The 57,671-nt window shown below is 37.0% G+C and carries 52 protein-coding genes and 2 pseudogenes (1 of these 54 running past the window's edge); 15 read left to right on the top strand and 39 right to left on the bottom strand.

The window, feature by feature from the left end; all coding sequences use genetic code 11:
* The 7 genes from HMPREF2542_RS02395 to HMPREF2542_RS02365 all read right to left on the bottom strand — a co-directional run.
* Nucleotides 1-874, bottom strand: partial view of an ABC transporter ATP-binding protein gene (locus HMPREF2542_RS02395; protein ID WP_058669824.1) — the start only. The gene continues 887 nt to the left of window position 1, outside the view; the window shows 874 of its 1,761 coding nt (coding positions 1-874); it begins with the start codon at nt 872-874; its stop codon lies beyond the left edge, outside the window.
* Nucleotides 864-2,630 carry an ABC transporter ATP-binding protein gene (locus tag HMPREF2542_RS02390; RefSeq protein ID WP_058669825.1) on the bottom strand — a complete coding sequence of 589 codons (1,767 nt, stop codon included), beginning with the start codon at nt 2,628-2,630 and terminating at the stop codon, nt 864-866. Before HMPREF2542_RS02390 ends, HMPREF2542_RS02395 begins: the two co-directional genes overlap by 11 nt.
* Nucleotides 2,623-3,081 carry a MarR family winged helix-turn-helix transcriptional regulator gene (locus tag HMPREF2542_RS02385; RefSeq protein WP_049481646.1) on the bottom strand — a complete coding sequence of 153 codons (459 nt, stop codon included), beginning with the start codon at nt 3,079-3,081 and terminating at the stop codon, nt 2,623-2,625. The genes HMPREF2542_RS02390 and HMPREF2542_RS02385 overlap by 8 nt, the downstream gene beginning before the upstream one ends.
* Nucleotides 3,082-3,251: 170 nt before the next feature.
* The gene (locus HMPREF2542_RS02380; protein ID WP_058669826.1) at nt 3,252-4,439 is read right to left on the bottom strand and encodes an NADH-dependent flavin oxidoreductase; all 1,188 of its coding nucleotides are present in this window, start codon (nt 4,437-4,439) and stop codon (nt 3,252-3,254) included.
* A 266-nt stretch (nt 4,440-4,705) separates the two neighbouring features.
* Complete coding sequence (locus tag HMPREF2542_RS02375) at nt 4,706-5,116, bottom strand: peptide deformylase (protein ID WP_058669827.1); 411 nt, start codon at nt 5,114-5,116, stop codon at nt 4,706-4,708.
* A 65-nt stretch (nt 5,117-5,181) separates the two neighbouring features.
* Nucleotides 5,182-6,081 (bottom strand): fructokinase ScrK, encoded by a 900-nt coding sequence (gene scrK / locus HMPREF2542_RS02370; protein WP_003074417.1) that lies wholly within the window; start codon nt 6,079-6,081, stop codon nt 5,182-5,184.
* A 139-nt stretch (nt 6,082-6,220) separates the two neighbouring features.
* Entirely contained in the window at nt 6,221-8,119 is a 1,899-nt protein-coding gene (locus tag HMPREF2542_RS02365) for a sucrose-specific PTS transporter subunit IIBC (protein ID WP_070484252.1), read from the bottom strand.
* Between the two features lie 192 nt (nt 8,120-8,311).
* Between HMPREF2542_RS02365 and HMPREF2542_RS02360 the strand changes: the two genes are divergently transcribed.
* Nucleotides 8,312-9,766 carry a sucrose-6-phosphate hydrolase gene (locus HMPREF2542_RS02360; RefSeq protein ID WP_070484250.1) on the top strand — a complete coding sequence of 485 codons (1,455 nt, stop codon included), beginning with the start codon at nt 8,312-8,314 and terminating at the stop codon, nt 9,764-9,766.
* Nucleotides 9,747-10,712, top strand: coding sequence for a LacI family DNA-binding transcriptional regulator (locus HMPREF2542_RS02355; RefSeq protein WP_058669830.1), 966 nt, complete (start codon nt 9,747-9,749; stop codon nt 10,710-10,712). The genes HMPREF2542_RS02360 and HMPREF2542_RS02355 overlap by 20 nt, the downstream gene beginning before the upstream one ends.
* Nucleotides 10,713-10,796: 84 nt before the next feature.
* Here HMPREF2542_RS02355 and HMPREF2542_RS02350 read toward each other — a convergent pair whose 3' ends face one another.
* From HMPREF2542_RS02350 to truA, 15 genes are all read right to left on the bottom strand, one after another.
* Nucleotides 10,797-11,615, bottom strand: a complete 819-nt coding sequence (locus HMPREF2542_RS02350) for a Cof-type HAD-IIB family hydrolase (RefSeq protein ID WP_058669831.1) — start codon at nt 11,613-11,615, stop codon at nt 10,797-10,799.
* Between the two features lie 184 nt (nt 11,616-11,799).
* Entirely contained in the window at nt 11,800-12,723 is a 924-nt protein-coding gene (locus HMPREF2542_RS02345; RefSeq protein WP_003070566.1) for an ATP-binding cassette domain-containing protein, read from the bottom strand.
* Between the two features lie 10 nt (nt 12,724-12,733).
* Nucleotides 12,734-13,801, bottom strand: coding sequence for an ABC transporter ATP-binding protein (locus HMPREF2542_RS02340; protein ID WP_006268109.1), 1,068 nt, complete (start codon nt 13,799-13,801; stop codon nt 12,734-12,736).
* Between the two features lie 8 nt (nt 13,802-13,809).
* Entirely contained in the window at nt 13,810-14,736 is a 927-nt protein-coding gene (gene oppC, locus HMPREF2542_RS02335) for an oligopeptide ABC transporter permease OppC (RefSeq protein WP_003070571.1), read from the bottom strand.
* Entirely contained in the window at nt 14,736-16,232 is a 1,497-nt protein-coding gene (locus tag HMPREF2542_RS02330; RefSeq protein WP_003070574.1) for an ABC transporter permease, read from the bottom strand. Before HMPREF2542_RS02330 ends, oppC begins: the two co-directional genes overlap by 1 nt.
* Before the next feature lie 363 nt (nt 16,233-16,595).
* A complete protein-coding gene (locus HMPREF2542_RS02325; protein WP_020998025.1) occupies nt 16,596-18,575 on the bottom strand; it encodes a peptide ABC transporter substrate-binding protein in 1,980 nt (659 codons plus the stop codon).
* Nucleotides 18,576-18,770: 195 nt separating this feature from the next.
* Nucleotides 18,771-20,747 (bottom strand): peptide ABC transporter substrate-binding protein, encoded by a 1,977-nt coding sequence (locus HMPREF2542_RS02320; RefSeq protein ID WP_049477122.1) that lies wholly within the window; start codon nt 20,745-20,747, stop codon nt 18,771-18,773.
* A 159-nt stretch (nt 20,748-20,906) separates the two neighbouring features.
* Nucleotides 20,907-21,596, bottom strand: a complete 690-nt coding sequence (locus HMPREF2542_RS02315) for a B3/B4 domain-containing protein (protein ID WP_058669833.1) — start codon at nt 21,594-21,596, stop codon at nt 20,907-20,909.
* Between the two features lie 162 nt (nt 21,597-21,758).
* Entirely contained in the window at nt 21,759-23,369 is a 1,611-nt protein-coding gene (locus HMPREF2542_RS02310; protein ID WP_037597962.1) for a CTP synthase, read from the bottom strand.
* 243 nt (nt 23,370-23,612) lie between these two features.
* A complete protein-coding gene (rpoE, locus tag HMPREF2542_RS02305; protein ID WP_003070583.1) occupies nt 23,613-24,200 on the bottom strand; it encodes a DNA-directed RNA polymerase subunit delta in 588 nt (195 codons plus the stop codon).
* 235 nt (nt 24,201-24,435) lie between these two features.
* Nucleotides 24,436-25,719, bottom strand: a complete 1,284-nt coding sequence (gene tig, locus HMPREF2542_RS02295; RefSeq protein WP_037597966.1) for a trigger factor — start codon at nt 25,717-25,719, stop codon at nt 24,436-24,438.
* A gap of 120 nt (nt 25,720-25,839) precedes the next feature.
* Nucleotides 25,840-26,403, bottom strand: coding sequence for a TIGR01440 family protein (locus HMPREF2542_RS02290; RefSeq protein WP_022524559.1), 564 nt, complete (start codon nt 26,401-26,403; stop codon nt 25,840-25,842).
* A gap of 84 nt (nt 26,404-26,487) precedes the next feature.
* Nucleotides 26,488-26,964, bottom strand: a complete 477-nt coding sequence (locus HMPREF2542_RS02285) for an ECF transporter S component (RefSeq protein ID WP_006270221.1) — start codon at nt 26,962-26,964, stop codon at nt 26,488-26,490.
* Nucleotides 26,942-27,715 (bottom strand): bifunctional hydroxymethylpyrimidine kinase/phosphomethylpyrimidine kinase, encoded by a 774-nt coding sequence (locus HMPREF2542_RS02280; protein WP_070484245.1) that lies wholly within the window; start codon nt 27,713-27,715, stop codon nt 26,942-26,944. Before HMPREF2542_RS02280 ends, HMPREF2542_RS02285 begins: the two co-directional genes overlap by 23 nt.
* Nucleotides 27,705-28,454, bottom strand: coding sequence for a tRNA pseudouridine(38-40) synthase TruA (gene truA, locus HMPREF2542_RS02275; RefSeq protein ID WP_003070588.1), 750 nt, complete (start codon nt 28,452-28,454; stop codon nt 27,705-27,707). Before truA ends, HMPREF2542_RS02280 begins: the two co-directional genes overlap by 11 nt.
* 110 nt (nt 28,455-28,564) lie before the next feature.
* On the opposite strand from truA, the gene HMPREF2542_RS02270 reads away from it, so the two are divergent.
* Nucleotides 28,565-29,050 carry an NUDIX hydrolase gene (locus tag HMPREF2542_RS02270; RefSeq protein WP_039677677.1) on the top strand — a complete coding sequence of 162 codons (486 nt, stop codon included), beginning with the start codon at nt 28,565-28,567 and terminating at the stop codon, nt 29,048-29,050.
* Nucleotides 29,051-29,081: 31 nt separating this feature from the next.
* On the opposite strand, the gene dnaJ is transcribed toward HMPREF2542_RS02270, so the two are convergent.
* From dnaJ to HMPREF2542_RS02230, 8 genes and pseudogenes are all read right to left on the bottom strand, one after another.
* Nucleotides 29,082-30,215 carry a molecular chaperone DnaJ gene (gene dnaJ, locus HMPREF2542_RS02265; RefSeq protein WP_058669839.1) on the bottom strand — a complete coding sequence of 378 codons (1,134 nt, stop codon included), beginning with the start codon at nt 30,213-30,215 and terminating at the stop codon, nt 29,082-29,084.
* A gap of 539 nt (nt 30,216-30,754) precedes the next feature.
* Nucleotides 30,755-32,578 (bottom strand): molecular chaperone DnaK, encoded by a 1,824-nt coding sequence (dnaK, locus tag HMPREF2542_RS02260; RefSeq protein ID WP_058669840.1) that lies wholly within the window; start codon nt 32,576-32,578, stop codon nt 30,755-30,757.
* A 450-nt stretch (nt 32,579-33,028) separates the two neighbouring features.
* Nucleotides 33,029-33,565, bottom strand: a complete 537-nt coding sequence (grpE, locus tag HMPREF2542_RS02255; protein ID WP_058669841.1) for a nucleotide exchange factor GrpE — start codon at nt 33,563-33,565, stop codon at nt 33,029-33,031.
* 35 nt (nt 33,566-33,600) lie between these two features.
* Nucleotides 33,601-34,635 (bottom strand): heat-inducible transcriptional repressor HrcA, encoded by a 1,035-nt coding sequence (gene hrcA, locus HMPREF2542_RS02250; protein WP_006270270.1) that lies wholly within the window; start codon nt 34,633-34,635, stop codon nt 33,601-33,603.
* A 172-nt stretch (nt 34,636-34,807) separates the two neighbouring features.
* On the bottom strand, nt 34,808-35,527 hold the full coding sequence (locus tag HMPREF2542_RS02245; protein ID WP_058669842.1) for a transaldolase: 720 nt from the start codon (nt 35,525-35,527) through the stop codon (nt 34,808-34,810).
* A gap of 16 nt (nt 35,528-35,543) precedes the next feature.
* Nucleotides 35,544-36,920, bottom strand: a complete 1,377-nt coding sequence (locus tag HMPREF2542_RS02240; protein ID WP_003070596.1) for a PTS ascorbate transporter subunit IIC — start codon at nt 36,918-36,920, stop codon at nt 35,544-35,546.
* A gap of 19 nt (nt 36,921-36,939) precedes the next feature.
* Nucleotides 36,940-37,218 carry a PTS sugar transporter subunit IIB gene (locus HMPREF2542_RS02235; RefSeq protein ID WP_003035564.1) on the bottom strand — a complete coding sequence of 93 codons (279 nt, stop codon included), beginning with the start codon at nt 37,216-37,218 and terminating at the stop codon, nt 36,940-36,942.
* Nucleotides 37,211-37,558: pseudogene (locus HMPREF2542_RS02230) on the bottom strand (PTS sugar transporter subunit IIA); the annotation flags it as partial. The gene HMPREF2542_RS02235 and the pseudogene HMPREF2542_RS02230, both read right to left, overlap by 8 nt.
* On the opposite strand from HMPREF2542_RS02230, the pseudogene HMPREF2542_RS09480 reads away from it, so the two are divergent.
* The 5 genes and pseudogenes from HMPREF2542_RS09480 to HMPREF2542_RS02210 all read left to right on the top strand — a co-directional run.
* Nucleotides 37,546-37,737: pseudogene (locus HMPREF2542_RS09480) on the top strand (TetR/AcrR family transcriptional regulator); the annotation flags it as partial. The pseudogenes HMPREF2542_RS02230 and HMPREF2542_RS09480 overlap by 13 nt on opposite strands.
* An 846-nt stretch (nt 37,738-38,583) precedes the next feature.
* Nucleotides 38,584-39,177, top strand: coding sequence for a TetR/AcrR family transcriptional regulator (locus HMPREF2542_RS02225; protein ID WP_049481599.1), 594 nt, complete (start codon nt 38,584-38,586; stop codon nt 39,175-39,177).
* Between the two features lie 4 nt (nt 39,178-39,181).
* Nucleotides 39,182-40,513 carry an MATE family efflux transporter gene (locus tag HMPREF2542_RS02220; protein WP_049481597.1) on the top strand — a complete coding sequence of 444 codons (1,332 nt, stop codon included), beginning with the start codon at nt 39,182-39,184 and terminating at the stop codon, nt 40,511-40,513.
* Between the two features lie 145 nt (nt 40,514-40,658).
* The gene (locus HMPREF2542_RS02215) at nt 40,659-40,847 is read left to right on the top strand and encodes a hypothetical protein (RefSeq protein ID WP_037598016.1); all 189 of its coding nucleotides are present in this window, start codon (nt 40,659-40,661) and stop codon (nt 40,845-40,847) included.
* Nucleotides 40,840-41,451, top strand: a complete 612-nt coding sequence (locus HMPREF2542_RS02210; RefSeq protein WP_037598019.1) for a Fic/DOC family protein — start codon at nt 40,840-40,842, stop codon at nt 41,449-41,451. Before HMPREF2542_RS02215 ends, HMPREF2542_RS02210 begins: the two co-directional genes overlap by 8 nt.
* Before the next feature lie 155 nt (nt 41,452-41,606).
* On the opposite strand, the gene HMPREF2542_RS02205 is transcribed toward HMPREF2542_RS02210, so the two are convergent.
* Together HMPREF2542_RS02205 and HMPREF2542_RS02200 are read right to left on the bottom strand one after the other, a co-directional pair.
* Nucleotides 41,607-42,338 (bottom strand): hypothetical protein, encoded by a 732-nt coding sequence (locus HMPREF2542_RS02205; protein ID WP_037598021.1) that lies wholly within the window; start codon nt 42,336-42,338, stop codon nt 41,607-41,609.
* Nucleotides 42,339-42,346: 8 nt separating this feature from the next.
* A complete protein-coding gene (locus HMPREF2542_RS02200) occupies nt 42,347-45,370 on the bottom strand; it encodes an SEC10/PgrA surface exclusion domain-containing protein (protein ID WP_070484237.1) in 3,024 nt (1,007 codons plus the stop codon).
* A 219-nt stretch (nt 45,371-45,589) separates the two neighbouring features.
* On the opposite strand from HMPREF2542_RS02200, the gene HMPREF2542_RS02195 reads away from it, so the two are divergent.
* Nucleotides 45,590-45,937 carry a helix-turn-helix domain-containing protein gene (locus HMPREF2542_RS02195; RefSeq protein ID WP_058669855.1) on the top strand — a complete coding sequence of 116 codons (348 nt, stop codon included), beginning with the start codon at nt 45,590-45,592 and terminating at the stop codon, nt 45,935-45,937.
* A gap of 198 nt (nt 45,938-46,135) precedes the next feature.
* On the opposite strand, the gene HMPREF2542_RS02190 is transcribed toward HMPREF2542_RS02195, so the two are convergent.
* Nucleotides 46,136-47,059 (bottom strand): hypothetical protein, encoded by a 924-nt coding sequence (locus HMPREF2542_RS02190; protein ID WP_058669856.1) that lies wholly within the window; start codon nt 47,057-47,059, stop codon nt 46,136-46,138.
* Nucleotides 47,060-47,529: 470 nt separating this feature from the next.
* Here HMPREF2542_RS02190 and HMPREF2542_RS02180 point away from each other — a divergent pair, with 470 nt between their 5' ends.
* The 5 genes from HMPREF2542_RS02180 (at nt 47,530) to xerC (ending at nt 52,473) form a co-directional block, all read left to right on the top strand.
* On the top strand, nt 47,530-47,877 hold the full coding sequence (locus HMPREF2542_RS02180) for a hypothetical protein (protein ID WP_082663102.1): 348 nt from the start codon (nt 47,530-47,532) through the stop codon (nt 47,875-47,877).
* Between the two features lie 244 nt (nt 47,878-48,121).
* The gene (locus HMPREF2542_RS02175; protein WP_315940796.1) at nt 48,122-49,075 is read left to right on the top strand and encodes a cell division protein FtsK; all 954 of its coding nucleotides are present in this window, start codon (nt 48,122-48,124) and stop codon (nt 49,073-49,075) included.
* 420 nt (nt 49,076-49,495) lie between these two features.
* On the top strand, nt 49,496-50,860 hold the full coding sequence (locus HMPREF2542_RS02170) for a Rep family protein (protein WP_058669859.1): 1,365 nt from the start codon (nt 49,496-49,498) through the stop codon (nt 50,858-50,860).
* Between the two features lie 65 nt (nt 50,861-50,925).
* Nucleotides 50,926-51,186, top strand: a complete 261-nt coding sequence (locus tag HMPREF2542_RS02165) for a helix-turn-helix domain-containing protein (RefSeq protein ID WP_049476138.1) — start codon at nt 50,926-50,928, stop codon at nt 51,184-51,186.
* A gap of 69 nt (nt 51,187-51,255) precedes the next feature.
* On the top strand, nt 51,256-52,473 hold the full coding sequence (xerC, locus tag HMPREF2542_RS02160; protein ID WP_070484234.1) for a site-specific integrase: 1,218 nt from the start codon (nt 51,256-51,258) through the stop codon (nt 52,471-52,473).
* 460 nt (nt 52,474-52,933) lie between these two features.
* On the opposite strand, the gene HMPREF2542_RS02155 is transcribed toward xerC, so the two are convergent.
* Genes HMPREF2542_RS02155 through HMPREF2542_RS02135 form a run of 5 tightly spaced genes read right to left on the bottom strand, consistent with a single transcriptional unit; the run spans nt 52,934 to nt 56,176 of the window.
* The gene (locus HMPREF2542_RS02155; RefSeq protein ID WP_070484231.1) at nt 52,934-53,170 is read right to left on the bottom strand and encodes a hypothetical protein; all 237 of its coding nucleotides are present in this window, start codon (nt 53,168-53,170) and stop codon (nt 52,934-52,936) included.
* Between the two features lie 58 nt (nt 53,171-53,228).
* Nucleotides 53,229-54,845, bottom strand: a complete 1,617-nt coding sequence (locus HMPREF2542_RS02150) for a DUF2326 domain-containing protein (protein WP_070484228.1) — start codon at nt 54,843-54,845, stop codon at nt 53,229-53,231.
* Complete coding sequence (locus HMPREF2542_RS02145) at nt 54,835-55,056, bottom strand: ABC-three component system middle component 7 (protein ID WP_070484225.1); 222 nt, start codon at nt 55,054-55,056, stop codon at nt 54,835-54,837. The genes HMPREF2542_RS02150 and HMPREF2542_RS02145 overlap by 11 nt, the downstream gene beginning before the upstream one ends.
* Nucleotides 55,043-55,819 (bottom strand): ABC-three component system protein, encoded by a 777-nt coding sequence (locus HMPREF2542_RS02140; protein WP_070484222.1) that lies wholly within the window; start codon nt 55,817-55,819, stop codon nt 55,043-55,045. The genes HMPREF2542_RS02145 and HMPREF2542_RS02140 overlap by 14 nt, the downstream gene beginning before the upstream one ends.
* Before the next feature lie 36 nt (nt 55,820-55,855).
* Nucleotides 55,856-56,176: a helix-turn-helix domain-containing protein gene (locus HMPREF2542_RS02135; protein ID WP_070484220.1), complete on the bottom strand. Its 321-nt coding sequence runs from the start codon at nt 56,174-56,176 to the stop codon at nt 55,856-55,858.
* Nucleotides 56,177-56,476: 300 nt separating this feature from the next.
* Here HMPREF2542_RS02135 and HMPREF2542_RS02130 point away from each other — a divergent pair, with 300 nt between their 5' ends.
* The gene (locus tag HMPREF2542_RS02130) at nt 56,477-56,698 is read left to right on the top strand and encodes a hypothetical protein (RefSeq protein ID WP_227743450.1); all 222 of its coding nucleotides are present in this window, start codon (nt 56,477-56,479) and stop codon (nt 56,696-56,698) included.
* Between the two features lie 24 nt (nt 56,699-56,722).
* Here HMPREF2542_RS02130 and HMPREF2542_RS02125 read toward each other — a convergent pair whose 3' ends face one another.
* Entirely contained in the window at nt 56,723-57,634 is a 912-nt protein-coding gene (locus HMPREF2542_RS02125) for a helix-turn-helix transcriptional regulator (protein ID WP_058669866.1), read from the bottom strand.
* Between the last annotated feature and the right edge of the window lie 37 nt (nt 57,635-57,671).

The raw sequence follows: 57,671 nt of genomic DNA, 5'->3' as shown, positions 1-57,671 counted from the left end.
GTACATATACCATAAAGGCAACAATCGTCCCCATCGTGACATCACCATTCAATGCCATGCTCGCTCCAACCAATACGACCATCACATAACCAAAGTTCCCTGTAAATATCATTAACGGCATCATAATTCCAGAAATAAATTGGGACTTCCACATACTACTATAAAGATTCGTATTAAGCATTTGAAAGGCTTTTTTTGATTCCTCGGTAGCATTATAGCTGACAATGACATTGTGACCAGAATACATCTCTTCCACATATCCATTGACACTAGCAAGATTCTCTTGTTGTGCGCGGAAAAACCGTTGTGATTTACCCATAATCAACGCAACAAAGACAAAACCAATCAAAACCGATCCAATCGTTACAAAGGATAGAACCACGTTGTTATAAAACATCATAAAGAGAACAGCAATAAGAAGCAAACTTGATGAAATCACTGTGCCTAAACTTTGGTTCAGAGATTGTCCAACAGTATCCACGTCATTAGTGACTCGTGAAAGAGTGTCCCCTTGCGAATGGCTATCAAAATACCGCAAGGGTAATTTATTAATTTTCTCCGCAATGGCTGTCCGTAAACGTTTTGAAAAATGCTGAACAACGGACGAAATAATAAAGGATTGCATATAATTTAATAAAGCACCCACCGCATATAAAACGGCTAAGAAAAGAGCAATATTAGAGATCGCCTTCAGATCAATCCGACTTCTCATTCCTTCTGTGATAAGATTGGTAATTTCTTTTAATTTGACCGGACCATAAACCGTGATAACACTAGATAGCATTGCTCCCACAAATGCAACGAGCAATGGAAACTGGAATCCTTTGATATAGGGTTTCACTTGGCTAAATAAAGATGATTTTTTATTTTCCATTTTCCAATTCCTCCTTTGATAATTGTGAGTAAGCAATTTCTTGATAAACTTCGTTTGTCGCTAGCAGCTCTTTGTGAGTTCCTTGCCCAACAACTTTCCCTTTATCCAACACCAAGATCTGATCGGCATCCATGATCGTTGAAATCCGCTGAGCTACGATCAATCTGGTTGTAGCTTTCACTTTTTTCGCCAATTCTTCTCGCAAAATACGGTCTGTCTTATAGTCCAGTGCTGAAAATGAATCGTCAAAAATCAGAATTTCAGGTTTCCTAGCAAGTGCACGCGCAATCGCCAGCCGCTGCTTTTGACCACCAGAGAAATTGGTTCCGCTTTGTGCGACCTCTGAGTGCAGACCATCTTCTTTTTCTTCAACAAATGATTTCGCTTGTGCCAAGTCCAACGCAGACCACATTTTTTCATCATCCAATGGACTTTCATTGCTTTGTCCAAAATCTAAATTACTCTTTATATCACCAGAAAAGAGAATAGCTTTTTGTGGAATGTAGCCAATTTTATTATGCAAATCTTCCAACTGATAATCTTTTACATTCACGCCATCTACTAAAATTCTTCCTTCTGTCACATCATAGAAACGAGGAATTAAACTAATTAAGGTTGATTTCCCAGAACCAGTTGATCCGATGAAAGCTACCGTTTCGCCCGCTTTAGCTGTAAAGCTAACATGTTCAATGACAGCCTCAGAGTTTTTAGTATAGCGGAAAGAAACATTGTCAAATACCACTTCACCTTTGACATCTTTAGCTGTTTTGGGTTGCATTGGAGATTCAATCGTGGAATGCAAATCAAGTACCTCATTAATCCGCCCCGCAGACACCAAGGTACGAGGAAGAACGATAAACAGAGCAGCCATGAGCATGAAGCCCATTACGACCTGCATAGCATAGGACATAAAGACAACCATGTCACTAAAGATTGGCAAACGTCCTGGTAAAACTGCATCTTGAATCAAGTAAGCACCAATCCAGTATATTGCCAAGGTCAAACCACTCGAAATCCCCATCATAATCGGATTTAAAATAGCCATGAGCCGACTAACAAAGAGATTCAACCGAGTCACTTCATCATTTGCCCCTGCAAATTTATCATCTTGATAGTCTTCAGCATTGTAAGCTCGAACAACACGAATCCCTGTTAGACTTTCACGCGTAATACTATTTAACTTATCAGTCAACCGTTGAATAACAGATTGCTTTGGAAAGGCCAACGTCATCAAAACTGTCGTCATAATCATATTCACAATAACTGCGACAATAACTGCCCACAGCCAGTATTCTGATTTCCCAATGATTTTTGTAATCGCCCAAATCGCCATAATCGGTCCACGAGTCACGACTTGCAAGCCCATAGTAATCATAAGCTGAATTTGCGTAAGATCATTGGTTGTCCGCGTTAAAAGACTTGGAATAGAAAATCTCTTAATCTCAGCATTTGAATAATCCAGTACACGATTGAAAATATCTGAGCGCAAGCTCGTTGTAAAGCTAGCTGCCAATCTAGCCGCAATAAAACCAACGACCACAGCACTGAGAAAACTAGCAAATGACAATCCAATCATTTTCAAGCCCGGATTCCACAAATCAGAAATAACTGTTCCTCTCGTCTGTAGGAGTTCCGTAATTTTTGAAATATAGGTTGGAACCTCTAAGTCCAAGTAAACTGCCAAACAAGTAAATAAGATACTGATGATAATCATCCCTACTTCTTTAACAGTTAAACGTTTAAACAATTTAACCATTCGCTTCTCCTTTTCCTATTTTTTCAATATTCTGGTAAAATTTTCCCATTACCTGAAAAAAAGTCACCAAATCTTCTTCTGAAATGCCAGTCAATAAGCAGCGATCCATCTCATCAAAGAAATCCCGAATTTTATTCATGCGCTCTTTTGATTCCGATGTCAAACGAATAATCTTAGCGCGCTTATCTGCTTCACTCACTTCCAGATAAATCAAGCCATTTTTAACCATTCGCTTCATTAAATTACTAGCAACTGACTTGGTAATTCCCAACTCCTGCTCAATATCTTTAATAAAGGTCATCTTGCCACAATCTTCTCGATGATTCACAAAATGCAATACTTGCCCTTGTGGACCCGCCATAAATTCAATCCCTCGCTCTTTGGCAATTTTTTGAATCATCAGATGTGTCTTCCGTCCAAATCGCTTGAATTCCAATAATGGTTTTTCCATTTGATTTCCTTTCAAATAGTTCTCTAGAGAACCAATTAGTTTTCATGAGAACTATTTTACTATAATTCAAATGAATGTCAAGTAATAAGTTTCTATGAGAACTATTTTTATTAAAATAAAATAGCTGACCAAAAATTCAGCCAGCTATCCTTATTTTTTATATAAGACGTTTACTTTTCAGCACTGTCATATTTTCCAGTATGAATCTCTGTGATACTATCATGTCCTGGCAACTCTGGTAAACCTAAAGAATCCTCACGAGTAAAGGCTTCACGCAAACCAGATGTCCAGGCGGTTTGCTCTAGTTGTTCTGGACTAATTTGGTGTACAATTTCATCACCACGACCTTCTTTTATCTTTTGCCCAAACAACGGATCAATCAATGTTCCGCGACCAACTGCAATCAAATCAGTCGGAGTCTGTGCAATCGCATCCTGCGCATCTTCCTCACTAAAGACACCACCAACAATAATTAGCTTAGTTTGATTATCTAGAATTGATTTAAAATGCTCAGCATAAGTCCGATCAGAGCCAACAGGTTTTGACGCATATCCTTCCCAGAGCGACAGATGAATGTAATCCAACTCATATTTGATGACCTCTCGAATCAAGGCTTGGGCTTCTCTATAACTATAACCGACCTCATCTCCGTGAATTTCTTCAGGGCTGATCCGATAGCCTACGATAAAATCTTTTGGTGCATATTTTCCCACTACTCGTTTCACTTCTTTTACGACCGCAAGAGGAAAAGCCATACGTTTTTCTAAAGAACTGCCCCATTTATCCTCACGCACATTTGAGAAACTTGAAAAAAATTGCTGCAAGAGATAATGATTTGCACCATGAATTTCCACTCCTGAAAAACCAGCCTCAATAGCACGCTTAGTGGCACGTCCAAAATCTTTAATAATTCCTTCAATCTCAGCATTCGTCATTTCACGAACTGGATAAGACAAAAATGAAAAATCAAGAGCACTGGGTGCCAAAACCTCCTCACCTTTAACAGCGCGACCAGAAGCTTCGCGCCCACCATGATGAATCTGCAAAATAGCTTTGTTGCCATTTTTCTGCAAGGCTGCCGCAATCTTTTTAGCTCCCTCTAGATGCTCATCTGAGTAAATTCCTAATTGTTCAGGATAACCTGGTCTAGAGCAAGGTCCACCTGACTCACTCACATAATGGTACTCAGCAATCAATAATCCAGCCGCCTGCGAACGAGCATGATAATAGCGCAAGGTATCATCAGAAACGAAACCACCTTTCAAACCACTAAAGGTTAGCATTGGTGGCATAACCAAACGACTAGAGAGCTGAGCACCATGACGGAATTGAACCGTATCTATAAGACTCTTTGACATGACAAATCCTCCTTAAAATTTAAATTTTTGATTCCACTATTATTTTATTAAAACCATCATCGCAGATAATAACTCATTTAGCTAAGCATATTCCCCAAACTTCATTTCCAACAAATCCACTTTTTGCATCACAAATCAACCATTCCCGACGCTTTTTTAAACTATAAACATTGTTCATCAAGATTCATTCGACAAAACTTACAAAATTCTAGCATTTCTTCACTATTAGTCGATTTTTTCCGACATAGCATATATTACACGTTTTTCTATATCAAAATACCTTCCAAGTGATCCAATTCATGCTGGCAAATTTGTGCTGAAAAATCTTTCAAAGTTAGCGTTTGTTTTTGCCAATTCTGGTCCAAATATTCAACCATAATTTCCTTATAACGAGTCGTCAAGCAACTTCCCGAAAGTGATAAACACGATTCTTCTGCTTGATAAGGAGAGGACTTCCTTTTCAAAATAGGATTGAACATGATAACAGGCACCATACCATACATGAAAATAATCGCTCGTTTTTGCACCCCAATCATATTGGCCGCCATTCCGACACACCTATCTTGATTTGCTTTTAAAGCATCTAATAAATCCTGCCCAATTTCGATATCTTCTTCGGTCGCCAATTGCGCTTTCTGTTGTAAAAATAATAGATCTTTTACAATTGGTTTAATCATTTTCCTCCTCATAAGAAAAGAGCAAGTTCATTCAATATCCTTTTACTTGCTCTCAATTCACTTAATTATCCTTTGACTTTTTCACTGACTTTTTTAGCTAAGACAAAATTTCCAAGTGTTGCTGAGCCATTTCCAGCAACAGCTGGTGTCACAATATAGTCACGCACATCAGGTACTGGCAGATAACCATTCAAAAGAACAGTGAATTTTTCACGAACTCGATCCAGCATATGTTGTTGCGCCATGACCCCTCCACCAAAGACAACCACATCAGGACGGAAAGTCACTGTCGCTTGAATCGCTGCTTGCGCAATGTAATAAGCTTGAATATCCCAGACAGAGCTGTTGAGTTCTATATTTTCTCCTCGAATGCCAGTACGAGCCTCTAAGCTAGGCCCAGCAGCCAATCCCTCCAAACAACCATTATGGAATGGACAAACACCATTAAATTCTTTCTCTACATCCATCGGGTGTTTCGCAACATAATAATGCCCCATTTCAGGATGACCTGTTCCACCAACAAATTCACCACGTTGAATAGCACCAGCACCAATACCTGTTCCAATCGTATAATAAACCAAATTTTCAATACGACCACCAGCATTGTTTCGTGCTACTATTTCACCGTACGCAGAGCTATTAACATCTGTCGTAAAGAAAATCGGCACATTCAATGCACGCCGCAAAGCACCAACAATATCAACATTTGCCCAGTGTGGCTTGGGTGTCGTTGTAATAAAACCATATGTTTTTGAATTTGGATCAATATCAATCGGTCCAAAGGAACCAATTGCCAATCCCGTCAAATTCTCAAAGCGTGAGAAAAATGCAATTGTTTTATCCAATGTTTCAATCGGTGTAGTCGTTGGAAATTGCGTTTTCTCAACCACTTCAAAATTGTCGCCACCAACTGCACAAACAAATTTTGTACCACCAGCCTCTAAGCTTCCATACAATTTTGTCATTTCAAAACCTCTTTATATTTTGTTTTATTCTCTCTTCATTATAGCATATATTCATGTCACTTCTGAGTACAAATTTCAGTTATTCTTCTCTTTTTCAAAGAAAAGCGAACAAACATTCATTTGCTCGCTTTATCTTACATTAGACTTTCAACTCAATGACAGCCTCTCCCTTAGTTACTGCCCCCTCTGCAACAGGAGTGACAGAAGCGTAATCAGCCGTGTTGGTAACAATCACCATGGTTGTGTCATCAAGACCAGCGGCTGCAATTTTGGCAACGTCAAATGTACCAAGAACATCACCTGCTTTGACTTCAATACCTTGAGTAACTTTTTGATCAAATCCATCACCGTTCATAGAAACTGTGTCGATACCAATATGAATCAAAATCTCAGCTCCATTTGTCGTTTTCAATCCGTAAGCATGACCAGTTGCAAATGCGATTGTCACTTCTGCATCAGCAGGAGCATATACCACACCTTCGCTAGGTTTTACTGCGATTCCTTGTCCCATAGCACCACTTGAGAACACTGGATCATTAACATCTTTCAAATCAACGATTGAACCAACGATTGGAGAAAGGATTGTTTCGTCAGTAAGAACTGGCGCAGCAGCTTCATTCGCTTCGACTACTTCTTTAGCTTCAGTAGCTTCTTCTTCAGCATCTTTATAACCAAATGCATAAGTCAAACCAAATCCAAGACCAGTTGTTACAAGTACCATAAAGATATATTGAAGAACTTGACCATTCAGATAGAGAAGCGTACCTGGGATGATGGTAATCCCAAATCCAGTCCCAGCAAGTCCAAGAATAGAGGCTAACCAACCACCAATAGCACCGGCAGCAAGACCCAGAACGAATGGTTTACCATAACGCAAGTTGACCCCGAAAATAGCTGGCTCAGTGATTCCAAGACCTGCAGAGAGAGCTGCTGGAAATGCAAGAGCTTTTAATTTTTTAGATTTTGTTTTTACACCAACTGCAAGAGTTGCACCGGCTTGGGCTGTCATAGCAGCTGTAATAATCGCATTAAAGGCATCTTTTCCTTCATTGGCAATCAATTGCGCTTCTAATAAGTTGAAGATATGGTGCACACCTGTTACCACAATTAGTTGGTGAATACCCCCAAGAATCAAACCTGCTAAGCCAAACGGTAAGGCAAGAATAGCTTTTGTTGCAGCAAGAATGACATTTTCAAGTGAATGGAAAATTGGACCAATGATAAAGAGACCCAGAACTGACATCACAAGGAAAGTCAAGAATGGCACAACAAGCAAATCAAGCACATCTGGAATTTTCTTATGCAACCATTTTTCAAGCTTCGCACCAAGTAGACCAATGAAGAAGGCTGGCAAAACTGAATTTTGATAACCAACGACCGGAATAAAACCAAAGAACATGATCGGCTTGGCATCACCAGAAGCAACAGCCCAAGCATTTGGAAGAGCTGTATTTACCAGCATCAAGCCAAGTACAATACCAATAACCGGATTCCCACCAAATACACGGAAAGCCGACCAAGAAATCAAAGCAGGGAAGAAAGCAAAAGCTGTATCTGTCAAAACGACTGTATAAGTATAAAAATCTGATGCAGCAAAAGCTTTTGAGGTTGTTCCAAATAATCCAAGAATCGTATCATTATTAATCGCACCACGAATCCCCATGAAAAGACCTGTTGCTACAATGGCTGGTAAGATAGGTACAAATACATCACCAAATGTACGAACAGCGCGTTGGAACCAATTTCCTTTTTTAGCAGCTTCTGCTTTTTGTTCACCAATTGAAGAAGTTGGTAAGCCAAGTGCAACCACTTCATCATATATTTTATTAACGGTACCAGTCCCAAAGATAATTTGATATTGACCTGAATTAAAGAATGCTCCTTGAACCTTCTCAAGATTCTCAACCCTGTCTTTAGCAATTTTAGCTTCATCCTTGACCATGATACGCAGACGGGTTGCACAGTGAGCAACACTACTTACATTGTCTCGTCCACCGATGGCTTCAATGACTGCTTTTGCAATGTCCTTATTTTCCATTTGCATCTCCTTATTGAAAATAATTAACTTTTATGAAAGCGATTTAATCGCTCCTACGACTATTATTTTAACACGATTTAAAAATATGTCAAGCGTTTTGCAGAAGTTTTATTTTTTTTCTGCTAAAAAGTTGATTTTTCTAAAGAAAACGTTTACTATATAAGTAAGAAAACTATATTGGAGGATAAAAGATTGGCTTGGACAACCGAACAACGCTACAAACGTTATGAAAACTGGACAACAGATGAAATCAATCAAATAAAAGAAAATATTGAAAAATCCCCTTGGCATACTAGTTACCATGTAGAACCTCAGACAGGATTACTCAATGATCCAAACGGCTTCTCTTATTTTAATGGTAAATGGATTGTGTTCTATCAGAACTTCCCTTTTGGAGCAACCCACGGTCTAAAATGCTGGGTACAGCTCGAAAGTGATGATTTAGTCCATTTCACAGAAACTGGTCTACGAGTTCTACCAGATACGAAACTGGATAGCCACGGCGCCTACTCTGGCTCTGCTATGCAGTTTAATGACAAGCTTTTCCTTTTTTATACCGGAAATGTTCGCGATGAAAATTGGGTACGCCACCCATACCAAATCGGAGCATTGCTGGATAAAGAAGGGAAACTCGAGAAGATTGATAAAGTCTTGATTGAGCAGCCAAAAGAAGCTACAGATCACTTTCGCGATCCACAGATTTTCAATTATAAAGGCCAGATCTATGGCATTATCGGCGGACAAAATCTGGACAAAAAAGGGTTTATCAAGCTTTATAAAGCAGTTGAAAACGACTATACAAACTGGGAAGAAGTCGGCGATTTAGACTTTGAAAATGACAATACAGCCTATATGATGGAATGCCCCAATCTTGTCTTTATTGATGAAACACCTGTTTTGCTCTACTGCCCTCAAGGTTTATCAAAAAAAGTTGCTCCTTACGACAATATTTTCCCAAACATGTATAAGATAGGTCAATCGTTTGACATAGCAAAGACAGCAATTGTCGATCCTAGCCCTCTGCAAAATTTAGATTATGGATTTGATTGCTATGCAACCCAAGCTTTCAATGCTCCAGATGGCCGTGTCTTAGCAGTCAGCTGGTTAGGTTTGCCGGATATTGCTTACCCATCTGATCGTTTTGATCATCAAGGAATTTTCTCGCTTGTCAAGGAATTAACACTAAAAAAAGGAAAACTCTATCAATATCCTGTTCAAGCAATCCAAAACCTGCGGAAAGAGAATAAAGTATTCACCAACCAAGCAAAAACAAAAAACAGCTATGAACTGGAATTAGAATTTGCAAGTGGTTCACAAACTGAAATCGTCCTCTTTGCAGATCAAAAACACAAAGGCCTCCGTATTCACTTCGATATCAAAAATGGTCAAGTAACAATTGACCGTAGTGAAGTTGGCGAACAATATGCTCTTGAATTTGGGACAGTTCGCCGCTGTATGATTGAAAACCAAACTACAACTGCCTCAATTTTCATTGATAAGTCAGTTTTTGAAATTTTTATTAACAAAGGAGAGAAAGTATTTTCAGGTCGCATTTTCCCACATAATGACCAAAACGGCATTTTTATCACTGAGGGAAATCCAACCGGAACTTACTATGAATTAGATTATGGTCGCAAAACTAACTGATGTAGCAAAACTAGCAGGGGTCAGCCCCACAACTGTTTCCCGTGTGATTAACAAAAAAGGCTACCTCTCAGAAAAAACAATCACAAAAGTAACTGAAGCTATGCGAGAATTAGGCTACAAACCTAATAATCTCGCTCGCAGCTTACAAGGAAAATCCGCTAAATTAATTGGATTGATCTTTCCAAATATTAGTCATATATTTTATGCTGAACTCATTGATAAATTAGAACACGAGTTATTTAATAGAGGTTACAAAACAATTATCTGCAACAGCGAACACAATTCAAGCAAAGAAAAAGAGTATCTGGAGATGCTAGAAGCCAATCAAGTCGATGGCATTATCTCTGGCAGCCATAACTTGGGAATTTCGGATTATGACCGCGTAACAGCCCCTATTATCTCTTTTGACCGCAACTTATCTCCTTCTATCCCTGTTGTATCTTCTGACAACTATGCTGGTGGAACCCTAGCCGCAGAAACATTGGTCAAATCTGGAGCTAAAAAGATCATTATGATTACCGGAAATGATAATTCCAATTCACCAACAGGTCTCCGCCATGCAGGCTTTGCCTCTGTCCTACCAACCGCTCCTATTATCAATGTATCTAGCGACTTCTCCCCCATTCGCAAAGAAATGGAAATCAAAAATATCTTAAAAGATAAGAAGCCTGATGCTATTTTTGCTTCAGATGATTTAACTGCCATTTTAATCATGAAAGTCGCTCAAGAACTGGGGATCAACATCCCAGAGGAACTAAAAGTTATTGGTTATGACGGAACTTATTTTGTGGAAAATTACTATCCACAGCTCGCCACTATTCAGCAACCATTAAAAGATATAGCTTGCTTACTGGTCGATTTATTGCTGCGAAAAATTGAAGGAGAAAAAGTTCCAACAACGGGTTACTTCTTACCTGTTCACCTTTCTTCAGGAAAAAGCATTTAACACTGTAAAATAATGAAAACCCACTTAATTTCTCCATACTTAAGTGGGTTTAATCTTTATACGTTTCCTATGGACTTCTATTAATTATTCTACAAGGAGAAACTTATCAATTGCCTGCGCGCAGCCATCATGATCATTATCAGCTACGATGACATCCGCCAATCCTTTAATACTCTCATTAGCATTTCCCATAGCAATGCCCAAGCCTGCTTCACGAATCATACTTTCATCGTTATCTGCATCACCAACAGCAATAATCTGTTCCATAGGGAGTTGCAAATATTGAGCCAGGTGAGCTAAACCTTGCCCTTTTTCAACACCCCGCGCTGTTAGTTCAAGACCACTTACTTCTGATTTTATCATGGCAATATCCTCAGATAACAAAACCTCATACGATTGATCTCGTTCATCAGCTGTTAAGTGATAGATGTTGATCTTACCAAAATTTTCTCTTTCCTTTGCTAACAAATCACAGATATTATCTACTAATACTGCTGTTTCATCATACAGTTCAGTATAAATTTCCATATAGTAGTTCGCAATGTTCTCAAAATGAGAGCGCTGAAGATAGCCTTGTCCATTGATCATACCGACCACCATTAAATCGTTAGCTTCTGCCAACGCCTTCACTTTATCCACTACAACAGCAGGTAATGTTTGCTCCGCTAAAGTTTGCTTCATTTCCAAATCATAAATCAATGCACCACTAGCAAGAACGGCATAGCGAATCCCTTGCAAATCTTTTTTATAAAGACCTAGTTCTGACAGAGAGCGCCCTGTTGAAAGTGCAACTTGTTTTCCAGCTGCATGCGCTCTGTCAATAGCTGCAATACTACTTTTAGCAATCGTCTTTTGACTGGTCAAAAGCGTTCCATCCATGTCAAATGCAATCAATTGATACATAACATTTCTCCTTTTTATACTAAAACTAGTATAGCATAAAAGCTCAAAAATAGTAAAAAAGCTTAAAACCATGTTATCAAAAACGTTGGTTTTAAGCTTTTTTATTGTCGTTCATTCCTTAATTTTAACTAGAGACTAAGTTCTTATTTAACCTCTTTAATTGTCAACAAAGTTGAAGATCTATTTACAATTCTTTTTTATACTTTTCAACTTCTGCTTTATTAGCCCAGACAAAGTGTCCTGGACGAATTTCAACCATTTCTGGCTTATCTACTGAATAATCATGTTGAGCAGCATCATAAACCTTCAATACTTTCTTCCGCTCCAATATTGGGTCTGGAATTGGGACAGCAGATAGCAATGACTGCGTATAAGGATGGATTGGATTATTGAAGAGTTCTTCTGTTTCAGCCACCTCTACAATCACACCCTTATAAATAACAGCAATACGGTCTGAGATAAAACGTACAACTGATAAATCATGGGCAATGAAAAGATAGGTCAAGCCCAGATCTTTTTGGAATTTCTTAAGAAGATTTAAAACTTGTGCGCGCACAGAGACGTCAAGTGCTGAAATCGGCTCATCTGCAATCACAAAATCTGGCTCCATAACAAGCGCACGAGCAATCCCAATCCGTTGACGCTGACCACCAGAAAATTCATGCGGATAGCGGGTCAAATGCTCTGATAACAACCCTACCTCATGAATAATATCTTTCACCTTTTTCTGACGTTCTTCTTCATCTTTAAACAGATGGAAATTATACAGACCCTCTGAAATAATATAATCAACTGTCGCACGTTCATTCAAACTAGCAGCAGGGTCTTGGAAAATCATTTGAATCTTGCGAATCACTTCTGATTCTTCCTCTTTTGATTTCTTACCATTGATTCTCTTTCCATCAAAGAAGATATCTCCCTTGCTAGTATCGTTCAAACCAATAATGGCACGACCGATTGTTGTCTTACCAGAGCCAGATTCTCCTACAAGTGAAAACGTTTCTCCTTTATTGATAAAGAAATTAGCATTTTTTACAGCAACAAATTTCTTGCTTCCTTCACCGAAGGAAATTTCCAAATCTTTAACTTCTACTAATTTTTCAGGCATTTCCTTCCTCCTAAGCGTCTAAATGAGCAAAACCCATTTTTGAGCTAATTTTTTCATGTAAATCATCAATAACAGCAGGTTTATTCACTTTTGGAGCATTTTCATGAAGCAACCACGTTTTTGCCCAATGTGTATCTGATACATAGATTTGAGGTGGTTTTTCCTCAAAATCAATTTCCATCGCATAATCTGAACGAAGAGCGAAAGCATCTCCTTGCAAGTGTGAATAAAGAGACGGCGGTGTGCCAGGAATAGAGTAAAGCTCTCCTTTATCATCTGCCAACTGTGGCAAGCTTGATAACAAGCTCCAAGTATAAGGATGACGTGGATCATAAAAGACGTCTTCTACTGTACCATACTCGACGATTTCTCCAGCATACATAACGGCAACTTTATCCGCAATACTTGCTACCACTCCAAGGTCGTGGGTGATAAAAATAGTAGTGAATTGATACTCTTGTTGCAATGATTTCAACAAATCAATGATTTGTGCTTGAATGGTAACATCAAGCGCTGTTGTAGGTTCATCACAGATTAGAATATCAGGACGACAAGCAAGCGCAATGGCAATAACGATCCGTTGACGCATTCCTCCTGAATATTGGAAAGGATACTCACTAAAACGCTTTTCAGCATCAGGAATACCGACTTTATTCATATAGTCAATAGCCATTTCTTTCGCTTCTTTTGCCGTTTTCTTTTGATGTTTTACAATAACTTCTGTAATCTGGCTACCAATCGTGTTAATTGGGTCTAAACTTGTCATTGGATCTTGGAAAATAGTCGCAATTTTAACACCACGAATAGGTTCCCAATCTTTATTGGATTTCAATTTTGTCAAATCTTGTCCACGATAGTTAATCGATCCTTGCGCTACTCGACCATTATCCTCTAACATTCCAGTAAAAGTCTTTGTTAAAACAGATTTACCAGAGCCTGACTCTCCTACGAGAGCAAGAACTTCACCTTCGATGAGGTCAAGCGATACACCACGAATGGCAGTTAAGACTTTATCACGAACGTCAAATTCCACGACAATATCGCGGGCAGTCAATATTACATTTTTTTCTTGTGTCATATTTACTCCTATCTATGTGTACGTGGATCACTAGCATCCGCTAAGTTCTGACCGACAACGAATAGGGAAAGGGAAACCAAAATCAACGTTGTTAATGGAATCCAGAAAAGATATGCATTTGTTGTAACATTTTGTGAATAATCCGAAATCAAACGCCCTAAACTTGGCACCGTCACAGGAAGTCCCAAACCAAAGAAAGACAGAAAGGCTTCGTATGAAATGAAACTTGGAAGTAATTGTGAAGCAGTTGTCACAATCACAGAAACCAACTGTGGCATAATATTTTTTACAATGATTTTAACAGTCGGTGTTCCCAAAGTGCGACTGGCAAGGTTATACTCTAAATCACGATAACGTAGAATTTGGATACGAATATTGTAAGCAATCCCAATCCAACCAGTGATGGTCATAGCAAAAATCAAATTCCAGAAACCTGCACCGATTGAGTAAGTCAAGACAATGACAATCAAAAGCGGTGGAATGTTAGAAATGATATTATAAATCTCAATCATCACACGATCGACAGTCTTTGAAATTCCCCAGATACCACCAATAACAATACCAATCACAAGGTTAATCATGGTTGCAATAACTGAAATAAGAATAGAGTTACGTGCTCCAAACCACACTCCGTCAAAGAGGGATTTTCCGTTACTATCTGTACCAAACCAATATTGGGAATTCGGTTTGATATAACGAGCACTAAAATCATTTACTTTACTTACATCATTAAAATCGAAATTTGAAAAAATCGGATAGATGAAACTCATCAAAACAATTGCAACAAGAATACCCAACATAGCAATTGTTGATTTTTTCCTTAAGAATTGACGCATAACAGATTTCCAGTAAGAATAAGCTGGTGCATCAATTATTTCAGAGGCAAAATCATCGCGTTTTACAAATGTGAACTTACTTTTATCAATTGTAGCCATTATTTACCTCCTTTTGATGTTAATTTAATACGTGGGTCAAGCATGGTCATCAGAATATCACCCAATAGAAGAGCGAAAATAGAAAGACATGTAAAGATAAATACAAGACCAACGACCATAGAATTATTAGATGCTTTAACAGAGTCAATCAGCATTTTACCCATTCCAGGGAAAGCAAAGATTGTTTCGGTCAAAGTCGCACCTGTGATAACTCCGATAATAGCACCAGGTATACTGGATACAAGTGGTACCATGGCGTTTTTAAAAATATGTTTATTTGAAATTTCTTGTTCAGAGAGACCTTTTGCCCGTGCAAAACGAACAAAGTCTTGTGATTGCAGGTCAATCATATAACGACGAATCCAAACAGCTGTCCAAGGCGCACTCAAAAGCCCAAGAATAACTGCCGGAAGAACATAGGAACGCCAATCTCCTGCTCCCAAAATAGGGAAGGAATCCGGCAATCCAAGAGCCGAACCAATCAACCGAATGATATAAACCAAAGCGATAGTTGGCAATGACATCAAGAATGTCAAGGCTCCTGTCGAAATACTATCAAACAATGTATTCTTAAAGCGAGCCATGTAAGATCCAAGCGGAACAGCAATTAAGTAAGATAAAGCCAGACCAATCAAACCAACAATTGAAGAACTTACAATCATTGATGGATATTGGTAGTTACTTTCTGTTGCCGTATATGGATCATCTTTTCCATAATTGGCAACATCACGCGCATCGGCTTGTTTTGGAGATTTATAAGTTCTTGTATAAATGTTGACAGACGAAGTTTTCTTACCTGTCGGGAATTGAACTTCAGAAGTTTTCGTTTGTCCTTGCCCTTGCGAAATAACTTGTAAAACAGGAAGATTCGCATAAGTTGGATAAGAAATACCTAGATTTAATCTCACAAAATTTTGATGGATAAATGGAAATTGACTGTTGAAATATAACAAGTATTTATGTTTCGTTCCAGAACCAACAACAGACCAACCAATAGCAGGATCATTTTCAATACGAAGATAACGCTTCAAGTTTGGATTAGAAGCATCTTTCACAGCACCTGTATGGTCAATTTGAATCAAATTGCCATAGAAACCAAGAACGCGTTCATAAACTGGAACCTCTCGAGTTGCATAAAATTGCTTACTTTCTTTGAATTGCTGCAATTTCCAACCACGCCCCAACTTTTTGATGTAAGCTTCATAGATTTTTTTATTTGCATTAGTAGGTTCTACTGTTACAGAAGGATTCTCTTTACTAGCTTTTTCTTGTAATTCCTTCGTATCATAGTAGTCAATGTAACCCATACGCTCAAAAATTGTATTTTCATAATTAGTCTTTTTATCAGGAGTTGTAGCTATTTTATTATAGTTTGGATCCTGCTTGAAAATCAACTTTCTTGGCACCATAGTATAGATAATGGTGTAAGTCAATGTTGTTACCATGAAAATAGATACTAAAGAGCGTAAGATACGCATAAAAATATATTTCTTCATTTACCGTTTCCTTTAAAATCCCAAAAGAACTTTCTCCCCTGTTAGAGAAAGTTCTGATGAGAAGTTTATTTTACATGATCTGCTAATTCTTTGGTATTTACTGATTTAGCATGAGTCACATCAGATATTCTACTTCAATCACTATGATTAAGTTATTAAACCTAACCTGTCAGTCAAGACCGAAGGAAGGGATAGAAAAATGTCACGCGTTACGACAAATACCTATTTTCGATTTTAGAATACCTTCAATTTTAAACTGATTGTTTAAAATTATACCACAATTCTAGTCAATTGTAAAATCAATTGTCAGAATATTTTTATCATAAATGAACCTTTTTTGTTTTTCTGTTAAATTTTTTTCAATTATTTAACATGATCTGCAAGTTCTTCTTGAGCTTTTTTATTAGATTTTGATCGCTCTTTATTCCATTTAGTCATAGCTTTCTTGTACTGATCTTGTGTAACAGGCTCATCTTGGAGTTCAAGATATTTATATAGAATGATTTCACTATTCCCTTTGTTTCCTGACCAAGCAAATGGATTAGTAAATGGCACTGTGCGAGAAAGAATTGGGCGACCCGTTAGCGTTGTTGTTGGAATAACTAATGCATTATCAGTCAACCAAGCTTGGGCTGCCGCATATTTTTCATAGCGTGCATTCGTATTAGTGGTTTCTTTTTCAGCCTCGTTCAACAGCTTTTCATATTCGTTCATACCGACTTGTGCTGCTGCAGCGTTATTCGTACCTGCATCAAATCCTAGATAGGTCTTTGTGCTTTCACCGCTTGAAGGTTTGATGATATCAAGATAGGTAGATGGATCTTGGAAGTCTGGACTCCAACCAACATTATCAGAAAGATCCCAATCTTCTGCAGCTGCAGATTCAGCAAAGTAAGTGATATTATTTACATCGTCTTTAGACATTTGTTGAATGTCAATCACAACATTTTCTTTGCCAAGATTTTTTTCAATCGATTGTTTCAATGATTGTACACGTTGAACTTTATTCGTTGCCGTTTGGTCAACTGGCATGTCAATGTGGATTGGGAATTGAACACCGTCTGCTTGAAGCGCTGCTTTCGCTTTGGCTAATTTTTCCTTGGCTTTCGTTGGATTGTAAAGACCGTCTTGCGCATCATTTAAGTTGACATCTTTCCAACTTTCATCGTAGCTGACTAATTTTTCTTTGACCAATTCTCCAAAGTTCTTATCATCTGTTTGAACAAAAGTTGGTGGTACAAAGAGATTACGAAGCATCTTTGTCGCACCATCTTTCCCATTTACTTGTGACGCATAAGCTGTGCGGTCAAATGCAAATGTAATTGCTTGACGGAAATCTTTATTCAATAATGCTTTCTTAGTAGATGTCTTTTGAGCATCTGTTGTCTTTGATGTGTGATTGTAAGATTGACGATCGATGTTTGTAGCCACTAGATAAGTGGTTGCATCTTGTGGAGTATAAACGATGTTGTTTTTGTATTTCTTGCTGACGGAAGCATAACTTGGACTAGTTGGAAATACTTTTGCATTGGTAAATGAACCGTCACTAAATCCTTTAGCAAGTTTATCTTGGTCTTGACCATCATAGTAAGACAATTTGATGTTATCAATGTGTACATTTTTCTTATCCCAATAGTTTGGATTTTTAGCCAATTCAACAGATGATTTTGCAGTGATAGATTTTAGCAAGTATGGTCCATTATAAAGAAGACTAGATGGGTCTGTTGCTTGTGCAAATTTATTTCCTTTTGATTTCAAAAATTCTGCATTAACTGGCGCTAAAACCCCCATCGTAGTCTTTGAATTCCAAAAGCTTTCTGGTCGATTCAGAGTATATTGAACCGTATAATCATCAACCGCTTTGATACCGACAGAAGAGAAATCTTTATTTTCACCCTTCATGTAAGCATCCAGGCCTTTGATTGAATCTTGTACCAAATAAATAGCATCGGATTTCTTATCTGCAGCGTGTTTCAAACCAGTCACAAAGTCTTGCGCTTTGACTTCGGCATACTCTTCACCTTCGGATGTATACCATTTGACACCTTTACGAAGTTTATAAGTGTAAGTCAAGCCATCTTTGGAAACCGTCCAATCCTTTGCCACAGAAGGGATTAAATTTCCGTAACGGTCATTTTCTAAGAGTCCATCAATGACATTACTTGTAATATTTGAAGTAGAAGCCTTCCCAGTTGTCAAATAATCCAAATTATCTGGATCTTGCTCATAAACATATGAAAATGTTTTATTGCTAGAACTTGTTTTAGAGCCAGAACAAGCCGTTAAGGCTCCTGCTGTAAGTAGGGTAACAGCCGCTAAAGCAATGATTTTACTTTTCTTCATGAATATTCCTCCCAAATTCATTATTTTTATACATTCTAGCACACAAACAGTAAAAAGTAAATAGAATTTTCTAAATTTTATGACATATTTTGAAAGCTGATTTAATAAGGTTTATGTTAATCTATTAACCTTTAGAAATTAAAAAAGCAGGTTTTCCTCACCTTTTAGTGAGTTTTACCTGCTTTTATCATTGTATTATTTTACATGATCAGCTAATTCATCTTGAGCTTTTTTATTAGACTCGGCTTTTTCTTTTTGCCATTTCTTCTTAGCTGCTTCATAGTCCTTCTTCGTGACAGCATCTTTACCGACTTTAATATATTTATAGTAGGTTGAGCTACCTTTACTACCTGTTTGCGCAAATGCACCTGAGAACGGTTGAATGCGTGACACAAAAGTTCCGGCACCTGTTGAAGCCATTGTTGGCAAGACAAGCGAGCTATCTGTCAACCAAGCTTGTGCTGCTGCATATTTTTCATAGCGTTTTGCAATATCTGTTGTTTCTGCACCTGCTTCATCGACTAATTTATTATATTCGTCCAAGCCAACTGCTTTAGCACCGGCATTTTCACTACCAGAGTCAAAACCAAACCAAGTCTTCGTATTGTCAGAAGCCGTTGATTTCAAAATATCAAGATAAGTAGATGGATCTTGATAATCAGGATTCCAACCAACAGCACCTGAAATATCCCAGTCTTCTCCAGCTGCATTTGGAGCATAGTAAGTGACGTTATTAAAGTCGTCTTCTGACATCATATTCAAGTCCATGACAACATTTTCTTTGCCGAGTACTTTTTCAACAGATTGTTTTAAAGACTGCATCCGAGCAACGTAGTTCTTAGAAGTTTCTACAACAGGAACGTCTAAGTGGATTGGGAATTTCACACCTTGAGCTTGCAAAGCTTCTTTTGCTTTTGCAAATTTTGCTTTTGCTTTTGTTGGATTGTACAAGCCATTTTGTGAATCAGCTAGTTTGACACCCTTCCAGTCATCGCCATAGCTTGCTAATTTTTCTTCTACAACATCACTAAATGATTTTTCACCAACTTGAACAAAATTAGATGGTACAAACATATTACGGATTGCTGTGGCAGCACCATCTTTACCATTTACTTGTGCTGCATAAGATTCGCGGTCAAGTGCAAAGTTCAAAGCTTGACGGAAGTCTTTGTTCAACAATGCCTTTTTCGTTGAATTTTTTTCTTCATCTGTTTTCTTAGCCGTATGGTTGTAAGATTGACGGTCAATATTAAGGGCTAAAGCAGCCGTTCCAGAGCCTGCTTCTGCTGTATAGATATTGTCCTTGAATTGTTTTTCAAAAGTTGCAAAGTTTGAACTTGTTGGGAAGAGGCGTGCGTATGAGTATGCCCCATCTTTGAAATTACGAGCCAATGAGTCTTGGTCTTGACCATCATAGTAAGCAAGTTTAATGCTATCAACTTTTACTTTATCTTTATCCCAATAATGTTTGTTTTTAACATACTCTACCGCAGATTTTGCTGTGATAGCTTTCATCAAGAATGGTCCATTATAAAGGATTGAGTTAGGGTCTGTTGATTGGCCAAATTTATTTCCTTTAGATTTCAAAAATTCTGCATTGATTGGCCACATAATGGCAGAGGTTGTCTTAGAATTCCAATATGGTTCTGGCTTGTTCAATGTATACTGAACAGTATAATCATCAACCGCTTTCACACCTACCGTTGAAAAGTCTTTTGTTTGACCATTCACGTAAGCATCTAAACCTTTAATTGAGTTTTGAACCAAATAAAGCGCCTCAGATTTTTTATCGGCAGCATGTTTCAGTCCAGTTACAAAATCTTGCGCCTTGACTTCAGCATATTCTTCACCTTCTGATGTGTACCATTTGGCACCCTTACGAAGTTTATAAGTATAGGTTAAACCATCTTTTGATACAGTCCATGACTTAGCCATTGATGGTACAAGATTTCCATATTTGTCATTTTCTAACAATCCGTCAACTCCATTTGTCACAAGATCGCTAGTGGTTGCTTTTCCTGATGTTACATAATCCAAAGTTTCTGGATCACCAGAATACACATAACCAAATTTTGTTTCAGCTGAGTTCGATTTCGAACCCGAGCAAGCTGTTAAAAAACCAGCAGTTAGTAGGGCTACCCCTGCTACTGCAATAATTTTACTTTTTTTCATAGGTACCTCCGAAAACTATGATATATTCTAATTATACTATATCTTACTAAAAAGTAAAGAATTTTCAAACAAATCTTTTACTAAAAAATGTTATTGTGCTCCAAATGCCTTCAAAAAAACAGATTTACTTCTCGTATCCTATCAGTGAATGCACTGTTTTTATCTCTCTTTCTCTGAACAAATGACATACGTTTCAAACTCTAGATTCGGCATACATTCTGCTAAATCGTTCTCAATGCGCTCCAGTGCTTCCAAACGCATTTCAACAGATGTATGTGCATTCCCTTGAATAATAAAAATGGCGTTTTGGGTTTCATCATCAAATTTATAGTGTTCTCCATCGCGAACATCTAGCCATGCTAAAATTCCTTTTTGATCACGATAAACATAATCAGTCTGTGAAACGTGTTTTTCCGTAGATAAAATCGGTAGAAACACATCTTCTTTTTGACTAACTGTAAATTCAATTTGCCCTTCTATTTTATCCAAATCATGCCCACCGATGGCTAATAAAGAATGTAAAGATTCAACATTATAAATATCAATAATACTATTAATATTCGGGATGGATCCACGATGTCGAATATTCCGAATAAGCGCCAAAACGGTAGGAGGATTCTTCTTGACACTACGTCCGACACTTTGCAATAAATCCTTGTAGCCTTGAATGACTGGAGTATCAGACACCTCATCGATATCGCAATTCAATGCCCACTTTTCCATCTCTTTTTGCTTTTTCAAAAATGAAGCAGGTAAGGGTGCATGTGGGTCTACATTTTTAGCGATGCCAATAACCACATTTTTAATCCCAAGCATTGCGATACTTTCATTCAGTATAAACTTCATCATGATCCACCTCCGTTTCATTATTTATTGAGCTCATCAACTATTCAAATTGTATCATTTTTAGGAGAAAATTTCTTACTTTAGTTTTAAAATGCTGTCTTTCATTCATATTGACAAATTTTTCTCCTATGAGAAATGCTAAAAAGACTGGAATTGCTTCCAATCTTATTTCTCACTATTTTCAACTGCTGCTGTAACAAAAGCTGTATAAAGTCCTTCTGGACGATTAGGACGGCTAGATAATTCTGGGTGGTATTGACAAGCCACAAAGAATTTATTTTCTGGAATTTCAACAATTTCCACCAAGCGATTGTCCGGTGAAACTCCTGAGAATACAAAACCGGCATCTTCAAATTGTTGACGGAATTCATTATTAAATTCGTAACGGTGGCGGTGGCGACGCTGAACAACTTCTTGATTATCATAAGCTGCAGCTGCTTTGGAGCCACGTTTTAGTTTAGACGGATAAAGTCCTAAGCGAAGTGTCCCTCCCATATCTTCCACATCAATCTGATCACGCATCAAATCAATAACAGGATGTTGCGTATCAGGGTTCAATTCTGAAGAATTAGCGTCATTAAATCCTAGCACATGGCGAGCAAATTCGACACAAGTCAACTGCATGCCGAGGCAAATTCCAAGCATTGGCACATCATTTTCACGAGCATATTGAATCGTCGCAATCTTTCCTTCCGTTCCACGATGACCAAATCCACCCGGTACAATAATCCCGTCCGCATCATTCAGCAACTCGGCGACATTTTCAGTTGTGACATCATTCGCATTGATCCAGCTCAGTTTAATTTCTGCATCATTGGCGTAACCAGAATGTTTGAGAGCTTCCACAACAGAAATATAAGCATCTGGTAGTTCCACATATTTCCCAACCAGTGCAATTTTTACTTGTTTCTTCAAGTTCATGACTTTATCAACCATAGCAGACCAATCCGTCATATCTGCTTCTGGCACATCCAACTTCAAGTGATCACAAACGATTTGGTCCATGTTTTGCGCTTGCAGATTCAATGGAATCTGGTACAAATGTTCCACATCCAAGGACTCAATCACTGCTTCTGGTGCTACATCACAAAATTGTGCCAATTTGTTCTTAATATTTTGGCCAGCCGGTTTTTCAGTACGAATAACAAGCATGTTCGGTTGAATTCCAAGACCACGCAATTCTTTTACAGAATGCTGAGTGGGCTTCGTTTTCATTTCCCCAGCAGCTTTCAGATAAGGAAGCAATGTCGTGTGGATATACATCACATTATCTGCACCAACATCTGCCTTCATTTGACGAAGTGCTTCTAAGAATGGCAAGCTTTCAATATCTCCAACAGTTCCTCCTACTTCTGTGATAATCACGTCAGAGTCTGTTGTCGTTGCAGCGCGTTTAATTTTTTCTTTTAGAGCATCTGTAATATGTGGGATGACCTGAACAGTAGCTCCAAGGTACTCACCTTTGCGTTCTTTGCGAAGAACTTCACTATAAATCTTACCCGTTGTCACATTTGAATATTTGTTTAAGTTAATGTCAATAAAGCGTTCATAATGCCCGAGGTCTAAGTCAGTTTCTGCACCATCATCCGTCACAAATACTTCCCCATGTTGATAAGGGCTCATCGTTCCTGGGTCAATATTGATATATGGATCAAACTTTTGAATGGTTACCTTAAGACCACGATTTTTCAAAAGACGACCAAGACTTGCTGCCACAATCCCTTTACCGATCGAACTAACTACACCACCTGTAACAAAAATATATTTTGTTGCCATACATTCTCCTTATCTAAGATACAAAACTCATTTAGAAAACACACGAAAATGGGAAACGACTATTCATAAATCAACCTTTGCTTTTTCGATGTTTTCAGGCGTGTTCACTTCTAATAGCAAAAACAAAAACAGCTCCCTAGAGCTAGGGAGCTTTTGACTTCTTAAAAGAAGTGCCCGATATTATAATATCGCAGAATAAATTTTTTGTCAAATAAGAACAGAAGCAAACGTTAGCGGACTTAACTATTCTTCATCCTCTGAATCCACCTCATCATCTGAATAGTCTTCATCCTCTTCATTGAGTTCGACTTCTTCACCTAAATCATCAGGTGCAATTTCATTGATTTCAGCATCATACGCTTCTACTTCACTCTTTTCGTCGTCCGGATTATCCTCGTCATAATTAAGGGCAGGATCTGCTTCATATGAGTCTTCATCTTCTGGATCATCGTCATTGTAATCAATGGCATTTTCATCTCCGTCCATAAAGGCATTCACACGTTTTTTCTTCCGTTTCTTAGGAGTTTCTTCATCGTTATCTTCAAGGGCGATAATTTCCTCATCCACCTCGTCAATCGCATACCATGAACGCAAGCCCCATTTGTTATCTCCTAGAGGAATGAAACTGCCGTCTACATTTAACTCTGTATAAAAAAGCGGCAAGGCTTCACGAATATCACTATTTGATTTTTCAAGGTAATTTTGAATTTCATTGACAAGGTCATTAAAATACATTTCATGATTGCGACCACGTGTCTCTAAAATAGCACGCGCCACTTCAATCATAGAAAGTTCACTTTTTTCTTGTCCAGCAAATACTTCTAATTCCAAAATTGATCTCCTTTTAAGGTTTAAGAGCTTTTTTAGACTTGCTCTTAAAAATTAATTTGTTGAATTTTCGCTACTTTTCATTGTACGATAAAAATCTTCTTTCGTCAAAAAGAATTTTATTTTCCAATCAAGAAAATCACTCTTTTTCATCAAAATGACTTCTACTTTTATATAAAAGAAGCAAAAAGGCAATTCAGTCGAATCTCCGACTGAATTTGCCTTATGTATCATTAGATTATTTTACTTTTGCAGTACTTGTAATCAATTCAACGGCTTTTTTAATAACAATATCATGTTTCAACATATCTGTTGAAAGAAGTTGACGAACACGCTCCACTTCCATATTGTAGTCAGTTGCAAGTGAAGAAATTTCTGCTTCGATGTCTTCATCGCTCGCTTCAAATCCTTCTGCTTTTGCAACAGCTTCAATCACAAGATTAGTCTTAGTACGTTTTTCAGCGTCAGCTTCATGTTGTTTATGAAGATCTTCTTGAGTTGTACCAGTGATTTGGAAGTACATGTCTGGTGAAATACCTTGACGTTGCATGTTCCCAAGAAATTCATTTACAGAGCGATGAACTTCTTCGTGAACCATTTCTTCTGGCAATTCAACGATTTCTGCATTTTCTACTGCAAGGTCAAGTGCCGCAGATTCAACTGCATCATCAAACGCGATTTCTTTTGATTCAGCCAATTCTTTGCGGTATTTTTCTTTTAATTCATCCAGTGTTTCAACATCTTCATCAATGTCTTTGGCAAGTTCGTCATCTACTTCTGGAACTTCTTTTTCTTTGACTTCATGAATCGTAGTCACAAATTTAGCATCTTTACCTGCAAGATCTGTTGCTTGATAGTCTTCTGGGAATGTCACGTTTACTTCTACTGTTTCACCAGCAGCATGTCCAACTAATTGGTCTTCAAAACCTGGAATGAATTGACCGCTTCCAAGTTCAAGTGAGAAGTTATCTCCTTTACCACCATCAAATTCAACGCCGTCAACTGTTCCAACAAAATCAATCACAACTGTATCACCATTAGCAGCCTTATCTTCTTTCAATACAAGTTCTGCTAAATTATTGCGTTCGCGTTCAATTCTTGCATCTACATCTGCATCAGATACTTCTTTAGAGACATCAACAGATACTTCTAAGTTTTTATACTCACCTAATTTTACTTCGGGTTTTGTAACCACTTCCGCAGTAATGGTCCAATCTTGACCTTTTTCCATAGACGCCACATCAAATTGTGGTTGAGCAACAACTTCGATCTCTGCTTCTTTAACAGCAGCTTCATAAGCAGCTGGGAGAAGAGCATTTAATGTATCTTGGTAAAGAGCTTCTTCACCAAATCTTTGATTAAACACTGGACGAGGAAGATGACCTTTACGGAAACCTGGTACATTCAGATTTTTCTTAACTGAGTTAAATACACGATCCAATTCTGGCTTGATTTGTTCTTGACTAATTGTAAATGTCAAAACTCCGCGATTTGTTTCTTTGCTTTCAAATGATACAGACATTCTGTCATTTCTCCTTAAAATTTATTGAATACAATCAATTATACCATAAATACACGTTATTTCACAAATTTTCTAATGAAAAATTTAACGATTTTTCCGTCCATTTGCTGATTTTGCTCTTTATGCTTTCCGAATTTTATCTTTTTGGTAAGCAGCTCGCGCTCCACCGATTAGTTTTGGACGACTGGCAAGCGCAGTCACATGCGCTTCTCCTAGTTCTCGTAAAATTGGTCGTACTGGAATTTGGACGTGCTTAATATGCATACCAATTGCTGTATCTCCGATATCCATCCCTGCTTGAGCCGTAATAAATTCCACTTCAACTGGGTTGTTCATATATTTAAAAGCTGCTAATTGACCACTTCCACCAGCATGAAGAGTTGGCAACACATTGACAATTTCCAGATTTTGTTTCTGCGCCAATTCTTTCTCCACGACCAAAGCACGATTGACATGTTCACATCCCTGAACTGCCAAGTAAATTCCGCGAAGTGACAACATATCCAACATAGTTTTGACAACAACTTCTCCCACTTCTTGACTGGAATTTTTTCCAATATGCCCTCCAATCACCTCACTGGAAGACAAGCCCAGTACAAAAATATCACCGGAAGATAGTGCTGATTTCTCTAAAACATCTGCTAAAATGGTTTGAGTTTGTTTTTTCAATTCTTGTAAATTCATCATTTTACCTCGTTTCATTTTGTCATAAATACTTCTGAATATATTTACAAATAGAGCTTTTAAAAGCCCAAGAGGACACCGCCCTTATTTGTTTAACTTTTTCAAAACATCTGTCAACAGTTTATTCAAAATAGATCCGACAATTATCCCTAAGGTATTTTGGCAAAAGTTAGGAAATATTTCTGGAAAAGCCGCTCCCCAACCATGCATGATAGTGGAAGCAACAGCATAACCTCCTACCATAACAAGCGTAGCTAACACCAAACCGAGATAACGACTTTTTCCTTTAAAACCTGCAAAATATCCTTGTAAACTATGAAAAATCAAGCTAAAGAACATCCACTGCGGATAACCTGAAAGCAAATCAATGAGAAAGCCAGCTAAACCACCGACGATGGCTCCCTCTTTTCTGCCAAAATAAAAGGCGGTAAAGAAAATACCTGCATCAAGGAACGTTAAAATCCCCGTTGGTGTTGGAATTTTTAAATAGTAGCCCAAAACAACTGTCAACGCAGCAATCATGGACAAAAGGACAAGTTTATATGTCTGATTTTTTTTCATATTGAACAACCCCATATTGATCTGAATGTTGGATAGCTTGGTAAACAAATTTTTTTGAAATTTGAACTGCTTCAACAATTGATTTTCCTAACACTAACTGACTGGCAATGCTAGAAGCAAAGGTACAGCCAGCGCCCGTGTTATTGTTGTCTAAAACAGGTGATTCCAGAAATTGAAACTGCTCTCCATTATAAAAAACATCAACTGCTTTTTGAGAATCTAGACGATTCCCTCCTTTGATAACAACGGATTTAGCACCTAAGAAATGGAAAATTCTAGCCGCTTCTTTTACGTCTTCCACCGTTCGCAACTCTTTTTGAGCCAATAGTTCGGCTTCTGGTAAATTAGGCGTGATAATACTTGCATAAGGGAAAAATTTAATCAGTTCCTCTCGAAGTGCTGAGACCTCGACATCATGAGTTTCCTTGCAAACCAAGACAGGATCTAATACGACAGGAATGCCTGCATGAGCTTTCACAAAATCCAAGGCCAAATCTGCTATTTCAACATTTGGTAAGAGTCCTAGTTTGATGGCTGAGAAAGGCACATTCTTGAGAGAATGAAGCTGCTGAGAAAAAACAGTAGAATCAACAGGAATGACTTCAAAACCTTGCTCTGTCATGGCTGTCAGGCAAGTCACTGCCACAAAACCATGCAGTTGATTGACTGTATAAGTAGCTAAATCAGCGTGCAATCCGCCACCACTAAAGATATCATTCCCTGAAATTGCCAGAATAAGATTATTCCTCATATCGTATCTCCTTTAGATAAAGTCCGTTTGGTGCTGCTGTTGGTCCAGCCAAATGACGATTTTTCTCTGTTAAAATTCTATCAATTTGCTCAACTGGCATTCGTTTATTTCCAATTTTCAATAAAGTACCGACCATATTGCGAATTTGCTTATACAAGAAGCCATTGCCAGAGAAAGTAAAAATCAGAAAGTTGCGCTTCTCATCAAAATCTAAGTATGCTTTTGTAATCGTCCGAACTTTATTTTCCACACTAGTCCCTGAAGCTGTAAAACCCGTAAAATCATGAGTTCCTTCTAACTTTTCAATAGCTTCTTCAATCAAACTCAAATCAAGCGGATAAGGGTAATGGGTTGCATAATGGCGCATCATAGGATTTTTAGGACGCCCGATATCCACTATAAATTCATAGGTCTTGCTGTGTTTACAATATCTTGAATGAAAATCTTCATTCACCTCTTCTACGCTAATAAAATCAATGTCTTCTGGTGTCTGCGTATCAAGTGCGAAACGTAGTTTTTCTTCATCCCTTTTTTGTGGTAAATTAAAATGAATTACCTGCCCCAAAGCATGAACGCCACTGTCTGTGCGTCCAGCTCCATGAACGATGACAGGCTTTCCTCTATTGATTTTAGTTAAAGTCTTTTCAATCTCTTCTTGAACGCTGCGAGCATGAGGTTGCCGCTGAAAACCAGCAAAGTCATGACCATCGTAAGAAATAATCGCTTTATATCGTGTCATGTGTTTATTGTAACAAGAAATAAATTGGAAAACAAGAAACTAAAAACACAACTGTCCGGGGACAGATTTTCATTAAAAATATGCTACACTAGAATACGGAGGAAAGATAAATGACTGATATTACTTTTTGCGAAAAGAAATCTCGATTTCGTTACAAAGCTGCTGCCGTCATTATTGAAGAAGGCGCGCTTGCTTTTATGACCAATCCAAACGAGGATTATTTTTATCCTTTAGGTGGAGCTGTTCAGCTAGGAGAAACTTCAGAAGAAGCTATTCTTCGAGAAATTAAGGAAGAAACTGGACAGGACTACGAAATCGATCGATTGCTGTTCATTCACGAAAATTTTTTCCAACAAAGTTCTGGCAAATTAGCCGGTCTGAATTGCCATGAAATTTCCTTTTATTACTTGATGAAGTCAAAAGGCCAGCAGTTCCCAAGCTTTTCTGCTGCCGAAACAGTTGAATGGATTCCACTAGATCGAATGGATGAGTATCAAGCCTACCCAAATTTTCTAGCAAAACTTGTTTCCACACAACCAACTGGTATCAAGCGCGTCATCACCAAAGATGAAAAACACACAATTTTATCCTTATAATATAAAAGAGCAGCGTCAAACTGCTCTTTTCTTATTGCTCAAAGGCATCTTTCATTTTATCAAAGAAACCTTTTTTCTTTGGATTGATTTTCATATCACCAGCTTCTGCAAACTCTTTCAGTGCTGCTTTTTGTTTGTCGTTAAGTCCTGTCGGTGTTACAACATTGACTGTGACATACTGGTCTCCCATGCTGCCGCCACGAAGACTCGGTGCTCCCTTTCCACGTAGGCGGAAGCGTTTGCCGGTTTGCGTTCCTTCTGGAATGGTTAATTCCACATCACCGTGAACGGTTGGTATTTCCACGCTGTCACCTAAAGCTGCTTGAACGAAATTGAGATTGAGCTTATAATAAATGGTTGATCCATCCCGTTCAAACTTGTCACTTGATTCCACCTGAACGACGACATACAAATCACCATAAGGTCCACCATTGAAACCAGCTTCACCTTGCCCAGATAAGCGAACTTGTTGACCAGTTTCAACACCTGCTGGAATTTTAACATGAACACTATGAGCTTGCTTTTCATGCCCTGTTCCGTGACAAGTTTGGCAAGGGTCTTTGATTTCTTGTCCACGCCCATGACAGACATCACAGGTCACCTGACGGCGCATCATTCCAAGAGGTGTTTGTGTATCCACATTGATCACGCCTGCCCCATGACAGCGGCTACAAGTGACTGGACTGGTTCCTGGTTTCGCACCAGAACCATGACAAGTATGACAGGTTGCCTCACGATTGTATTTAATTTCTTTATCTGTGCCAAAAATCGCTTCTTCAAACTTAAGGTTGACTCGATATTGCAGATCATCTCCTTGACGAGGTGCGTTTGGATTGCGACTTGCACCGCCTCCACCAAAGAAGCTAGAGAAAATATCTTCAAAGCCACCAAAGCTAGAACCATCAAAGCCACCGAAACCGCCAGCTCCACCACCGAAGCCTCCATTGGCACCCGCAGCACCATATTGGTCATAGGCTGCCCGTTTTTGCTCATCACTTAAGGTTTCATAGGCCTCTTGGACTTCCTTGTATTTCTCTTCAGCACCCGGTTCTTTATTGATGTCTGGGTGATATTTCTTTGATAATTTCCGATAGGCTTTCTTGATCTCATCCTGAGATGCATTCTTAGAGACACCTAGACGGTCATAATATTCTGTATTGTTCATTTAAGATACCAAGACCGTAAAATTCGACTGAAAAATAGGAAATCAAGCGACGGAGCGATGCTCCTAGGCTGATTTCTCTTTTTTCTGAGAATTTAGGTCGGGTTCAGTTCCTTTCTAACTTAGTATAAGAAAGAACCGGAAGTTTCCATTCCAATTTCTTTCTTACCGAAAAACAGAGGCTGGGTTACAACCTCTGGATTTCTTCCTATACTTACGATGCAAGATTTTCGAAACGATATTTTTCGAAAATCGAACTAGTAATGCTGAATTGAGTTTTGGCTAAAAACATCGGAAAAAAGATAAGCCATCTTTTGTGCATCGCACAAGGCGATGGCTTCCTATTTTTCTTTCGTTTTCTTAACGCCTCAACATCTTATTGAATCGAGCACGCCCTAACCTCTTGGTGAAAAAGAGACGTAGCTGTTTTCGCTTTAGCGAACTACAGATATGGCTACCTTTAGGTGCAAATCTTTCTAGAAACTAAAGTTTCTGCGTCAGATTTCCTATTTTCACTGTGAGGTTTTAACGGGCTTTGCATCTTATTTTTCAGTAAACTCTCCGTCTACGACGTCATCGCCTGTGTTTCCTGTTGCTTGTGCGCTTTCTGCTCCTGCTTGGGCTTGTTGGGCTGCAGCGGCTTGTTCGTAGAGTTTCATTGCCAATGCTTGAGCTTTTTCGTTGAGAGCTTCCAATTTCGCCTTCATGTCGTCCAAGTTATTGTCTTCTTGCGCTTTCTTAAGTTCATCAAGAGCAGCTTGGGCAGCGTCACGCTCTGCGTCGAAGCCTTTACCTTCTGTTTCCTTGATAGTCTTTTCAGTCGCAAAGATAGCTTGGTCAACTTCGTTACGAAGATCAACTTCTTCTTTACGTTTCTTATCTGCTTCAGCGTTCGCTTCTGCATCCTTCATCATGCGGTCGATTTCTTCGTCAGTCAGGCCGCTGTTAGATTGGATGACAATGTGTTGTTCTTTTTGAGTTCCAAGGTCTTTGGCTTTAACAGACACGATACCGTTCTTATCAATGTCAAAGGTTACTTCGATTTGAGGGATTCCGCGAGGAGCAGCTGGGATATCTGTCAATTGGAAACGTCCCAGAGTCTTGTTATCTGCTGCCATTGGGCGTTCCCCTTGAAGAACGTGGATATCAACAGCTGGTTGGTTGTCTGCTGCAGTTGAGAAGACTTGTGATTTAGAAGTTGGAATTGTTGTGTTGCGATCGATGAGTTTTGTGAAGACGCCACCCATTGTTTCGATACCAAGTGACAATGGTGTTACGTCAAGAAGAACAACGTCTTTCACATCACCAGTGATGACGCCACCTTGGATAGCTGCACCCATGGCAACAACTTCGTCAGGGTTCACTGATTTGTTTGGTTCTTTACCAGTTTCAGCCTTAACAGCTTCCACAACGGCAGGGATACGAGTTGATCCACCAACTAGGATAACTTCATCGATTTCTGACAGAGAAAGTCCAGCGTCAGATAGAGCACGACGAACAGGACCTTTTGTACGGTCTACAAGATCACGTGTTAAATCATCAAATTTAGCACGAGTCAGGGTCATTTCCAAGTGGAGCGGTCCAGCTTCACCAGCTGTGATAAATGGCAGGCTGATTTGCGTTGAAGTCACACCTGAAAGATCCTTCTTCGCTTTTTCAGCTGCGTCTTTCAAACGTTGAAGCGCCATCTTGTCAGTTGATAAGTCAATACCGTTTTCTTTCTTAAACTCAGCTACCATATGGTCAATAATCTTTTGGTCAAAGTCGTCACCGCCGAGTTTGTTGTCCCCTGCAGTTGCCAATACATCAAAGACACCGTCACCTAATTCAAGGATTGATACGTCAAAAGTACCACCACCAAGGTCAAATACCAAGATTTTTTCTTCTTTATCAGTCTTATCCAGACCATAAGCAAGGGCTGCAGCTGTTGGTTCGTTGACAATCCGTTCTACTTCAAGACCAGCGATTTTACCAGCGTCTTTGGTCGCTTGACGTTGTGCATCGTTAAAGTAAGCTGGCACAGTGATAACTGCCTTAGTTACTTTTTCACCAAGATAATCTTCTGCATAACCTTTCAAGTATTGCAGAATCATGGCTGAAATTTCTTGTGGAGTGTACTCTTTTCCGTTAGCAGAAACTTTTTCAGAAGTTCCCATTTTTGATTTGATAGAAATCACTGTATCTGGGTTTGTCACTGCTTGACGTTTTGCAGCATCGCCAACGATGATTTCACCATTTTTAAATGATACGACAGACGGAGTTGTGCGATTTCCTTCTGGATTTGCGATAATTTTGCTTTCAGTTCCTTCAAGAACTGCAACTGCTGAGTTTGTTGTACCTAAGTCAATACCGATAATTTTAGACATAATAATGATACCAAGAACGCCGACAATGCGACTGAAAATTAGGGAACCAACGAAGCATTCGATGAATGCCAGGCGGTTTATCTATTTTCCGAGCATTTCGTTCGGGTTCAAATCCTTTCTTATTTCCTCTTTTTAAAATTTCTTCTTGATATTTCCCTTAAGTGGTGGGGACGTGAGCAACTCCCTACGGGATTTCATCACTTATTTTTGAGCCTAAAGTCTCAAAAATCCCCTGTTTCAGTAGCACAAGCTACTGAAACTTTCACCACGGCGGAAAATATCGGTTTTGCAAGCCTCCGGCTTGCCTCTTATCTTCCTTCATAGTTTATTGTCGTTTCGGACAAGCTTTACGCAGTAGCTGATTGGCAGTTCACTTCGCAAACGCTCGTGACCAGCCTAATCACCCTTGCGGGGGTGCGTCAACGAAATCACAGATTTCTGACTTACCGCCTAATTATAAACAACCACCATTGCTGGTCGAAGAATACGATCGTGAAGTTTGTAGCCTTTTTGGAAGACTTGTGCGATGGTATCAGCTGGGTGCTCGTCGTCAGCTGGAACTGTTTGAATGGCCATGTGATAGTTATGGTCAAATGCTCCGTCCGCTGCGATTTCTTCAATTCCTTCTTCTTTGAGAGCATGAATCAAGCTTTCCTGCACCATCTCTAAGCCTTTTTTGACATCATCTGTCAGACTTTCGACAGCCAGAGCTCGCTCTAAATTGTCCAACGAAGGCAAGATAGCTTTTGCCAGATCCTGACTGCGGTATCTTTGCAGCTGCTGGCGTTCTTCATTAGCACGGCGCTGAATATTTTGCATTTCAGCGTGAGCACGGAGATATTTGTTTTCAAAATCTTCTGCACGCTCATTGGCTAGTTCTAATTCTGTTTTTTCAGGGCTTACTGATTCAACCTGCTCAGCTGTTTCTACAGCTTCCTCTTTTACTTCTACATCTTCTGGATGTTCTTCTTGTTTATGTTTTGCCACAAGGCACCTCCTTTTTAGGAATATTTATACTATAATTAATGGACTTCATAGTGATTACTACTCAGATATCGATAAAAATCAGTCAATTTCATAGTCAGCACACGGTTGACAACATTCATCTGGCTGACCAGCCGTTGGTAATCAAGATTAACCGGACCAACAACTGCCAGCACCCCAAAACCTCGATAAGGAATGAGGAATTTGCTGGAAATTAGAGTCAAATCAGCCAAACAGCTTTCTCTGCTGTCTGCAACGCGCACACTTTGCATCTGATCTTCAGCTAAACTATCTCGAAGCTCAAAAGCTACTTTTTGGGGCTGATCAAAGAACTGATAACTCTCTAAATCTGCAAAATCTAATAATCTTACCTTCCCAGACACAATGACATTTTCTTTGAAAATATCACTAAAGATATGCTCGAAAAGATCCAGAACATTGTCGGTCGTTGTAAAATAACGCTGGATAATCTGAGGAATCTCTGTTCGGATTTTATAGTGAATATCAAGAACTGTTTGTCCTAAAAAACGATCTTGAATCAATTCTTTCAGCTGAACCAAATCACCTCGTAGGAAATTACGGGGGATCACGAACTGGCTGGTAATCGTATTGGACTCATCTAAAGTGAAAACTGCTAAAGCTGTATGTTGGCTGAGAATCACGATGTCAAAAGCAGTCAAGCGTTGTTGACTTGGCTCTACATCAAGTGCTGCCACTGTACATCCGCTCAACATTGAAAGAACATCTGCTGCCTGTTGAAGAACATCCTCTAACTTGAAGAATTCACGATCAAATGCCTTTATCACTTCATAGAGTTCATTTTCAGCAAGACGATCAAAGGAAAGGGAGTGTTTGACAAAGTATTGAAAACCAGCAACACTAGGCTTACGTCCACTTGATGTGTGTGCTTTTTCTAAAAGGCCTTGTTTTTCAAGAATAGCCATATCATTACGAATCGTCGCACTGCTTGATTTGATTGACTCTTGTAGCGCTTTGGATCCGACTGGCTCGTGGGTCTTGGTAAAGATATCAATAATCAAATTCAAAATCTCATTTTGACGCTCCGTGACCACGGCATCACCTCCAATCAAGATTCCAATCTCAATTAGCACTCAATCACCTCGAGTGCTAACCCATGATTCTATTATACACTCTTCTACTCCAAAGTCAAGATAAAAACTCAAAAAATTAGCACTCTTTTTACAAGAGTGCTAAAAATCAGACTTAAGATGAAGTATTTGCACATCATTCTTCTATTATCTTAAACCCTAAGCTAGTGCTATCACGGAGAAACATCTGAACAGTTTCCAATGAATACTCATATAGATCTTTGCCATTGAGAGATAATTTTTGAATCAAATCTGGTGTACAAGTGATAATATCTACACCTAACTCGTCTGCCTGATAAATATTGTATGCTTCTCGTGGACTCGCCCACAGCAATTCCACACTAGATTTTTGATGACATAAAGTCAAAGATTCTTTCATAATCGGTATCGGATCCACACCTGTATCAGCTATCCGCCCCGCAAAGACAGACACGATTGACGGCAGTCCTGCCTTTAAAACTGGCACAATTTCCTTGACTTGTTCTACAGTAAACACCGCTGTCACATTAACTTTAATTCCTTTAGATGTTAATCGATCAATGAGAGGAAGAGTTGATTCACCTCGAGAATTGATGACCGGAATTTTCACATAGACATTTTCACCGATAGAAGCTAAGAATTCCGCTTCTTTCTCCATGATTTCCATCTCGTCTGAAAACACCTCAAATGACACTGGAAATTCTGTAATTTTTGTCAACACTTCTTTGGCAAATTCTACATAACTTGTAATGCCCGCTTTTTTCATTAGACTAGGATTGGTTGTAAAACCCGATACTAACCCAGACTCTAAATCCTTTAACATCTTATCCAATACCGCACCATCTGAGTAAACTTTAATAGATAATGTTTTAACCATATTTTTCTCCTTTATGTTATTCTTCAGAAATATTATTTAAAGCTGTATTTCCCTTTGTAATGATGGATGGTAACAGTAAAACTACGACTAAAACCGCTACAATCAGATAAACACCGATTTGTCCAATGGAATTTCCAACATTACCCAGCAAAATTCCAAATACGCCAAAGTCAAAATCGCCAAACGTTGTATTTGCAAAACCCAATTTTCCTAAAACGGGTAAGAGCGTTGCAGGAAGAAAGGCTAGAAACAAGCCATTTACAAAAGATCCCAAAATAGCTCCACGTCTCCCCCCTGTTGCATTTCCGAATATTCCAGCAGTTGCTCCACAGAAAAAGTGAGGCACCATACCAGGAACAATCAAAACACCACCAATTGCTCCTAACACGAACATACCAAGCAAACCTCCAAGGAAACTAAAAGCAAAACCGAGAATAACAGCCGTCGGAGCATAAGGAAAGAATACAGCACAATCCACAGCAGGAACAGCATTCGGAATCAATTTCATTGCGATACCTTGGAAAGCTGGAATCAAATCTGCCAAAATCATCCGAACACCAGCATAAACGATAGCGACACCAACTGCGAATGTCAAACCGCCTACAATAGCAAAGATGAACGGATTTTTTCCTGCTGCTAATTCTGTTACAGTTTTAGGATTATTGATGAGACAGGCTACAACTGCAATGAGGTAAAATACGACCATTACCAAGCCTGTCGAAATGGTTGTATTTCTCAAAAAACTCCACTTCTCAGAGATATGCAATTCTTCCGTACTGGGACTGTTTTTGCCAACTTTAGAACCAATCCAAGCTGACAGATAGTAACCCAGACTACCAAAATGTCCCATAGCAATCTCATCTCCATCGGTGACTTTCAGAGTATACTTTTGCCCGATAGCTGGCGAAATTGCAGACCAGGCCCCAAGAATAAAGCCGCCAACCGCAACTAAAGCCATTCCTTTAAAGCCAATCGCTCCCAATACTGCAGACAAAAGACAAGCCATAAAGAAACTATGGTGTCCTGTTAAAAAGATATATTTGAATCGCGTGAAACGTGCAAACAAAATATTTAAAACCAAGCCAACAATCAAGATTGACATGGTTTCAACACCTAAAATCTTTTGAGCTACCGAAGTTACAGCTTCATTATTTGGTACAACCCCTGTAATGCCAAAGCCTTGGTCAATCAAAGTAGCCAAAGGAGCTAGGTTTTGTTGGATAACAGTCGCTCCAGCAGCTAACATCAAATACCCTAGAATAGGTCCTAATGTTCCTGTCAACACCTTGTGACTCGGAGTGCGCAAAGCGACTAAGCCAACGAAGGCAATCAGGCCCATCAAAAACGCAGGTTCGCTCAAAATATTTTGTAAAAAAGTCAGTACTCCATTCATCATAAAACCTCCATTCTTATTAAGGATTCATTTCTTCTAAAACTGGGACCAAATCTGCTTCAATCTTTTTACGATTTGTGTAGCTTTTGACAATACAGACTTTGGTTTCTACTGGAAAAATATCTTTAAATTCTTTAACTGTTACGTAAAGATCAGCACCTTTTCCGACTGCAGCATTTGAGTCACAAGACTCTACCTCCACTTCGATACCCAAATCTTTAGCTATTGCTTCCACCTTTAAACGTAGTAAAAGACTGCTGCCGATACCATTTCCACAAACTGTTACAATTTTAATCATAGCTTTCTCCTTTCTCAATTGCTTCTGTGATGATGCATAGTATTTCATCAATTGTTTCCGCCCTAATTAAGCTCCCTACTACTTCTTCATCATCCAAAATCATTGCCAGCTCCTGCAACGACTTTAGATGGGAAGTCGAATCAACTGCAGCCAAGACAAAAATTAGTTGAACTTGCTTTTCCTCATCTCCTTCATCTGTTATATCAAAATCCACAGGTTGTTTGAGTTGCAATAAACTAATTCCCAATTTATCAACTCCGTATTCAGCCGATGCATGTGGAACAGCAACCCTTGGTGCCAGTACAATATATGGTCCCATTTGCTCCACCGAATCAATCACTTATTGATTTACCAGATGACTTTATCATCTCCCTACTGGTTCATTATGTGATTGCCAACATTGAAGTGTGGATAACCCAAGAAAATCCACTCCCACCACAAATCTTCAAAGAAAAATTTTTAACCCTCGTTCACACCTCAATTGATCAATACATATCGTCAGAGAAAACTGAAAACTAACTATCACAAAAGAGACTGAGCAAACAGTTCAGTCTCTTCATTTTAGACTAACTCTAATACATTGAAATAATAGTTGAGGTGAGTTTCTCAAAAAATGCACTAAAAAACACCCAATGAGGTAAACATTGGGTGTTTGTAATCGTTGCTGTAAAGCAGTTCTTAACGTTTTGAGAACTGGCTAGCTTTACGAGCTTTCTTAAGACCTGGTTTGAACAGAGTTAGTTTTAATAAATTTCAAAACCCTTTAAAATCAGCGCTTTCCCCTATTTACAGAAAGCGAATTTTCATCTAATTTTAACTAATTTGATTTGAATGGTGTGAATTTTACCCCACAAATACACGAATTGAGCTGCTAAATACCAAAATTCACACCATTATTGTTTAAAAAACAAAGCAAGTGATTTTCTAACAGTCACTTGCTTTTTGTATCAATGATTTTCTACAAAATCTAAAATATCTTCATAGGTTAATAAGGAAACAATCTATTCAACAGTTAAATGAAGTGTTTTTTATTTTTGATATACGATAAATCATGTTTTCTAAATATCATAGGGTTTGTTATTTAAAATATATTTGTGATAAGGTTTATGTAATGCAGGATGGAGTTTTAATTAGTGATGATAAATTTGTAGTTAGGGGTGAAAATATTGCTTTTCAAAAAAGAAACTTTTGCCTAAAATTCAAATGAAACATTGGAATTTCTAAATCTTAGTTATTATATAAAGACGCTTAACCTTTCTTTATGGGGAAATATTATATTAGAGCTTGCCTATCTGAGATATTGACAATTTTGGTTAGTTAATGTTAAGATATACCTACCGACATATATATCGGTAAGGAGGATAAATGAAAAGAGAACGGCTAACAGCAAATGAAAGAAAATTAGAAATACAGAATATTGCATTGGAAGTTTTTACAATAAAGGGATATAAAAACACAAGTATGCATGATTTAGTACAAGCTACCGGACTATCCGCAGGAGGATTGTATCATCATTATAAAAGTACATCTGAAATTCTTTACGACATGATGATCCGAGGTTGTAAATATAGGGAAGATATTATTAAAAAAAAGATATCTGAAATTCCAAAACCTTTAGGTATAGAGGTGTTAGCTGAACTAATTGTTGATAAGGCACTTTCCAGCAATACATTTGTTCCAGTATATGTTATGTTCTTGCAGTCGATGCAGGAAGATGAAACCTTACAACAACTTTATAAAGATATAAGGGATAGTAATATAAGGGATTTTGAGCAAATGTTAGAGGAAAACGGATGTTTGAAGATTTCTAAAGAATCTTGGAGTCTACTCAATGATTTGGTTAATACTTTCATTTTAGGTTGTGAGACATTAGGAATCAGGGAACATTTAATTTCACAACGTCACATTCTTAAAAAAATGATAATTGACGTTCTAATAGAAAACAGAGAAGAGGTGTAATTGTATGAATAAAAATAGTAAAGAGCTGTTAACAGAGCAGCCATTACAAATATTAATTAAGCTATCATTACCTGCGATATTAGGAATGATTGTTATTGGCTTATATCCGCTAATGGATGGTATTTTTGCGGGTCAAATACTTGGTGAAAAAGCCATGACGGCAGTAGGCATTGCTACCCCATTTACCTACATCAATACTGGGATTGCTACTTTGATTGGTGTAGGGTCGGCATCTCTACTTTCCAGAGCAATTGGAGAAGGAAATCAAAGAACCATTGACAAAGTTATGGGGAATCTTTGCTTTTGGGTTTTGTTATTGTCAACAATAGTTACAATATTAGGTATTTTATTTTGCGGACAGCTTCTTATGGTATTTGGAGCTAAGGGAGAACTTTTAGATCTTTCTACTCGTTATTTACGAATTATTTTTCTTGGATCCCTATTTGTGAATTTTGCACAGGCAGCTAATATGGTAATGCGTGGTGAAGGGTTAATGAAACGAGCCATGTTAATTATGTCATTGGGAGCAGGAATAAATATAGTATTAGATCCGGTTTTAATGATAATGTTTAAAGAACATGGAGTCGAGGGAGCTGCTATTGCTACAGTAACAGCACAATTTATTCAAGCAGTATTTACGCTTTGGTATTTTAAGAAAAAAAGTGAAACTGTAAAAATTGGTTTGATGAGAAAAGAAAAGGAAATAACAGGAGAGATGTTTTCGGTAGGAGTTTCTGCTATGCTTATGCAGGTGCTTACTATTATTCAACAGAGCTTTCTTTATAGTCAGGCATTTCGATATGGAGGAGAAACTTCAGCAGCCATTATGGCAGTATCATTAAGAATACAAGCTTTTTCTTTCATTCCGCTATGGGGAATGAGTCAAGGATTACAACCTGCTATTGGTGCCAATTTCGGAGCGAAGCAATATAATAGGGTGAAAAAAATATTTAATGTTTTTACTATTAGTTCAATCGTATTGGCAGCTTGTTTTTGGATACCAGCAGAAGGATTTGCTAAACAGATTCTTAATTTATTTGGATTGTCTGATGAAACACTACTTTTAGCGGTTCCAAACTTTCGTATAATGTATAGTATTTTCATTGTTTATGGGATAATGATTATGATTATGACATTTTTCCAAGCGATTGGAGATGGTAAAACAGCTGGTATTCTAGTTATGTTAAGGCAAGTGATTTTATTTATTCCAACTATGATTTTCCTTCCGCACATATTTGGAGCACAAAGTATTTGGTATGTTATACCTATAGTTGATGGCATTGTTATATTATTGGGATTGCAGAGATATTTTACAACAGTTAAGAAAATGAAATAGCTAATAAATTATGTAGAAGAGCAGCAAATCGAAAGGTTTACTGTTTTTTCTTGTTTATTATAAAAAGAAAGGAATCTCTATTCCTTAATGTGAGCATACCGAATTTATGATATAATAATAGTAGCACTATACAAGGAGGTTTACCGTGACTCTTGATGTAAATAAAGATAAATTAACAATTTTAGGGATTCCCTTTGATAACTTTTCAGATTTTGATACCGTCTGGTATGCTATTGGGTCATCAATGATTGAAAATTATGAACCTACCGTTCAAGATGTGATTGATTTAAAAACTTATGTTATCAACAGACGAAAGGAATTGAACATTGGTTAAAAATCAATACGAAGGCTACGAGTACATTGACCCTAATCACCAGTATACCTATCCAAATTCTACAGTCTTAATCAACAAACAAAATATTACAAATATTGAAGAAGCTTACCGGAATGAGCATTTATTCGTTACTAGAAGGCTTGCAGACTTACGCTTGAAAACCATTGAAGTCTATTCTATTAGTGATATTTTAGCCATTCATAAATATTTATTTCAAGATGTCTATGCTTGGGCGGGACAATATCGCGAGGTGAATATCTCAAAAAGTGGGAATCCTTTTATGCCAATACAATCTTTCAGTACTGCCCAAGCATATATAAACCGCCTTATTCATACCTATTATCAAACTGCTAATTCAAAAGATGAGATTATTAAACAATTAGCACAAATTCTTGATAATCTTAATTACTTCCATCCTTTTCGAGAAGGGAATGGACGAACTCAACGAGAAGTTATTCGTTCCTTAGCACTATCAAAAGGGTATTCTGCACAAATACGAGTGGAACAAGATGATGAAGTTTACAACCTTTATATGGATGGAACAGTCTATGGAGATTTAAGAAAATTAGAAGAACTACTTTGTAAAATATTGATAGAAATTTAAGAAATAATTGTTTAACATCATAGGCTACAATGATATATTAAAGATTCTCAACTGCACAAAAATGAATGCGGGCAATTTTTAGTTATTACCATGTAGTTCTGTGGCAACTTCAAAATTTAAAAAAGCAAGAATCAATGACGATTCTTGCTTTTTATCTAGTCTACTTCAACTCCTTTTGTATTAGGAGAGTCCATAACAATAGGATTAGTAGTTCTTGTAATTAAATATCCTCCCAATGTACCACGGTTAGAGTCATATGTATAAAAAGTAGTATATTGGCTATCAAAGATAGTTGCCTTTCCAACACTATTAAAGCTAGTATAATCATATAAAGGTCTTTGGGGTGAAGCATTCCGTCCTTCAAATACTAAATAATTAAATCTTTCACCAATAGTCTCATTACCAGAGGCATCAGTCTTAATGTTTACTTTCAAATCTTGACTCATTACATCTTTACCAACAGATTTCTGCAAGTGCTCAAGTGAAGCTTTCTCTTCAGGATAAGTAGCTTCCTTTAAATATGTAATCCAATCTTGTTTGACTTGCTCATACCATTTTGAAAGCTGTTTTATGATTTCTTTGTCAGACATTTTGCTGATATCTCCAAGCTTTAAACTATCTGGTACAGAGTAAATTTTAACCTTACCTTTATTCACCAACCAAATATCAGATATTTCTTTATTTTTATCTACTTCTGAAACTCTATACCATAATTCATTTTTAGCTGTCTTAAAATGTTCATAAATACCAACTGGTTTTTTAAATTCATTTGTTGCTGATTTTTCTGTCTTTTGAGCAGTTTCTGATTGCTTTTGTATCGTGGAGCAAGCACTCAATATCGTTACTACAGATAAAGCTAAACAGATTACTTTTACAATTTTTTTCATATACTCCTTTATCCGTTTCTTCCACGTTTTCTACGTACACCAAAGCTAAGACTTGCTAAGATTCCCATACCTATCAATGCCAGCCATGAACCTTTTTCTCCAGTTTGTGGGAGTTGTTTGTCAGCTCGGCTATAAATATAGCTTGAGTGAATGGTTGGGCGAATCTTTTTGCTTGTGGTCATTGGTTTGGCAGCTTGACGCATTGAAAGAGCTTGTGCTTTTTCTTCTGCTGCTTTCTTAGAAGCAACCCACTCCTCATAAGCCTTCTTCACCGCCTCATACTGACTATTTGCATCCTTTTGGTCTTTTAACAGTTCCGCCAGTTTACTACGCGCTTCTAACGTCTTAGCAACGGCTTCCTTATGTTTCGCACTTGCTTCCAATTGTTTTGATACCGCTTCACCAAGCAACTTATCCGCATTCTTATACATGGCCAGCAAGTTTTGTTGGTCTTTCAACTTGCCTTCCAGCACTGCACGTTCCGCAGCCAATTTAGATTCCATGTTCTTCGCATCGGCTACCGCTTGTTCAGCGGCTACCAATTTGGCATCTTCACGCGCTTTGCTTGCTTTCAGGGTTGCTAAGTTGTTTTCAGCTGCCGTCAAGGCTTGTTCTGCGGTACGAAGTGCCGCTTGTTTTTCTTTGATAGATGCGTTCAAGTTGGCAACCGCTTTGTCTGCCGCATCTTTACGAGCTTGTGCATCCTTGCGAGCAGTCGTTGCTTTTTCTAAGGCTTCATTAGCCGCTGGTGTAGCGTCTTTCACCCCGGTGAGTGCTGCCAATTTGGCTTTGGTAGCGTTGAGCATCTGTTGCGCTTCCATTGCTTTGCTTTCTGCTTCACGAAGGGCGGTCGCAGCCTTTTGAGCCGCTTCTTCTTTGGCAGCCAAGACCGCTTGCGCTTTTTGCAATGTAACTTGTTTTTCTTGAATCGATGCGTTGAGGTTGGTAACCGCTTTGTCTGCACTCGCTTTGCGGGTTTCTGCGCTAGTACGCGTTGCAACTGCTGCACGATGTGCCATTTCAGCGCTAGGTGTTTGGAGCGCTTGGTTGCGTACAGTAGCCAATTCACTTTGTGTCGTGCTCAGTGCTTGATGAGCTGCATCAAAAGCAGCTTGTTTAGCAGTCAGAACCCCATTGGCTTCATTGAAGGCTGTGAGTGCTGCTTGAAAGTCACTTTCGGCTTGACCGGCATATTTATCACTGAATCCCACATAGTGCATACGACCAAGTCCGTTTGGTGTTACGCTAGATGCGACACCGATGACATCATCATCTTGTTCATTACCAAGCATGTTAGACATATGACCAAAATCGCTATGGTAGTCATTTACCATCATTCCAATAATGGTTCCTGCAATAAAACGATACATTTCGGTCATGGTTGTAGTGCGATTGCGAAGTGTGCTGAGATTTTCACTCATCCATGTTAGTTTTGATGAAGCTGTTTCACCAGCAGCCAGTGCGGCATGACTGTGACCAGACGACCATGGTTTGTTTTCTTTGGCATACGCTTCGGCAACTTTTTGGACATAATCCATCGCTTCTTCGGTGGTATAAGTTTTCACCTTAGTACCCCAGAATTGGCGACGAACCGCTGTAATTAAGTGGGCATAATATTGGGTTAAGGCTTTTGCTTGTTCACGGGTCATATGAGCTGGATCAACCGTTGATGGATCAATTGGTACATTTCCATAACGTTCAATGTCGTAAGCACCTTCCTCAATCCACTTATTGAAGACGTTTTGAAGCGCATCTTTATCGGCTTCTTCACGTTCAGAATCCAAATACTTCTTATACGCATCAATCACATATTGTGGTACGGTGATCGTCGATAACTTCTTCTTAACATCCAATTCTTTCTGTAAAGCATCACGTTTGGCTTCGGCTGCTTCTTTGGCTGCTTTCTTGGCTTCGGCATTTTTCTTGGCTTCCGCAAGGGCATTTTCGGCGTCTGTTTTAGCTACAGCTTGTTCTGCTTCTTTTGTGGTTAAGTCTTTGATTTTGGCATCACGATCGGCATCTGCTTTCTTAGCTTCGTCCAATTTTTGAGCGGCTTCCACTTCTTTGGTTTTGGCGTCAGAAAGAGCCTTCTCAGCGGCTTTTTGTTCATCCAAGACCTTTTGAACACCAGTCCCGTCAAGGGCTGCCTGAGCTGTTTCTACTGCCTTTTTAGCGGTGTTAACGTCCGCTTTAGCTGCGCTATCGGCTGCCTTTTTTGCAGCAGCATCGGTTGCGGTGTCGGTTGCCGTTTTGCTTTGAGTGGTTTCTTGGTTTTTCAAGTCCTTGATTTGGGTATGACGGTCGGCATCTGCCTTTTTAGCGGCTGCCAATTTTTGAGTAGCATCGCTTTCTGCCTTTTTGGCATCTTCTAAGCTTTTATTGGCTGCTTTTTGTTCATCAAGAGCTTTTTGTTCCCCGGTGCCATTGAGCGCTGCTTTGGCGGTATCGACACCTTTTTTAGCCGTATCAACTGCTTTTTGTCCAGCTTCTACCCCTTTTTGGGATTGTTCTACCGCTTGTTTTTGGGTAGTAGCCGCGTCAGTCGCTTTTTGTGTGGCGTTAGCTGCGGTATCACTTGCTTTTTGATTTTGTGCAATCTCTTTTTGCGTATCAGTTACGCCTTTTTCCGCTTGGGCAATCGCATCTGGTGTAGCGGCAGCCTTATTCTTTTCCGCTTCGGCTACTTTTGCGGTAGCATCTTCAACAGCCTTTTGGCTGTTCGCTTCAATTTGAGCACTTTCAGCTACTTTCCCAGCTTGGTCGGTCACCGCTTGATCGGCTTGTTGCTTAATCCCATGCGCTTCCTCAACCGTCTTCTCTGTTGGGGTGGTGGTGACCGCAGCACCATCCTTTGTCAATAGAACACCGTCCAAGACTTTAATATTGTGTTCCTTGGGTGCTGTTACATCAGAAGACAGAGTAGTTGACGGTTTGACCACTTCGTCCGCTTGTACAGTTGCCCCATTAGCTACACCAAACGTAGCTAGTGCTATAGCCCCTGTTGCTGTACCTTTAATAACCTTGTTTCCCATAGTTCCTCCTGTTTTTTTACTTTTAGGAAGGCTTGACTACAAAGTCAAGCCTTGTTATATGTAGTATAACAAGCGTTTTTGTCAAGTATTTAGCACTTGTTTAGAACTATTTTAACACAAAATTAGTCTACAGGCAATATATTAGATATTTTTAGCTTGTACGCTGGTTATTTTGTACTTGTAAACTCTGTATCATATTTTATATACGAGGTTATCATTATGACAAAATTTTATTTACGGCAGTACATAGGAAAAAGAGTACGAACTTTACGAAAAATCAAATCAATGAGTCAGCAAGCTTTAAGTGAAAAAGCAGATGTTGGAACGGATTATATTTCAAATTTAGAAACGAAAGGCTCTAACATCAAAATAGATACGCTTGAGAAAATTTTGACTGCATTAGATTCTAATACCGTAGAATTTTTCGAAAGTCAGGTTAATACAGAAAATAAAGAACTTCAAACATTAGTTGATGATTTGCTTGAATTACCCTCATCTGAACAAAAACAACTATTAATTGCTTTTCAAATTCTTATAGAAACTGTAAAAGACAAAGGAAAATCTTAATTTTTTATTTATTCCTTACTTTTATAATGACCTAATTAATAAAGATGAATTAAAATCCGATAAGTTTTTATGTGAACTTATCGGATTTTTTATATTGAATATATTTTTATGTTCGTTGTCTCTAAATTATCTTTTTGAATAAAGTAATTCATATTACTATCTTTTGAGTATGATTAGATAGAGATACTTTTTACTTCTCTAATATATATAATATGAATAATCATTTAGCTGTTCATTAAGCTCATTTAACTTATCACCAGTGATATCATCAGATATAAGACTTAATCGTTTTTTTAAATCTTTTTCCAACTCATCTTCATAAAACTTTTTCTTAGTTGATTTTGTATAGTTAGCAAATAAACATTTAACTTGCAACTCTAACTTCTTAGCTTCAAGTTCTTTTTTTAAATAAATTTCTCTTGGTGTTTTATTAAAATATACTTCAGGACGATTAAACAAATTATTTTTAATATCACTAATCTCTTTTTCATAGTCTTTCTTACCAGTTTCAAAATTATTGTCACATAACTCGATTAATCTTTGTGAAACCCTATTTTCCGTATTGCTTACACAATATTCATACACATCAGATTTTAACTTTTTTCGATTCTCGCTTAATAGTTCAAAGGAATCTATTTGTTGCATAAATGCTATTTTCATTTGAAATAGAAATTCATCAAAATTCTGTCTAACATAATTATTAAACTGTTCTTCCACATCATTTAGGACCGAATCATTCAACTTCAAGTAACGCTTTTCACTATTAGATAAAGGATTATTTTTCCATCCCAAAAAATTCTTAATATCTTCTTCGTATAATTGATCATAGCGCTTTATATTACTATCTTTTGCCTTCTGTATCTCTGGTGGAATATAATTTTCATCTTTCTTCAACTCATTTATAGAATCAATGCCTAATATTATGTTCGTTTTCCTTTTAATATTATCTGTAAGAACTTGATAAAACAAATCTTCGTTAATATATTGTTTTCGTCCTCTTGTTTCACCTTTATTATTAGATATATTTTTTATCCACCTATTTACAGTTGATTTATGGACCGTAATACCAGTTAATCTCTTAAATATTTTTATTAAATCATCATTTGTATATTTTTTTATCATATTCCCTCCTTGAAAAACGCATTTTATTTTTTAAAAAACAAAAGAAAAACGCAATATATTCTATAAACAAATCATTGTTATATAGTTGTTTTATCTCTTTAAATATTATATCAAATAAACTGCAAAAACGCAATTTACGTTATATAATTAAAGCATATTAAACGAGAAAATCGTCTAATAAATAAAAGAAAGAAAGGTATTCTATACTAAAGTTATGAATAATAAAGTTACAAAATTTGTGATATGGATTCAAACTAAATCTAATTATAATGAATTTCAATATTTCGAAAAATTGTATCGATCGTATCGGACTTTGTTAGTAGATTATAATAATTATGTCAAGTGTCAGTATCTAACTGACGATCTGTCTTCAAAATGGCATGCATTAGCTAATTATTTACAAACTCATGATACATATTTGTTTCATTCTCTAATAACAGTTTTAGAACAAGCAAAAATGAAAGGGGGTGATGAAAATGTCTAAAACAAACTGGATTAAAACTTTGGAAGAAGTTCTCAAGCAAAAAACGCAACCTAAAATAATGGTCAGCGAAAAAACTGGCAATGAGTATACGACTGATGTCGTCCCAACTCTTAATGTTTTATCTACCGGTTCTTTTGAAGAAGTGGATGGGAAATTTAAGTATTCAGTCGTTGATACAAATAATGATCTTGAATACACAATTAAAGCACCGAATCAAGTGGAAGTCAAATTTGGTACTGTTCTTCAATTCAAGAATGTGCGGGGTGGTGCAACAACCAATGGTGTTGGATGGTATGCAGCTGATTCCGTAAGTGTGGTTCAACGTAATGCGTAAATACAGAAGAATCAAACGACAATCAAACAGTAAATTTCAAGGTTATCAATTTTCTTTGATAACTTTGATGTTTTCTGTTATGTGTTATCTTGTTTGTATACTAGCTCTGAATTCTCATCTTTTTATTTCAAAATTCTTTGAGAAGCCATCATTATTCTTTTTGACTTGCACTCTGTTATTAATCGCTTTATCTATCTATACATATCTTAAACGTGAAGAAGTATCAACAATTTCTATACCTTCCATGTCTATTCAATCCCAAAAGCTAGCAAAAAAACTAAAGCGATTGTTTAACGATAAACAAATTACAGATGTACTCAAACTATCGAATTCAACACGTTTTGGCGATGAAATGCCTGATGTGCATGTTTGGATTAATCCTGATCTATCCGAGGGCTATATTGCCATTGAAAATATAGCCAACTGGGAACGTGCCGACCGTGAAAAGTTTGAACAACGTGTATCTGGAATCTTAGCAGGTAAATATCAGAGATTTGCAGTTGTGAGTTCGGAATTATCTATCGGAGATAGTTTCATCATCTTTTATTTTGAAGATGTATTAACTTCTCAACGATTATCTATCAAAGGTAAAGAGTCCTTTAATAGCATGATATGTAACAATAAACACTCCATACGCTTATCTGAAGATCTTATTTGGCATTCTGATATTACACCTATGATGAGTATAATTGCTCGTACTAGGGCGGGAAAATACGTACTAGCTGGTCAATACATGGCGCATTTGATGTTACTACAAGACTGGATAGTGGAATATAATTCAGCTAAGTATGACCGATACGTTAAAAAATTTAACGGAGAATCAGACCCTATAAAAATAGTTGAAAAAGCCGAGTATTGGTGCTCTATTATGGATAAACGACTAACCGAAATCAATGAAGCAGGTAAGGAAAAATATTTTGAAATGGATAACATGCCAGATATTGGCCTATTCTTTGATGAGCTGGGAAATCTTAACGCTTCTCTTGAATCATTAGATAAGGTTGATAAAAAGCTCAAAATCACTTCACGGTGGACTACTGCCATTAACCGTTTATCAGCCACTGGTGGAGCTGCTGGTATTCATATCATTGCTGTTAGCCAGTTTGCTACCAAAGAGGGATTTTTACCTAGCTTAGCTCGTGTAAACTGTTCTGATGCTGTTATTATGCTTGGTGGAGCTGCCGACAGTGCTTCATAACGTCAATATTTAATGAGTGGATTTGCTGATATGCCTAAACGCTCATATGGTAAGGGGCAAGGTCTAGCAAGAATTGTTGGAAGTGGACGAAAATGGGAAAATGAACCTCATTTTTTTGAGACACCTTGGTTTGAAGACTGAGATATTTAAATCTATATTTGAAAAAAATTAGCGAAGTCTATCTTGTTTAAATATAGATTCCTGACGCAGCCGACGGGTCACGAGGTCGGTCAGCTTGAAAAGCTGAAACAAATTTTAATTTTAACTATTCTTACGCCTGCACGGCACCGGGCTTGTCAAGTGCCGTGCATATCAAAAAAACTAGCTAAATCAAGATTTTTAGAGAGTGTTTCAAAATCAAAAACCTTGATTTAGCAGTAGAATAGTTAGAAGAATAATTAGAAAGGAAAAATCCTTATTATAGTGAAAAAAGAAGCTAATCTCACAGCTATTATGCTTGTACAACAATTAGAAGATACTTACTGGGAACAGTGGGAAGATAAGACTTTCATTAAGCTAGCACGAGATGGGGACTGTAAGCCTCTACTACAAGCTGTTGTTGATAAATTAAATGACGACAATATAAGCGTCAAAGAAGCATATGGTATCAAGCATGATAAAGATGAGATAACTATATGGAATCAAGAAGAAATGAAAAATGTAACAGAGAAAAAAGCTGAACATGTTCATTTCTTATTCAAATTCGACAAAGGAGCTTCTATCAGCAAAATCGCTCTTGCTGTTGGTGTAGAGCCACAATACTTGGAAAAATTGAAATCTGGGCGATATGGTTATGATAACTGTTTGGCCTATCTTGTCCACGCTAAAGATGAAACTAAATTCCAATATTCCCCCGAAAAAGTCGTAACATTATTAGGTGAGGATTATGTCAGCATCTATAACCGAAGCATGGAGACTTGGATGAAAGGGAGAGCTACTAAAAAAGCTAGGGAAACCTCTCTTAGTCTTGATTGGCTAATTGAAAAAATCCTTTCTGGCGAAATCACCAAAAGCAATATCATGCTAACAGATGAATATTACGCAATTTATGGACAGCATAAGCGAAAAATAAATGAAGCTATAGAAACCTCTGGTGAACGAAAGAGCTACAAAACAATTTCAGAACTAGAAAACAGTGAGTTTAAAAAAACAGTTATTTTTATTACTGCCGAAAGTGGCATTGGAAAAACTGCACTAAGCAAACAGTTAATTCGAATTTTACAGACAGTCGCTATAAAATTCAACCAAAACTGGGATTTTTGCGTAACAGCTTCTACAAATGCCTTTGATGAATATAACGCACAAGATATTCTCTTTCTAGATGACATACGAGGAGATAGTCTAACAGTATCAGATTGGTTGAAGTTATTAGATCCTTACATGATTAGCCCTATCTCTGCAAGATACCATAATAAGATGGGGGCAGCAAAGGTAATCATCATTACAAGCACCAAGAAACCAATTAGTTTTTTTGAATCTGCTAAAGGCAATATTGGAGAAGATTTAAGGCAACTTATAAGGCGTATTGATTACCTATTGACGATTGATAAGTTTTTTAGTTTATCAATACCCATGAAATCCAAAGTAATGGATATATCTTCTAGTTATCCTTGGTACGAACCTAGACACCATTCATATTGTTTCTCAGAATCAGAGCAATATACAAAAAATAATGCTCTCAACCATTTAGTCAAAACAGTAATCCGCAATATGCAATGGAACAAAAAAGAACGTATCACTCACACCGACCAAAGTACGAAAGATACGCTTACTCAACCGAAATAGCAACAAATCTACTATCTCTGTTGCTATTATCTCAAAATACTAAATAATATACAAGAGGTGACAGCATGCAGGTCATTTTACCAAATGAACAGATACATCAAATCCAGCTTTTAATATCCGATTTAATCAAACAAGAAATCAACAACAGACTAAACAGTAGCAATCTTGAAAGTCCGTTTTTGAATAAACAACAAGCCTGCAATTATCTAGGAATTTCCAATAATACGTTGGATAGTTGGATTAAAAAAGGTTTACCAGTTATTCGAATAGGAAAAACAGTTCGATTTGATAAAAGCGAAATCAATCGCTGGATGCAAAAACAGTAGAAATTTTGCAGTGGTTTGTTTATAATAAAATCACGGTATTTTTCTAGCTCAATTCACAAGGAGAATACTATGTCAATTAAAAAAACTCAAAACAATACTTATCGTCTTCGACTGTATATCCCTGATGAAATCAAGCCTATGCTCGGTATCTCTAGTAAAATGTATGAGAAGACTTTTAAAACAAGAAGGGAGGCTAAACAAGTAGAATTGGAAATGCTGTCAAAAATTGATAGCATCTTAAAAGAAGAAGTTACAAGTCCATTTGAAATCAATGGTGATATTCTTTTCTCTGATTTTTATAAGAATGTTTGGTGGGAATCCTATAAAGCTGGTCAAACAACCTCTACTACTAGACCACCAACACAAGCTACTATTGATGGTACTGAAATTGTTTTTAGAAAACATATTTTACCAATGTTAGGTAACTACTCAATTGAATTTCTAAACCAAAATAAACAGGTCGTTTTAAATCTACTGACAGCTAAAGCAGCGGAATACGCAAACTTTAAAGTGATTAGAAGCTACGTTAATTCTATCTTTGATTGGGCTGAAGAATTGGAATATATCGAAACCAACCGTATTTCTAAAACTATTAAACGTATCAAAGCTACTAAAAAAATTAAGTTACAAGAAGCCAAGAACGAGGAAGAATTATATCTTTCACAATCTGAACTCCAGGCTTGGTTTACTGCTTTTGAAGAAGACCTTAAGACAGATAAAATATCATTTAAAGATTATGTATTATTTTATACCACTTTCTTTCTAGGTGATAGAAAATCCGAAAGCTATGCCTTGCAGTGGAAACATATTCTTTTTGAAACTTCTGAAATTAGTTTGATTCAAGCATTGGATAAATATAAGAATCCCAAGTCTACTAAGGGAGAAAAGAAAACAATTTTTGCCGTTCCCCAAGAATTGACTATTCTCTTACATCAATGGAAAATTCAACAAAAAGCAGAATTAGCAAAATTTGGTATCATTCAAACTCCAGAACAATATGTATTTACTTATATTGATACTAAAGGCAATGTGAATAGCCCTTTACACGCTGATTACCTCAATAACAAGATGAAGTCCGTCAAACGTCGTCATAAAGAGCTAACACATGCTACACCACACAAATTGCGTCATACTGGAGCAACACTTGCCAAACAAGCTGGAACTTCACTAGAAGCAATTTCAGAAGCTCTAACGCATAGTGACACCATCACAACCAAAACCTACGTTAATACCTCTAACGTGGTTCCAATGGCAGTTGGCGAAATCGCCTACCGTAACCTAAAATAAATAATGGTGTGAATTTGGTGTGAAAAGTGGTGTGAATTTTGCTAAAAATCATCAAAAAAACACCCCATGGTGTGAACCATGAAGTGTTGTAAATGCTGTATTGTAGCTGGTTCTTAACGTTTTGAGAACTGGCTAGCTTTACGTGCTTTCTTAAGACCTGGTTGGGGCATAGTTTATTTCAGCCACTTTCAAACACCTTTAAAAACAGCATTTTTACGTATTTACAAAAGTCATTATTTAATCTAATTTTAATCAACTTCATCAAAATAAGGTAAATTTTCAATCAAAATAAGCAAAATCGAACCAGAAAATACAGAAGTTTACCTTATATAAAAATTTCTTTTATTACTAATAAGTGGTTGAAATAGTAAAATACTTTTAGATACTTATAGAATACTAAACTCAGATTCCTCATCACATCTGAGTTTTCTATTATCACACTATTTAAGATATATCCTGTTTACAACCTACTCAGGTATTCCAATAATGGTTTTAGTTCTTTTACTATATTCGGATAATTTTTCAACTTTTCTTTACTGCATTCAAGGAGCTTTATAGCCTCATCTATTTGGTGATTACTCACTAACTTTCCTGCACGAATGAACTCTTGATTAAACAAAATTATATCCTCATCTGCTGAATCTCTATCTATAAGTTTTTTTATTTTTCGAGCATCAAAATTAATATTTCTATCCATATAATATTACCTAATTTCATCCTTTCCATTCGCTATTGTCTATTTTTTCAGTAATACCTTAATCTCTTATCTTTTTACTCCATGACCATCCGAATAACTCATTGCCATCTGATAACGATAAAACCGTATTTTTCTTTAATATATTAATTGTATCCTCAGAAAAAGTTTCTTGTCTATCAAATGCTATAAATATCTGTTTCGAAAACGACTGATATAATTCTATTATCTTTTCTGTAGCATTTCTTGATAACTGTTTGAATACATTTGAATCATGTACCAATATAGGTAAATTTGTCAATTTTAAGATTGCTAAATCGAGAATAATTAAAGCTTTCCCTGCCGTCCCTGCTCCAGAATCTTGCGGAGTAAAATATTGAATTTTATTAGCCTCTAAACTTAGATGAGGTGCATAATAATCTTCACTGTAAATATAATTATTGTACACTTCCAATTGATTATTAATATCTCTTTCAATTCTTTTCAATAAAGTAGCATATTCTTTATCTATCCTTTCCTTGCTCTGTTTTTTCTTTTCTTGTAGCACTTTTATATCTAGATATACTTTATTTTCAGATAACATCCTATTTTTTTCAACTACTCGCTCTGAATATGAATCTAAAAGTACAGTAGATATTTTGGGCTCAGCAATTATTTTTTTTAATTCACCATCTAGTTTATTAATTTCTAATCTAAGTTCAGAGAGTTCTGACTCTAGTTCCTTCTTCTCTTTCCTTAACTCTCCTTTAAAAATTTTACTCAAATTAGAATGGAAGTCTTCAATTTCTTCAATCTTTTTTATATTAACTTCTGGAAAAAAAGTAGATAATAGTCCCCAATTTTTTTCTGTATAAGAAAATTTATATTCCAAATCCATATCTATTTTCTTCAAACGAACTTCTAATCTTGCTGACTGCCTCCTTAAGTTAGATAGTTTTGTACTAATTTCAACTGCTTTATTAGATATTACCTCCTGAATGTCAATGATATTGCTATCTAAAGAATCTGAAATCGTTTGTAGCTCACCCTCAATTTTATCAATGGCTTTTAAGTTTGTCTTATACGTAGTAGCCGTTATTTTAGAAACTAAAGAATGTTTCTGTGCATTATTATATACTGTAATTTCTGTTGTAATCTCATCAAGACTATCTTGTAAATCTGAAATAATATGATATTTCCCAAATAGTTGCAGAAGAGGCTTTATGGCTTTTCTACTTGCCTCCCCCTTATAGGCTTCCAGAGGTGCAGTTTCATCAAGTCCACCCTTACCATATATTCTTATAAATCGACTTACTATATTTCTAAAAGTTGCTCCTTTCTCTTTGATATTATATTTTTCTAATAGAAACTTATTATACTGGTCCAAAGTCATGGAAGAAATCTTTTTATAATCTTTATCACAATTCCAAACTTCTGAACTCTTCAAAAAATTTCGAGAAAAATAGAATAAGTCACCTTCAAATTCAAGCTTAAATTTTATATCATGATTATCTATATTCTTAAATATCTCAGATTTCTGTGAATAAGTTTCTCCACCAAATACAAAATCAATAATCAATAGCATTGTTGATTTTCCTATTGAATTATCTCCATCATCAGTTCCTTCAATAACATTCAAGCCTGATTTAAATGCTATTTTCCCTTCTTTAAATTTATCACATACTATTTCAATTAACATAAGTTAAAGTATTTCCTTTCAACTTAACCTTTTCCAATACAAACAGCAATATTACGGCTTCTATGAACTCATCTAAACTATCAAAATATCTACGCACCTTATTAAAAAGTTCAACAATATCCATGGAGCCATTCTGATGTAAAATTTTTAAAATATTTAAAGCTTTACCCAGAACACTTTCTTTTAATGAAGTAACTTTATTTGGTAACACTTTCAAACACCTCACATGATTGCACAAAGTAAGAAATTACTATTTCACAAGCATCTCTAGAAACAGAGAAGCTTTTTGCATCTAACCATTCTACTAAGGCGTAAAATATCTTTTCCTTACTATCTTGCTGCTCCTTCACTTTCAAATATAAAAGTTTAATTTTTGTACCTATTATTTCAAACTTTCCTTTGTCCTTGTTTTTAAATTCACTTTGAATGAAGACATAATACTCTCTAACATTATTTTTAATTTTTCTTTTTAATTGACTACTCTCATTAAGTTTAAACTTTTTATCGATTTTTACTACATCATAATTTAAATCAATCACACTATCAATTTCATCATCCGTTAACTTGGCAAGCCTATCTACTATATTCGCTATATCTTGTTCAAGTCTTTCTTGATTCAAAATATCTCTTATTGCTGATTCATTTAGATAATCTTTTTTTATCTTCAATAATTTCTGATAATCTTCTTTAGTCGTATTATAATCTTGGGTTGAATGACAATCTTTACATAAAGCTATCTTGTTCTCAAACGATTCTGAGTTTTCGCCAAGTCTCTCTACATTATTAAGCTCTTTCTTCTGTTGTGGAGTTGGACTATTTGGATAAATATGAGCAATCTCATAAAGTTTATTCCTTTTTTTCTGCCCATTTGGCTGTAACTCTTTTTTGCATAGTGGACATAAAAAATTGACTTCGCGTAAATAACGCTTTACTTCTGTATCATTTGGTTTCTTTCTAGGAATACAGTATTCCATAATTCCCCTTTCTAATATTATCAGAGCAACATACTGTTAAGCTTTTAACTCAATATCCAATATCTTATTAAAAATCTCAAGATACTTTTCCTCATCATCTACTAATGAAAGTTTAGCAATCAACTTAGCTACCTCATTGTCACTATCCGTAAATGCAAAGAAAGTTTGATAATCTAACTCTAATGCTTCAATTAACTTGTTCAAAGTCTCCAATTTAATATTAGAATTTTGTCCTCTTTCAATTCTACCAAGCGCATTGACATCCATACCCGCTTTATCCGCTAGCATTTCTTGTGTTAGTTGTTTTTTTATCCTCAATTCGTAAATTCGATTAGATACGCTTTCCCCCAGCGACATGTTATCACACCCCTTATCTGATTCTATATACTAAGACTATGATTTATTAGAATCATTTTGTAGGTCTTAAATGTATTTTTTTATTAAAAAAAGATACTTAAATTATGTTTTCGTGGTAAAATAAAAGGTATATAAGTATTGTTTTTGAAAATAATAATACTTAAAATACTAAAGGAGAAAATCCTGAAAAAATTAAAAACTATCTTAATAACACTTTTATCTCTATGCTTTCTTACAGCATGTTCTGCTAGTAATCAAAGTTTAGACGTAACCTACTCTTATGAAAAAGATAGTAGTAGCATGACGATTACAATCGATGGTCGAGACGGTTCACTTAGCATTAAAGCTGGTGATCGTTCGGGCTTACTATTTGGTAAGAACAGTATCAGTACCGACTTTACTATTGATAAAGAGAATAAAAAGTTTAAGTTAGAAGGAGAAGAGTTGAATTACTCCCTCTCAGGTAACACACTAACTGTCAGTGGAGATGGTTTTGGTACTATTAAATTGAAGAAAGAATAACATAAAAATATATAATTATCCCCTCTAGTTTTTAGAGGGGTTTTCTTGTTCGCCAAATAATATTGAAGTCAAGATAATGAAGAAGTCATTAAACATCTGTCTAAGAGTAAGCGAATATAGATTGTACTTATCTTCATTAAGTATATCTACACATATTTGAAAAAGCTCCTCATCTAGTAGTGCTGGGAATTTTCTTGTGAATTCTAAAATATAAGGGTCTATTTCTATTTTCAAACTTGGATAGTCATTTCGTTGCCAACTCATTAAACTATCCTTTCGAGTATATGTTTCAAGTTCATTCAGTAGTCTTCTAGCATATTCACTCTTTAGAACACCATCAGGAACTGTCTTTATTCTATCTTGAAAATATCCAATTCTTTCCCTTGAATCAGAGGGAATATATGTAATATCTCTCGCAAAATCCTCAAGAAAACCATAGGAATAATTTTTCATACGCTTCAACGGAAACTCGCTTCTCTTAACAAACTGTTCCATGGATTCTATAATATCTGTCATCTCATTTATTAAACTTGGCTTTGTAAAATCAGGATTAATAAATTGAATGTTTTTCCCATCATATCCGCCACTATTATTGAAAGCTTTTTGCTCTTTTACTACTTCATGTCCTAATTGATTAGCTTCATAATACGCAAAGAATGGTAATAAAACATTATAAAGAAGCTCTTCCGCTCTCTGTTGATTTTCTTCCGTAATATCAAAAAAGACTACCCCATCTTTTGAAATCCGCCTTTCCGATATATGTAATGACATCAGAATACTATCTAAAGAACTTTTATGGGGAGTAGTTGTTCCTTTTAACCAGCTAGCAACTGTCCTTTTTTCTTTTTTTATCATCTTTGCTAATTGTTCTATCGTAACTCCCTGTTCATCAAGTACAGTTTCTAATTTTTTATAATCAAAATTTTTACTTTCCATATATCTATTATACACTATCTACATGAAATTTCATTTT

The sequence above is a fragment of the Streptococcus sp. HMSC034B05 genome, from assembly GCF_001809055.1.
Classification (GTDB): domain Bacteria; phylum Bacillota; class Bacilli; order Lactobacillales; family Streptococcaceae; genus Streptococcus; species Streptococcus constellatus.
This window is presented reverse-complemented; position numbering and strand designations above follow the sequence as displayed.

Bases quoted from the DNA above. Each gene is read 5' to 3' on its own strand.
- HMPREF2542_RS02390 (WP_058669825.1), bottom strand. From the start codon at position 2,630: ATGGTTAAATTGTTTAAACGTTTAACTGTTAAAGAAGTAGGGATGATT.
- HMPREF2542_RS02385 (WP_049481646.1), bottom strand. From the start codon at position 3,081: ATGGAAAAACCATTATTGGAATTCAAGCGATTTGGACGGAAGACACAT.
- HMPREF2542_RS02380 (WP_058669826.1), bottom strand. From the start codon at position 4,439: ATGTCAAAGAGTCTTATAGATACGGTTCAATTCCGTCATGGTGCTCAG.
- HMPREF2542_RS02375 (WP_058669827.1), bottom strand. From the start codon at position 5,116: ATGATTAAACCAATTGTAAAAGATCTATTATTTTTACAACAGAAAGCG.
- scrK (WP_003074417.1), bottom strand. From the start codon at position 6,081: ATGACAAAATTGTATGGAAGCTTAGAGGCTGGTGGTACAAAATTTGTT.
- HMPREF2542_RS02365 (WP_070484252.1), bottom strand. From the start codon at position 8,119: ATGGAAAATAAGGACATTGCAAAAGCAGTCATTGAAGCCATCGGTGGA.
- HMPREF2542_RS02355 (WP_058669830.1), top strand. From the start codon at position 9,747: ATGGTCGCAAAACTAACTGATGTAGCAAAACTAGCAGGGGTCAGCCCC.
- HMPREF2542_RS02350 (WP_058669831.1), bottom strand. From the start codon at position 11,615: ATGTATCAATTGATTGCATTTGACATGGATGGAACGCTTTTGACCAGT.
- HMPREF2542_RS02345 (WP_003070566.1), bottom strand. From the start codon at position 12,723: ATGCCTGAAAAATTAGTAGAAGTTAAAGATTTGGAAATTTCCTTCGGT.
- HMPREF2542_RS02340 (WP_006268109.1), bottom strand. From the start codon at position 13,801: ATGACACAAGAAAAAAATGTAATATTGACTGCCCGCGATATTGTCGTG.
- oppC (WP_003070571.1), bottom strand. From the start codon at position 14,736: ATGGCTACAATTGATAAAAGTAAGTTCACATTTGTAAAACGCGATGAT.
- HMPREF2542_RS02330 (WP_003070574.1), bottom strand. From the start codon at position 16,232: ATGAAGAAATATATTTTTATGCGTATCTTACGCTCTTTAGTATCTATT.
- HMPREF2542_RS02325 (WP_020998025.1), bottom strand. From the start codon at position 18,575: ATGAAGAAAAGTAAAATCATTGCTTTAGCGGCTGTTACCCTACTTACA.
- HMPREF2542_RS02320 (WP_049477122.1), bottom strand. From the start codon at position 20,747: ATGAAAAAAAGTAAAATTATTGCAGTAGCAGGGGTAGCCCTACTAACT.
- HMPREF2542_RS02315 (WP_058669833.1), bottom strand. From the start codon at position 21,596: ATGATGAAGTTTATACTGAATGAAAGTATCGCAATGCTTGGGATTAAA.
- HMPREF2542_RS02310 (WP_037597962.1), bottom strand. From the start codon at position 23,369: ATGGCAACAAAATATATTTTTGTTACAGGTGGTGTAGTTAGTTCGATC.
- tig (WP_037597966.1), bottom strand. From the start codon at position 25,719: ATGTCTGTATCATTTGAAAGCAAAGAAACAAATCGCGGAGTTTTGACA.
- HMPREF2542_RS02290 (WP_022524559.1), bottom strand. From the start codon at position 26,403: ATGAATTTACAAGAATTGAAAAAACAAACTCAAACCATTTTAGCAGAT.
- HMPREF2542_RS02285 (WP_006270221.1), bottom strand. From the start codon at position 26,964: ATGAAAAAAAATCAGACATATAAACTTGTCCTTTTGTCCATGATTGCT.
- HMPREF2542_RS02280 (WP_070484245.1), bottom strand. From the start codon at position 27,715: ATGAGGAATAATCTTATTCTGGCAATTTCAGGGAATGATATCTTTAGT.
- truA (WP_003070588.1), bottom strand. From the start codon at position 28,454: ATGACACGATATAAAGCGATTATTTCTTACGATGGTCATGACTTTGCT.
- HMPREF2542_RS02270 (WP_039677677.1), top strand. From the start codon at position 28,565: ATGACTGATATTACTTTTTGCGAAAAGAAATCTCGATTTCGTTACAAA.
- dnaJ (WP_058669839.1), bottom strand. From the start codon at position 30,215: ATGAACAATACAGAATATTATGACCGTCTAGGTGTCTCTAAGAATGCA.
- dnaK (WP_058669840.1), bottom strand. From the start codon at position 32,578: ATGTCTAAAATTATCGGTATTGACTTAGGTACAACAAACTCAGCAGTT.
- HMPREF2542_RS02245 (WP_058669842.1), bottom strand. From the start codon at position 35,527: ATGGTTAAAACATTATCTATTAAAGTTTACTCAGATGGTGCGGTATTG.
- HMPREF2542_RS02240 (WP_003070596.1), bottom strand. From the start codon at position 36,920: ATGAATGGAGTACTGACTTTTTTACAAAATATTTTGAGCGAACCTGCG.
- HMPREF2542_RS02235 (WP_003035564.1), bottom strand. From the start codon at position 37,218: ATGATTAAAATTGTAACAGTTTGTGGAAATGGTATCGGCAGCAGTCTT.
- HMPREF2542_RS02225 (WP_049481599.1), top strand. From the start codon at position 38,584: ATGAAAAGAGAACGGCTAACAGCAAATGAAAGAAAATTAGAAATACAG.
- HMPREF2542_RS02220 (WP_049481597.1), top strand. From the start codon at position 39,182: ATGAATAAAAATAGTAAAGAGCTGTTAACAGAGCAGCCATTACAAATA.
- HMPREF2542_RS02205 (WP_037598021.1), bottom strand. From the start codon at position 42,338: ATGAAAAAAATTGTAAAAGTAATCTGTTTAGCTTTATCTGTAGTAACG.
- HMPREF2542_RS02200 (WP_070484237.1), bottom strand. From the start codon at position 45,370: ATGGGAAACAAGGTTATTAAAGGTACAGCAACAGGGGCTATAGCACTA.
- HMPREF2542_RS02195 (WP_058669855.1), top strand. From the start codon at position 45,590: ATGACAAAATTTTATTTACGGCAGTACATAGGAAAAAGAGTACGAACT.
- HMPREF2542_RS02190 (WP_058669856.1), bottom strand. From the start codon at position 47,059: ATGATAAAAAAATATACAAATGATGATTTAATAAAAATATTTAAGAGA.
- HMPREF2542_RS02180 (WP_082663102.1), top strand. From the start codon at position 47,530: ATGAAAATGTCTAAAACAAACTGGATTAAAACTTTGGAAGAAGTTCTC.
- HMPREF2542_RS02175 (WP_315940796.1), top strand. From the start codon at position 48,122: ATGTCTATTCAATCCCAAAAGCTAGCAAAAAAACTAAAGCGATTGTTT.
- HMPREF2542_RS02165 (WP_049476138.1), top strand. From the start codon at position 50,926: ATGCAGGTCATTTTACCAAATGAACAGATACATCAAATCCAGCTTTTA.
- xerC (WP_070484234.1), top strand. From the start codon at position 51,256: ATGTCAATTAAAAAAACTCAAAACAATACTTATCGTCTTCGACTGTAT.
- HMPREF2542_RS02155 (WP_070484231.1), bottom strand. From the start codon at position 53,170: ATGGATAGAAATATTAATTTTGATGCTCGAAAAATAAAAAAACTTATA.
- HMPREF2542_RS02150 (WP_070484228.1), bottom strand. From the start codon at position 54,845: ATGTTAATTGAAATAGTATGTGATAAATTTAAAGAAGGGAAAATAGCA.
- HMPREF2542_RS02140 (WP_070484222.1), bottom strand. From the start codon at position 55,819: ATGGAATACTGTATTCCTAGAAAGAAACCAAATGATACAGAAGTAAAG.
- HMPREF2542_RS02135 (WP_070484220.1), bottom strand. From the start codon at position 56,176: ATGTCGCTGGGGGAAAGCGTATCTAATCGAATTTACGAATTGAGGATA.
- HMPREF2542_RS02130 (WP_227743450.1), top strand. From the start codon at position 56,477: ATGACGATTACAATCGATGGTCGAGACGGTTCACTTAGCATTAAAGCT.
- HMPREF2542_RS02125 (WP_058669866.1), bottom strand. From the start codon at position 57,634: ATGGAAAGTAAAAATTTTGATTATAAAAAATTAGAAACTGTACTTGAT.